Origin of the sequence: Curtobacterium sp. MCBA15_012 (genome assembly GCF_001864935.2) — a bacterium.
Taxonomy (GTDB): domain Bacteria; phylum Actinomycetota; class Actinomycetes; order Actinomycetales; family Microbacteriaceae; genus Curtobacterium.
Genome location: NZ_CP126267.1, coordinates 1,664,147 through 1,720,232 on the forward strand (window position 1 = coordinate 1,664,147; position 56,086 = coordinate 1,720,232).

Below are 56,086 nucleotides of genomic sequence, written 5' to 3' on the forward strand. Positions count from 1 at the left end.
CTCCAGGGTGGTGCCCGGTCGCGGCGGCTCGTCCGCCGTGACGACGTCCCAGCCCTGTCCGGTGTTGACCTCGACGGGGACCACGTCGGGCTGCAGCTTGCCGGCGCCCCAGGCGGCGGCGTAGCGCTGCTGGGACTGGACGGCGAAGGCGTCGGTGCGGTCCTTCGTGATGGCGGGGAAACGGTCGTGCAGGCGCTCGGCCGTGCTGCCCATGACGAGCGCGTCGCTCGCGACCATGCGCTCGGCCACGAAGCGCGGGTTGACGTCCGCGTTGAACCCCATGGGGTGGCGACCCATGTGTTCGACGCCACCGGCGATCGCCACGTCCGCGGCGCCGAAGGCGATCGCGCCGGCGAGCGTCGTGACGCTCGTCATGGCGCCCGCGCACATGCGGTCGATGGCGTAGCCGGGAACCGACTTCGGCAGCCCGGCGAGCATGCCCACGGTCCGGCCGAGGGTCAGGCCCTGGTCGCCCTGCTGGGTGGTGGCGGCCACGGCGACGTCGTCGACCGCCGCTCCGTCGAGCTGGGCGTTCCGGTCGAGGAGCCCCCGCATCGCGTGGACCGCGAGGTCGTCCGCGCGGGTCTTCCAGAACACCCCCTTCTCGCCTGCTCGTCCGAACGGGGTGCGAACGCCGTCCACGAAGACGACGTCTGATGCCTTGGGCAATCTGGGCCTCCAGATCCTCACTGATCGAGTCGGGACACCTGTCGCCCCGACCTGCCGGGCTGCACCCGGCGACGGCCTCGACGCTATGCCCCGAGGCTGGGCGGACGCATGCCCGTTGGGGTGTTCCTACGAGTCGGTGTTGCTCTCCGCAGCAGGCTCCTGTGCGTCTGCGACAAAGGCGTGTGCGATGAGCGAAGCGGTCTCCTCGACCTGCCACGGCCGCGCGTCGTGGGACGCGAGGGCGGCGCCCACGGTCTCGGTCGCGATCGGCTTCGGCGGGTCCCACGAGACCACGCGGAGGGTCTCCGGCGTGAGCAGGTTCTCGACGGGCAGGTCGAGCTCCTCCGCCCGGGCGACGACCGCCGCACGGGCCGCCTTGTACCGGCGGTCGGCCTCCGGGTTGCGCTCCGCCCAGGCGCGGGGCGGCGGCAGCGTGGCCTCGCCGGAGCCGCGGAGCTTCGGCAGGTCGTCCGTCGTGCGGCCCTCCTCCACGGCGGCCCACCAGCGGTCGAGTTCGGAGCGGCTCGCGCGGCCGGTGAAGGCCTTGACCGCGCTGAGCTCGGCCTTCGTCGCGGGGGCGGCAGCGGCGGCGGCGACGATCGCGGAGTCCGGGATCGTCCGGCCGGGCGCGACGTCGGTCTCGCGCGCGAACGCGTCACGGGCCGTCCACAGCGCCCGGGCGATCGCGAGGGCCCGTGCACCGCGCAGGGCGTGCATGCCGGACAGGCGACGCCAGGGCTCGGCGCGGGGCGGCTTCGGGGCTCGTGCGAGGACCGCCGCGAACTCCTCGGCGGCGATGCGCGACTTGCCCGCGGCCTCGAGCTCGGTCGCGAGCGCGTCGCGGAGGTCGGGGAGCAGCTCGACGTCGAGCGCGGCGTAGACCAGCCAGGCCTGCGGCAGCGGTCGGGTCGACCAGTCGGCGGCCGAGTGCGCCTTGGCGAGCGTGATGCCGAGCAGCTGCTCGACGACCGCTCCGAGGCCCACGCGGGGGAACCCGGCGATGCGGGCCCCGAGCTCGGTGTCGAAGATGCGGGTCGGGACCAGGCCGACCTCCTGCAGGCAGGGCAGGTCCTGCGAGGCGGCGTGGAACAGCCACTCCTCGTCGACGATCGCGTCCTGCAGCTCGGAGAAGTCGCCGATCGCGATCGGGTCGAACAGGAAGGCGCCCGCGCCGCGGCGGAAGACCTGGATGAGGTACGCCCGCTGCGAGTACCGGTAGCCGCTGGCGCGCTCGGCGTCGACCGCGACGGGCCCGTGGCCGGCGGCGATCGCACGGACGGCCTCGAGGTACTCGTCGTGCTCCTCGATGACGTGCACCGTGGCGTGCGCGGCCTCGAACGCCGGGTCCGCCGGACGCGTGGCGCCGCCGCCGCGCGTGGTGCGGCCCGTCGGAGCGGCGTCGCCGGACGCTGCGGTGCGACCGGAGGCAGCGGCGTCGCCGGACGCTGCGGTGCGACCCGAGGCAGCGGCGCCGCCGGATTCGGCGGGGGAGCCGGACGGAGCGGGGGTGCCGGCGGGTGCGGCGGGGTCGGTCACTTCGTGGTCCTCCTCGGAGCCAGCAGCGTCACGCCGTCCGAGGCCGGCGGGAGACCGGCGAGCATCGCCACGATCTCCTCCCAGGCCTCGACGTGCGCGGTGAGGTCCTCGTCGCGGGGCGTCCACGAGGCCCGGAGCTCGAGCTGTGCGCCGTCCCCCTGGGCCGCGAGGTCGCCGTAGCCGCGCGAGATGATCTTGGTCGCCGTCCCCGATGCCCGGTCGTACGTCGCGCCGTGCGCCGCGAGCGCGTCGACGAGCCAGCTCCACGTCACGTCGGCGACGAACTCGTCGACGCCGATCTCCGGCTCGAGGGGCGCCTGGGCGAAGGTCACGACGCGGAACGCGCCGCCCCAGCCCTCGGGTTCCTCGGGGTCGTACAGGGCGATGAACCGGCCGGTCCCGAGGTCCGAGTCGATGCCGTGCACGGCTCCGCTGACGTCCGCCGCGAGGGCGATCGAGTACGGCGCGATCCGCGAGGGCGAGGGGATCTCGGTGACGGTGGTCTCGGTGCGGGTCCCGCCCGACTCGACGAACGCACGCAGTCGCGCGAAGGCCTCGGGCTCTCGGGAATCGGACACGCATGCAGACTAGGCTCCCGGCCATGTCCCGATCCGCGCGACCCGCCGAGGACGTCGTCCAGGAGACCGCACGATCGGCCGGTTTCGTCGCCCTGGGGGCGGGCATCGCGGCGGCAGCCGTCGCCACCGCGGTGGTCGGTGGCTTCGTCGCCGCCGTCGCCCGTGCCGTCGTGACGCCCGACCGCAAGCGCACCGAACGCGTCCCGATCCACGCCGTCGACACCGACGCGATGACCGTCACGCTCGAACGCACCGCCGACACGGAGCTGCAGGGCCGCTACAGCCTGTGGTTCGGCGGCGGTACCGGGCACATGCGGATCGGCGAGGTCCTCGGCACGACGGAGACGACGGTCACCCGGCGGATCATCGCGGTCGACGCGGGCGACCCGACCGCCGCGCGACGCGGACGCTGGGGCGGCTGGTTCTACCTGACCCCCGGCGAGCTGGACGTCCCCGTCGAGGACGTCGACGTCCCCACGCCGAACGGTCCCGCACCGGCCTGGGTCGTCCGCGCCGACGACCCCGACGCACCGTGGGCGGTCCTGGTGCACGGCCGCGGCGTGACCCGCGCCGAGACGATCCGGGCGGTGCCGGTCTTCCGCGCCGCCGGCTACTCGGTCGTCCTCGCGTCGTGGCGGAACGACGGCGTCGCCCCGCGGAGCGCCGACGGTCGGTACGGCCTCGGCAGCACCGAGTGGGAGGACGTCGACGCGGTCCTCCGGTGGCTGTCCGCGCGGGGTGCGAGCAGCGTCGTGCTGATGGGGTGGTCGATGGGCGGCGCGGTCGTGCTGCAGACCCTCGTCCGCTCTCGGTTCGCCGGACTCGTCGACGGCGTCGTCCTCGAGTCCCCGGTCGTCGACTGGCACGCGGTGCTGAAGTCGCAGAGCCGGGTGCTCAAGCTGCCGCGGCCGGTCCGCAAGGTCGCCCAGCGCGTCCTCCGCACACCCGTCCTGCACCGGGTCGCCGGTCTGCAGCACCCGGTCGACCTGCGCGAGCTCGACATGGTCGCCCGCTCGGACGAGCTGACGGTGCCGATCCTCATCCTGCACAGCGACGACGACGGGTTCGTGCCGTCGTCCGCGTCGCACGACCTCGCGCGGGCGCGGCCGGACATCGTCCGGCTCGAGGTGCAGACCACCGCGCGGCACACCAAGCTCTGGAACCACGACGCCGACTGGTTCGACGCCCGCATCCTCGCGTGGCTGACCGAGGTGGTGCAGCCGACCGACGCGACCAGCGCCCGGTAGACGCGACCGGCTGACGGACGGGAGGCACGGTGCCAGCCGGCACCGTGCCTCCCGTCCGTCAGGGGGTCGTGATCAGGCGGTCGCCGTCAGGCGGCGACCGCCGCGCGCACCTGCCGCTGCACCCGGCCGAGCATCCCGACCATGCCGCGGATGCGCAGCGGGCTGACCGCCTCGCTCAGCCCGAGGGTCAGCGGGTAGTCGGTCGGGACGGCGAGCACCTGCTCGGCGGTCAGGCCGGACAGCCCCTGCGCGAGGATCGAGGCGAAGCCCCGGGTGGTGGGTGCCTCGCGCGGCGCGGTGGCGTGCATGCGGACGACGTCGGGCTCGTCGCCGTCGGCACCGACCGTCACGGTGATGAACACGGGGGACTGGCACTCCTCGACGCGTTCGAGTTCGTCCTCGTGCCCCTGCAGCCGCGCGGGCAGCGCGGGCAGTTCGTCGGAGAACTCGAGGAGCAGCTGGAGGCGGTCCTGCTGCGTCAGCTCGAGGAAGTCGTCGCGGATCTCGGCGAGGGACTGGGGGAGTTCGGTGCTCATCGGGAGGGAACGGTACCCGGTTCGCTGCCGACGGCGATCGGCACGCGGACGGCGCTGCCCCACTCGGTCCAGGATCCGTCGTAGTTGCGGACGTTCTCGTACCCGAGCAGGTGCTGCAGGACGAACCAGGTGTGGCTCGACCGCTCGCCGATGCGGCAGTACGCGACGACTTCGTCGGCGTCGCCGATGCCGGCACCGTCGCGGTACACGGCGTCGAGCTCCTCGCGGGTCTTGAACGTGCCGTCCGGCGCGGCCGCGGTGGCCCACGGGATGTTCACGGCGGTGGGCACGTGGCCGGCGCGGAGGGCGCCCTCCTCCGGGTAGTCGGGGGCGGTCGTGCGGGAGCCGTCGTACTCGGCGGGGCTCCGGACGTCGATGAGGGGCTTGCCGAGGTGGGCGAGCACGTCCTCCTTGAAGGCACGCACCTCGTCGTCGCGGCGCTCGACCACGGGGTACTCGACGGGCGCGACCTCGGTGCGGTCCCGCGTCAGGGCGCGGTCCTCGGCGATCCACTTGGCGCGGCCGCCGTCGAGCAGGCGGACGTCCTCGTGGCCGAACAGCGTGAAGACCCAGAGGGCGTAGGCGGCCCACCAGTTGTTCTTGTCGCCGTAGATGACGACCGTGGTGTCGCGTCCGATGCCCTTGCCGCCGACGAGCTCGGCGAACCGGGCGCCGTCGACGTAGTCGCGCTGCACCGGGTCGTTGAGGTCGGTGTGCCAGTCGATCTTCACCGCACCGGGGACGTGGCCGGTCTCGTAGAGCAGGACGTCCTCGTCGGACTCGACGACAACCAGGTCGGGCGAACCGACCCCGGCGTCGAGCTGCTCCTGGAGCCACTCGGTCGACACCAGGCGCTCCGGGTGGGCGTAGGCGGCGAACTTCTCGGACGGGTCGACCGGTGCGGTCATCGGGGGTACCTCCAGGGCGTGACGTCGGGCGGGCCGAGACTAGGATCGGACCTCGGTGCCTGCTGGCAACGGTACGCGGACGTACCGACCGCCACCTGCAACGTGACACCGCACGACAAGCTTCCCGAAGGGCCCCTCGATTGGCTTCCCCCGCAGTGACCTCCGTGCCCGGACACCTCGTCGACCGCGACCCGCAGGTGACGCCGCAGCAGATGGCCGCCGCGCTCGTGCCGCCGCCGCAGTTCGCCGACGCGTCCTTCGCGAGCTACCGCCCGGACCCGGAGTACCCGTCGCAGGCCGCCGTGCGCGACGCGGTCGAGGCCTTCGTCGCCACTCGCCCGGAGCCCGCGAGGCGCGGGTTGTTCGGCCGTCGGAAGGCCCCCGAGGCACCTGCACGCTCGGGCGTCTACCTGGACGGCGGGTTCGGTGTCGGCAAGACGCACCTGCTCGCCGCCGCCTACCACGCGGAGCCGTCCCGCAAGACCTTCGGCACGTTCATCGAGTACACCGCGCTCGTCGGGGCGCTCGGGTTCCAGGGCACGGTCGACCTGCTGCGCGGGACGTCGCTCGTCTGCATCGACGAGTTCGAGCTGGACGACCCGGGCGACACGATGGTGATGACCCGGCTCATCAAGGAGCTGGCCGAGACCGGCACGCGCTTCGCTGCGACGTCGAACACCCCGCCCGGCGCGCTCGGCGAGGGCCGGTTCGCGGCGCAGGACTTCCTCCGCGAGATCCAGGCGATGTCGGACCGCTTCGAGACGATGCGGATCGACGGCCTCGACTACCGCCGCCGCGCCGTCGACGAGTCGGCCCGCGTGGTGGACGACGTCGCGGGGGAGCTGCCCGCCGGTGCGACCACGCTCGACGACTTCCGCGCGGTGGTCGCGCACCTCGCGACCGTGCACCCCTCGAAGTACGTCGCGCTCGTCGAGGGGCTCGATGCCGTCGGGCTCACCGACGCCCATGCGTTCACCGACCAGACCGACGCCCTGCGGTGGGTCGCGCTCGTCGACCGGCTGTACGACGCGCAGGTGCGGATCGTCGCCTCGGGGACGCCGCTCGACCAGGTCTACCCGCAGGCGATGCTCGACGGGGGCTACCGCAAGAAGTACCTGCGCGCCGCGTCGCGCGTCGTCGCGCTGTCGCGCGCTGCGGAGTGACGGCGCTGTCGCGCGCTGCTGACTGCTGACCGATCTTGCGCTGTCGGGCGCGAGCGCGCTGCTCGCCGCCCTCGCGCTGGCGCGCGTGAGCGCGCTGTTCGCCGCCCTCGCGCTGTCGCGCGTGAGCGCGCTGCTCGCCGCCCTCGCGCTGGCGCGCGCCCTGGACTCGGCCCCGCACCGGACGGGAGGCCCGTGGACGTGCCCGCCACGGGCCTCCCGTCCGACACGGCACAGCCGTTCCCCCGCCTCCTGACGGCGACGTCGGAGGCCGACGAAACACAACGTTCACACGCCGCGTCGCGGCGTTACACCCGCGAAACAGTTCGTGCCTCCTCGTGAAACACCGCGTCGCCAGACTCTGAGCACCCGAGGCGGACCGAGAGCCGCACAGCATTCGCGCGAGAGGTGAACAGATGCTCGATCAGGGCCAAACCGGCTTCATCATGATCATGGCTGCACTGGTGTTGTTCATGACACCCGGCCTTGCCTTCTTCTACGGCGGTCTCGTCAAGGCGAAGTCCGTCATCAGCATGATGATGATGTCGTTCGGCGCGATCGCGCTCGTCGGCGTCCTCTGGGTGCTCTACGGCTACGCGATCGCCTTCGCGAACACCGGTGACCACACCGCGGTGTCCGGCATCGTCGGCTTCTTCAGCATCGACTGGAACCAGATCGGTCTCGGCCAGGCGTTCGAGCAGTCGCAGGCCACGAAGCTCGCCGCCACGTACCCGGACCTGGCGTTCGTCGGGTTCCAGGCCACGTTCGCGATCATCACCGTCGCCCTCATCTCCGGTGCCATCGCGGACCGCGCGAAGTTCGGCGCCTGGATGGTCTTCGCCGGCATCTGGGTCACGGTCGTCTACTTCCCCGTCGCCTCCTGGGTCTTCAACCTCACCTCGGGCTGGGCAGCGACGTGGGGCGTCATCGACTTCGCCGGTGGCACCGCAGTGCACATCAACGCCGGTGCCGCGGGTCTCGCGCTCGCCCTGGTGCTCGGCAAGCGCGTCGGCTTCGCCAAGGGCGCGCACAAGCCGCACAACCCGCCCTTCGTCCTCCTGGGCGCCGCGATCCTGTGGTTCGGCTGGTTCGGCTTCAACGCCGGTTCGGCCGGTGCCGCGAACAGCACCGCAGCCCTCGCCTGGGTGAACACGCTCGCCGCCCCCGCTGCCGCGGTCCTCGGCTGGCTGCTCATCGAGAAGATCAAGGACGGCAAGGCCACCTCGGTCGGCGCCGCCTCGGGTGCCGTCGCCGGTCTCGTCGCGATCACCCCGGCCTGCGCCAACCTCACCCCGGGCTGGGGCATCCTGCTCGGCTTCCTCGCCGGCGTGGTCTGCTGCTTCGCGATCGACCTCAAGTACAAGCTCGGCTTCGACGACTCGCTCGACGTGGTTGGCGTCCACCTGGTCGGCGGCGTGTTCGGCACGCTCTACCTCGGCATCTTCGCCAACACGACCGGGCTCATCTACTCAAGCTCGTTCGTCCAGCTCGGCAAGCAGGCGGCAGCGGCCGGTGCGGTCGGCGCGTACTCGTTCGTCCTCGCGCTGGTCATCGGGTTCGCCATCGAGAAGACCATCGGCTTCCGTGTGAAGACCGAGGACGAGGTCGCCGGCATCGACACCGCGGTGCACGGCGAAGAGGGCTACGTCCTCTACGAGGAGTCGGACAAGACCCCGGTCTCGGTCCGGTAGGTCCGGCCGGCCGGCAGCGCCCGCAGGGTCGGGCTGGTCGGGACGAAGGGCTCCGCGCACGGCGCGGGGCCCTTCGTCGTGTGCGGGTGAGGTCGCGCGGAGCGGGTCGGAGCGACCCGCACCGCGCCTCCCGTCCGTGGCCGCGACAGCGGCGTCGGGTGGGCCGGCGGCGCAGGACTGCGCCGGTCGGCCGCCGCTGGTCAGCTCACCAGGCGTAGTCCTCGGGCGAGGTGCGGTGGCCGGGGAACAGCTCGTCGAGGCGCGCCAGCGTCGCGTCGTCCAGGCGTACGTCCGTCGCGCGGACCGCCGACTCCCACTGCTCCATCGTGCGGGGGCCGGTGATCGGCGCCGTGACGCCGGGCTGGTGGAGGAGCCACGCGAGGGCGAGTTCGCCCGGGGTGTGGCCGAGGTCCTTCGCGAGCGCCTCGTAGGCCGTCAGCTGGTCCCGGTGTCCCTCGACGTACTCGGCGCTCCGGCCCGACAGTCGACGCGAGCCCTGCTCGGTCTTCTCGATGATGCCGCCGAGCAGCCCGCCCTGGAGCGGTGACCACGGGATCACCCCGAGGCCGTAGTGGCGGGCGGCGGGCAGGACCTCGCGTTCGACGTCGCGGACGACGAGGTTGTAGATCGACTGCTCGCTGACCAGGCCGAGGAAGTTCCGGTGCGCGGCTGCCTCCTGCGCCTGGGCGATGTGCCAGCCGGCGAAGTTGGACGAGCCGACGTAGAGCACCTTGCCCTGCTGTACGGCGAGCTCCATCGCCTGCCAGATCTCGTCCCAGGGCGTGTCCCGGTCGACGTGGTGCATCTGGTACAGGTCGACGTGGTCGGTCTGCAGGCGCCGGAGGCTGGCGTCGAGCGACTGCCGGATGTTGTACGCCGAGAGCTTGCCGCCGTTCGGCCAGTCGATCATCTCGCCGTAGACCTTCGTCGCGAGGACGGTCGTCTCGCGACGACCGCCGCCCTTCGCGAACCAGCGGCCGATGATCTCCTCGGTGGTGCCCTTGCCCACCGAGCCACCGTAGCCGTTGGCGGTGTCGAAGAAGTTCACGCCGAGCTCGTGGGCTCGGTCCATGATCGCGTGCGAGTCGTCCTCGCTGGTCTCCGGGCCGAAGTTCATGGTGCCGAGCACTGCTCGGGACACCGACAACCCTGTCCGACCGAGGTGTGTGTAGTCCATGGGGCCGGTCTACGCGGCGTGGGCTGGGGGAGCCAGGCCCTGGGAGTACCCGGCGGGGTGCGCCGGGGCGTTCCGTCGGTGTCGCCAGGTGCGGGGTGTACGAGGGGAGCACCGATCGACGAGAGGAACGACGATGCCCGCGAAGGACGAGATCCCGAGCACCCTGCGACGTTCGCCCGAGCACGCGCAGGAGATCTTCGAGAAGACGCTCGACTCGGCGAACGAGACCTACGGCCCCGGCGAACGCGCCCACCGCACGGCTTTCGCCGCGGTGAAGCACGAGTACGAGAAGGTCGGTGACCACTGGGAGGAGAAGGACCACCGCGGTCCGTCCGACTCCGGCGCCGAGGGGACGCGCGGGTCCGGGACGACCGAGGGCGGGGTGGACGCGAACGCCACCAAGGCGCACCTCCTGGACGTGGCGCGACGACTCGACGTGCACGGACGTTCGTCGATGACGAAGGACGAGCTCGTCGAGGCGATCAAGCGGGCCAACGACCGGGCGACGGCGGCGGCGCGGGAGTGACGCGGGTGTTGGTGGGCGGGCCGCGGACGCCGTTCGTGCCGTCCACAAGGCGGCCGCCGCTCCTGCCGTGCACGCGGTGCGTTCCGCGACTGCCGCGCACTCGGCGCCCGCCGCGTCTGTCGCGCACCCGGCGCTTGCCACTCCTGCCGCGCCTGATCTGGCACCAGCACCCGACGCGCATGCCGCGCTGGGCATGTGGCGCCGGTCGACAGGAGTAGCGTGCCGCGGATGAACACCCCAGCTCTCCGTGGCAGCCGGATCCTCGGGTTCGGGCACCACCAGCCCTCGCGCGTCCTCACCAACGACGAACTGTCGACCATGGTCGACACGAACGACGAGTGGATCACCACCCGGACCGGGATCAAGACCCGGCACATCGCCGGGCCGGACGATTCGGTCGTGTCGATGGCCATCGAGGCCGGCCGCAACGCCATCGCCGACGCCGGGCTCCAGCCGTCGGACATCGGCCTCGTCATCGTCGCCTCGACCACGCACCGCGAGCGGTCGCCGTACACCGCCGGACGTGTCGCCGCCGCGCTCGGCATGGCGAACGGTCCCGCGCCGATCGACATCAACACCGCGTGCAGCGGGTTCGAGTACGCGATGGCACTGGCCGACCAGTCGATCCGCGTCGGTGCGTCCGACACCGCGCTGGTGATCGGCTCGGAGACGCTCTCGAGCATCGCCGACTGGTCCGACCGCTCGACCTGTGTCCTCGTCGGCGACGGCGCCGGAGCAGCGGTCCTCGGTGCATCCGACACCGCCGAGATCGGGCCCGTGTCGTGGGGGAGCGTGCCGCACCTCAACGAGGCCGTGCTCGTCACGCGCGACCCGGAGTACTTCACGCAGCAGGGGCGGTCGATCTACCGGTGGGCGATCACCGAGGCCGAGGGGCATGCGCGCGCCGTCGTGGAGGCTGCCGGGCTGACCCTCGACGACATCGAGGTCTTCGCGTTCCACCAGGCGAACCTGCGGATCATCGAACCGCTCGCGGCGGCGCTCGGGGGCGAGTCGAAGTACGTCGTGCGGGACGTCGTCGAGTCGGGCAACACCTCGGCGGCGAGTGTCCCGCTCGGGCTCTCGAAGGCGTGGTCGCGTGGTGAACTGCCCGAGGGCGTGCCGGCGCTGCTGTTCGGTTTCGGTGGCGGGTTCGCACACGCGGGCCAGGTCGTGACGACGCCGGTCCGGCGGCGCTGAGGCGCGTCGGCGGCGCGCGGCACCACCGGGTCGGGGTGGTCGAGGCTGCGCGTCGCTGACGCCCCCGACCGCCGGGGTCAGCGCAGGGCGGGATCGTCCCGGTCCGGGGTGTCGCCCCAGAGGTCCTCGTCCTGGTCCCGACCGCGGCGCCGCGAGCGTCCGCGCTGCTTCGGTTCCGAGGCCTTCCCGCCGTCGAGCGCCTTCTTCGCCTTGCGGTCCGACACCGGTTTCGCGTCGAGCACGATGGTGAAGTGGCGCGGCGGCAGGCCGAACCCCTCGCGCGACGCCTGGATCACCTTCCGCCCGAGGGCGTGGTTGCCGAGGCCACCCACCGCTGCGCCGATCCCGAAGGGGAGTGCACGGCCGAGGACCGATGCCCCCTGACGTGCGGCGAAACGCTTGATGAACTGGTCGCGCACCTTGCCGCCGATGCCGTTCACGACCTGCTTCGGCAGCGTCGAGGTGACCATCTCGCCCCAGAAGGCCGTCCGCGCCTGACCACCGGCAGCCTGGCCCGCGAGCTGCTTGATGAGCTGCGTCCCGGGCGAGCCGAGGATCAACGCCATGACGAGCGTGCGCGACCGCTCCGGGTCGTCGAGCGCGATGCCGTGGACCTCGGTCACCGACTGGGCGAACAGTGCCGTCGCCTCGAGGAAGCCCACCGTCTCGGCGCCGCTGAGCCCGAGGGCTGCGACCATCCCGACACCCGGGATCACCGCACTCGCGCCCACGGCTGCACCGCCGGTCGTCACGGCTGTCAGGTACTGCCGTTCGAGGATCTGGACGACCTGCTGCGGGTCGGCGTCCGGGTGGCGCCGACGGATCGCGTTCACGTGCGCGACGACGACCGGCCGCTGGACGGCGATGACGCGGTCGAGCATCTTGACCCAGCCCGTCTGCTGCTCCTGCACGCGGCGTCCGTCCTGGTCGTCCGGGCCACCGGCGCGGACCGCTGCGGGCGGCATCGGCACGATCGCCTCGTTCTTCTGCTGTCGAGCCATGCGGCCGACCGTACCCGGACCGGGTGGGAGCGACGCCCGGGAGCGTCCCCCTGCGTGCGCTCTCGCCGGGGGCCGGAGCGGGAGCGGCTGCGCGTGCGGGGGCGGTCACGGGCGTCGGCGTCGGCCCGGATGTCTGCTCGGTACTCATCGGCACGGCAACCCTGCCCGGACCAACGCCGCCCGCAGTCGTTCGGGGTCCATCAGGTCCGCCCAGGTGACCCGGACGACCCGACGGACCGCTGCGAAGGAACGGACGAAGTCCTCACGCTGCTTCTCCTGCCAGTGCGCCTCGGCGGTCGAACGCCCGGCGAGCATCGCATCGTCCTCGTACTTCGCGCGTCCGTCGACCTCCACGACGACCCCGTGGTCGGGGAACCAGAAGTCGACGACCGCGTCGCGGTGCCCGGGCCGGACGAAGCGGTGTTGCTGGACGGGCTGCGCCAGCCCGAGCTGCCGGAACCGCACCCGGCACACGGACTCCGCCGGCGACCCGGACGCCGCCGACCCCATCTCGACCGCCGCCGCGACCTTCGCGTGCCCCTTCCAGTCGGCCGAGCGCAGTTCGTCGACCAGCATCTCGGGCAGGATGCGCCGATCGTGCAGCGCTGCGTCGATCATCGGCAGCGCGCTGAGCAGCGGTTCGGTGGAAGCGACCTCGACGAGCACGTCGACGAGTGGTTCGACGACGACCCCGGCGAAGTCGGCCGGTCGGAACGGGGGCGTCCCGGACCACCGGTCGGTGCCGGTGCTTGTCCGCTGCCTCGCCGGCCGGACGCGGAGCCGCGCGGTGGTCTCCGTCCGAGACCGTCGCGGGTCGCGGACCTCGACACGGTCCGGCGTCGGGCCGACGAACGGCAGCCCGTGAGCAGCCGCCGCGGACCGGTCCGACAGCACGAGGGGTGGCACGATCCGCGGTGCCGTCGCCCGGACGAGCAACAGGTGCTGCTCCTCGGGACGCAGCCCGGCCACGTCCGCCGGGTCGACCAGCGCTCCCGGCCGCACCGCGACCAGGGTGCCGCGTCGGACCTGGCGCTGCAGGCTGCGGCGTTCCGCGGGCGGGAACCCGCTCGTCCGGATGAGCGGTACTGAGAGGACTCGTTCGTGCATGCCGGCAGCTTGTCGCGGTCGGGCCGAGGGACTGGCGGAAGAGGGCCGACCTGTGGATGGTGAGCCGCGCCTCCCGGCTGTGGAGGAACGCCGCGCGTGCCGGAGGCGACGTCGTCGACGTCGGACGTCAGCGGTGATGACGCTTCTTCGTGGGTGGGACGCATACGTGCGCGTGTTGCGACATCGTCGACGTCGGACGACAGCGGCAGTGACGCTTGTTCGCGCCCGGAACCGGTGCGTGCGCATGATGCGACATTGCCGACGTCGAACGACAGCGGCGGTGTCGATCACCAGCGGCGACCCGCAGCCCGGGCGTCCCCGCCCGGCCCGGCACCTCAGCGCCGGGCGAGCTCCGCGCGCAGCGGCAGGTCCTGGTCCTCGAGGATGAACTGCGCCCCCACGGCCGTCCGGGCGTTGACCACCACGGGCGCGAGCAGGTTGACGGTCGTCGGCTCCGCGCCGGGGTTCGCCACGACGAGCAGCATCGCCTCAGCAGGGTCGGTCAGCCCGATCGTGGCGGCCTGCTCGTCGGACAGCTCGGGCGCGTAGTCGGGCAGGTGCACCGCGGCGTCGAGCACGAACAGCCGGGCGTCCTCGCCGGTGAGCGCGAAGAGCCCCTCGACGCCGTCGACCGGCACGAGCGAGAACACCGGCGCGGGGGACAGGCCGAACGGGGGCACGGGGAAGGTCAGGTCGATGCTCATCGGAGGTAGTCCATCAGGGTCGGCTGCAGGACCTTCGCGGTGACGGCGAGGGCTGCCTGGTAGGTGGTCTGCTGCACCTGGAGGTCGAGGACGGCGCCGGCGAGGTCGAGGTCCTCGATGCCGGAACGGCGGTTCTCGAGCGACACGGACGTCGACTTCAGCGTGTCCTGGGCGGTGAGCGCCGCGGCGTGGCGGACGCCGACGTCGGCCTGGGTCGCGCGCACGGCGTCGATCGCACCGTCGACGTCGTTCAGCCGCGGGTTGACGTTCACGCCGGCCTGCAGGTCGGACACGATGCGGTCGATCACGGCGAACGCCGAGGTGTCACCGGAGCCGAAGGCCGCGGCGCCGGGGGTGTCCACCCGGATCGTGGAGCCGTCGCCGACGCGGCGCTGCACGGCCGTGGTGGCGGTCGCGAAGCCGGTGCCGGGCGTGTACGCGGCAGCGTCGGTGGAGGAGCCGGCGAACACCGACCGGGTGCCGTACGTGGTGTTCGCGGCGGCCTCGAGGTCGGTCTTCAGGCCGCGGAGCTCGGTGATGAACGCGTCGCGCTCGGTGGTGCCCATCGTGCCGGAGTTCGCGGCCTGCACGGTGAGGTCGCGCACCTTGCCGAGCACCGAGTAGGCCCCGGTCAGGGTGCTGTCGGTCGTCGCGAGCCAGCCGACGGCGTCGTCCGCGTTGCGGGCGTACTGCGCCGCGGCGGCCTGCTCCTTGCGGACCTGCATCGCCGAGCCGGTGCCGACCGGGTCGTCCGACGGGCGGGCGATCGCCTTGAGCGTGGTGGCGCGCTGGGTCGCCTCGGCGACGCGGGCCGCGTTCGCCTGCAGCCGCTCGCCGGCGGCCGCCATCGACATTTGGGTGGTCACACGGGTGATCACGGTCAGCCCCTCCCGACGAGTCCGACGCGGTTGATGAGGGTGTCGAGCATCTCGTCGACCGCGGTCAGGACGCGCGCCGCGCCCTGGTACGCGTGCTGGTAGCTCAGCAGGTTCACGTTCTCCTCGTCGAGGTCGACGCCGGCACCCGACTGCTGCTGGGTCCGTGCGCTGGTGAGTGCGAGGCCGGTCAGCGTCGATTCCGACGTCGCCGTCCTGGAGGCGCTGCCCACCCCCGCCACGAAGCCCGCCCAGGTGCTGTCCGCACCTCCGGCGACCGTGCCGAGTCGCGAGAGCGCGTCGGCGAACGAGTCGTCGAGCTGGTTCGCCGCGTTCCGCGTCGCCAGGCCGGACCCGTCCACGGGGACGACCGACAGGCCCTGGGCCGCGGGCGTCCCCGCCGCGAGGGCGAAGAACGGTGCACCGGTGGTGCCGGTGGGCGTCGTGCCACGGGCGTGTGCCGCGTTGACGGTCGTCGCCAGGGCGGTCGCGACCGCGTCGTAGGACGCCGCGGCCTCGGCCAGGGCACCGCCGGTGCCGGACGACGCGGGGGCCAGCAGTGACAGTGCGCCGCCGATCGACCCGCCGCCGAGGGCGACGTCGCGCGGCTCGGCACCGGCCCACTGCAGGGTCACGGGGTGGCCGTCGGCCATGCGGTCGGCACCGGCGAGCTGCACGGTGCGGGCGTCGGTGCCCTGCACGAGGGCGTTGCCGTCGAGGAGCACGTCGACCGTGCCGTCGGCGTGCGCCCGCACGGTCCCGCCGGCGAGCCCGGCGATCTGCTGGGTGAGCTGGTCGCGCTGGTCCATCAGCTCGTTCGCGCTCCCGCCGGAGGCGAGGGTCGAGCGGATCCGGCCGTTGAGGTCGGCGACCTGCGCGGCAGCGTCGTTGAGCTGGCCGACCTGCGTCGCGGCGGTGGCCCGGACGGTGGTCCACTGTGCGTCGACGGCGCGGGACCCGGAGGCGAGGGCGCCGGCGACGGTCGACGCGGACGCGATCACCGAGGACGCGGCGCCGGGGTCGTCCGGGTGGGCGGCGAGGCCGCTCCACGAGGACCAGAAGGCGTCGAGCTTGGCGGACAGACCGTCCTTGCCCGGTTCGTGCAGCCCGTCCTCGAGGTCGGACAGTGCGGTGGCGCGGGTCCTCGCCCACGTCGAGGAGCCCGTCGCGACGCGGAGCCCCGCGTCCAGCGTCAGGGAGCCGAGCCGTGCGATGCCGTCGACCGAGACGCCCTGACCGGCGAGGGCCGCGGTGCCGTGCACGAAGCCGGTCTGGACGGTGGGGATCGACGACTGCGTGACCCGCTGCCGGGTGTAGCCGGCGGTGCCGGCGTTGGCGATGTTCTGCCCGGTGACGTCGATGCCGGTGCGCGCAGCGGTCAGGCCGGAGTACGCGGTCGCGAGGGATCCGAAGGTGCTCACCACGGTGCTACAGGGTCCCCTCGAACAGGCGGGCGCCGTCGGAGCCGGTGGCCCCCGACGAGCCGGAGGCGTCGTACGTGGCCGCGGAGGTGACCGACCCGGCGAGGGTCTCCTCGGTCGCCTGGGCGGCGGTGCGGAGGAAGCGGTCGTTCTCGTCGCGGAGGGCGCCGATCTGCGTCGTGAGCTCCATCATCGCGGTGAGGTGGGCGGCGAGGATCTCACCCCACGGACCGGCGGGTGCGGCGGCGACGACGTCGCGCAGCGGTGCCTCGGAGGGCACGCCCCACTCCTCGGCGACGGCAGCGCTCGACGCGGCACGCTCGAGGCCGGTGCTGCGGAGGCGCTCGAGGACCTGCTCGACCTCGCGGCTGGCGTGCGAGACCCAGCGGGAGCGCCCGGCGGCGAGCAGGAGCTGCTCCTCCTCGAGCTTGAAGGTGAGCAGTTCGAGCAGTTCACGCTCGCGCCAGAGGACGGCGGACAGGTCGTTCACGCTCATCAGCTCCTCCCGGGGGACGGGTCGGTCGGGGTTCGTTCGGGTCGGTCGGTCCGCCTTCCGGTGGACACCGACGACTATCGACGCAGCGGGACGCGGCGTAAGCACCGACGGACGCGAGAATCCGTCAGGGAAGCACGCCGCGCCTCCCGTCCGTACCCGTGCTGGGGGACAAGAACGACCGTTCCCCGCCCTGGGTCCCCAGAAATGCCGACCGGGGAACCCCCGATGCACCCCCGCACTGGGGTCGATCCTGACAGCGCTCACGGGTTTCACAGCCGATACATTCGAACGGCACGCGGGGGACAGACCCCGCACCGCATCGCAGGGATGCGGGCACCGCCCGGACGGATCCAGGCGGCTCTTCGGCGTACACCACGGCCCTCCGCAGGCCGTCGTCCGTCGTGCCCAGGGACGGGTCAGTCACGCAGGTCGACCAGGGGATGGAACATGGACCGGAACGCACGCAACGCGATGATCGTGGAGCACCTGCCGCTCGTCGGCTACATCGTCGCCGACGTCCGTTCCCGCGCCACCCACCTGGACCGTGACGACCTCGCCGCCGTCGGGTCGCTGGCCCTCGTCGCCGCGGCCGAGGCGTTCGACCCCGAGCTCGGTGTGCCCTTCGGTGCGTACGCCCGCACCCGGATCGCGGGCGCCCTCGCCGACGACATGCGTTCCGCCGACTGGGCGTCGCGCGGCACCCGGAAGCGGATCCGCGAGACCCTCGCCACGCAGGAGGCGCTGTCCGCCCGACTCGGCCGGAGCGTCGGCGTGCAGGAGATCGCCGACGCGATGGGTGTCGACCGGCAGACCGCGGCCGGCGCCATGAGCGACGCCGCCCGCACGGTCGGTCCGATCGACGAGACGGTGCACGACACCCTCGCCGCCGACCAGCCGCTGCCGGGCGAGGACCTGCTCGCGGCCGAGAAGCGCCGCTACCTCCGGGCCGCGGTCGCCGCGCTGCCCGAGCGGATGCGGTACGTGGTCGAGAACGTGTACTTCGGCGACCGCACGGTGACCGAGGTCGCCGCCGAGCTCGGCATCACGCACTCGGCCGTGTCGCAGCAGCGCTCCGAGGCGATGCGGCTGCTCCGCGACGGGCTCGCCGAGCACTACGGCGACGGGACCGCGGTCGAGCCGGCCTCGCGGACGACGGCGGCGCGACGGAGCGCGTACCTGGCGCGGGTCGCGGCGAACGCGAGTGCCGGGGTCGCGCGTGCGGTGCACGAGGTCGCGGTGCCGACGGCCGTGGCGGCGGGCTAGGCCTGCGGCTCGCACCGCTCGAGTCTCGCTCCGGCTCGCGCCGCTCAAGACTTCTCGACGAGGAAATCTCGTCGGGCGCTAACGACCTCGGCGCACCTGCCGAGAGTCACCCGTGTCAGCCCATGGACGGGCAGACACCACCACCCAAGGATTCACGGAGGAAACCACCATGGGTTTGTCCATCAACACCAACCTCTCGGCACTCAACACGTACCGGAACCTGAACTCGACGCAGAACGACCTGTCGAAGTCCCTCGAGAAGCTCTCGACGGGTCTCCGCATCAACCGCGCTGCCGACGACGCTTCCGGTCTGACGATCTCCGAGGGACTCAAGTCGCAGGTCGGTGGCCTCACGGTCGCCGCCCGCAACGCACAGGACGGCATCTCCGTCGTGCAGACCGCTGAAGGTGGGCTCACCGAGACCCACTCGATCCTCCAGCGCATGCGTGACCTGGCCGTCCAGGCGGGCAACGACTCGAACAACGGCACGTCGCGAGACGCCATCAAGACCGAGGTCGGGCAGCTCCAGCAGGAACTGACCCGTATCTCCTCGTCGACCAACTTCAACGGGATCAACCTGCTCGACGGCAGCAACAACTCGCTGAAGTTCCAGGTCGGCGCGAACGGTGACAAGGGAAGCCAGATCTCGGTCGACCTCTCCGGTGCGAACGTGGCGGCGATCGCGACGAAGCTGACCACCGGATCGGTGCAGAACGCTGGCACGTCCTTCGACGCAGCCCTGGCGACCCTCGGCACGACGGCATCGTTCACGCTCAACCAGACGAACGCCGATGGCTCGACCACCGCGAAGACGGTCACCACGGGGACCCTCTCGTCTGCCAGCGGCACCACCGCCGGCTGGGACAGCGTCCAGGAGTACGCGGACGCACTGTCGAAGGACGCGAACTTCTCGGCCAACTTCAGCGTCTCGGTCGTCAAGGACGACAACGGTGCGGGCAAGGGCATCGTCGTCTCGTCGCTCAGCGGTGGGACGGTCAGCGGCACCACCACGAGTGCTGGTCTGACCAACGGCACCGCCAGCGCGACGTCGCAGGTGGGTGTGCAGTTCGACACCGCCCAGCACGCGCAGGACGCGATCAAGCTGATCGACACGCAGATCGCTGCCGTGTCGGCTGCTCGTTCGAACCTCGGTGCGATCCAGAACCGCTTCGACCACGCCATCAACGTGACGAACGTGGCCAAGGAGAACCTCACCGCGGCGCAGTCCCGCATCACCGACGTCGACATGGCACAGGAGATGGTCAAGTACACGCGCGACAACATCCTGAGCCAGGCCGGCACCTCGATGCTCGCGCAGGCGAACCAGAGCACGCAGGGCGTGCTCTCGCTCCTGCGCTAGCACCCCTGACGCCGTCACCCGGGGGAGTTCGAGCCCCCGGGTGGCGGCGTCACCCTCCCACCACCCGACCCCGACGGCAGGGAGCCCTCGATGTCGTCCGTGTCCTCGGCGAGCAGCCTCGCCATCGACGGTCTGGTCAGCGGTCTCAAGACCTCGGACCTCATCAACTCGCTCATGTCGATCGAGCAGGTCCCGCAGACGCTGCTCAAGAGCAAGCTCACCGACACCAACGCGTTCGTCTCGTCGCTGCAGACGATCAACGGTCTCGTGCAGACCCTGGCCACCAAGGCCTCCGACGCCGCGAAGCCGAGTTCGCTCGACGTGTTCACGGCGAAGAGCTCGGCGACGAGCGTCTCGGTCGCGACCGGCGCCGCGGCGACGGCGGGCTCCGTCAGCTTCACGGTCGGGCAGACCGCCGCGGCGCAGGTCGGTGTCACCCGGGCGATGTCGACGTGGGACGCCCAGGCCGCGCCGATCACGATCGTCGGGTCCGACGGCAAGCAGACCACCGTCACGCCGACCTCGGGATCGCTCGACGACGCCGTCAGCGCGATCAACAAGGCCGGCGCCGGGGTCTCCGCGACGAAGGTCGCAGCGGGCACCGACACCGACGGCACCAAGCTCTACCGCCTGCAGTTCACCGCGACGAAGACCGGCGCCGCCGGAGCCTTCCAGGTGTTCGCGGGCAGCGGCGACCAGGTCACGGCCGGCACCGCGCCGAACGTGCTGTCGGCGACCGGCGCGGCCGTCGTCACGGCGGCCCGCGATGCCTCCGTCACGCTCTGGGCCGGCACGGCCGCAGCGCAGACGGTCACGAGTGCGACGAACACCTTCACCGACCTGCTCCCGGGCGTCGACGTCACGGTCTCGCAGGCCACGACCGACCCGGTCACGGTGACGATCGGGCAGGACACATCGAAGGCCCAGGCGGTCGCGTCCGGTCTGGTCGACGCGCTCAACGCGATCACGGCCTACTACGGGTCGAACACCGCGGTCACGAGCACGACGAGCCCGACGACGGGCACCACGAGCACCACGGCGGGTGTCCTCACCGGCGACGCGACCACCCGCGACGCCGTGCAGCGCCTGACGAGCACGATGTCGGCCCCGGTGAACGGGAAGTCGCCGTCGTCGATCGGCATCGTCATCACCAAGAACGGTGACTTCACCTTCGACGCCGCGGCGTTCCAGAAGGCCCTCGCCGCGGACCCGGAGGGCACGCAGGCGATCCTGTCCGGCGTCGCGACCAACGTCGGCGCCGCCGCGACGTCCGCCTCGGACAAGTACACCGGTTCCATCACGACGTCGATCACCGGACAGCAGTCCGTCGCGAAGGACCTCACCACCCAGATCGACAGCTGGACCGACCGCCTGACGCAGCGCCGCGCGACCCTGCAGGCGCAGTACGCGGCCCTCGAGACCAGCCTCAGCAAGCTCCAGTCGCAGTCGAGCTACATCGCCAGCCACCTCGCCTCGACGCCGACGAGTTGACGGGAAGACCCATGAACGCCTTCGACCTCCAGTCCGCCGCTTTCCGCCAGGCCGCCCAGCCGCGGACGGTCACCGACCAGCGCCGCGCCCAGTACACGAACGAGGCGGTCCTGTCGGCGACGCCGGCGCAGCTCGTCACGATGCTGTACGACCGGCTGCTGCTCGACCTGCACCGTGCCGAGGCCGCACAGACCACCGCCGACTGGGACGCCGCACGTGAGCAGCTCCTGCACGCGCAGGCGATCGTCGGCGAACTGTCCTCGACGCTCCGGATCGACGTGTGGGACGGGGGCGAGGGACTGCTCGCGATCTACAACTACGCCTCGACCTCGCTCATCACCGCGAACGTGCACCGGGACGTCCAGGCGACGCGGGACTGCATCCGGATCCTCGAGCCCCTCCGCCAGTCGTGGCACGAGGCCGCCGCGGCCCTGCCCACCGCGACCCCGGTGACGGCGATCGGCGGTGCCCTCGGTGTCGCCTGACCCCACGACCGCAGACACCGGCCGTGACGCCTGGGCGGCGGTGCTCGACACGCTCGAACGCGACCTGACCGCGGAGGCGACCACCACCTGGACCGAGCCGACCGGGCTGGGACCGCTGCCGCGCGACCTGGTGGGCCGCGCCTCCCGGCTGCTCGCCGCGCAGCGGGACCGGATGGCGACCCTCGAGGCGGAGCGGCGGCAGACCCTGGAACACCTCGGTGCGCTGCGGGCGGTCGACGCGACGCGCGAGCCGCGCGGGTCGGTGTACCTCGACGCGTCCGCCTGACGGTCGGGCACCCCCGCACCCGACCCCCGTTCGGGGCAGCCGCTTACGCCCCCACCCCCGGGGCCGACAGACCCCCGCGAGCACGGATCGCTCACCCCTCGGCCACGGATCGGCCACAGCCACCCGTCGGCGTCCCCGGACGTCGCGCCCCACGAGGACGGCCCCGTGTTCGATTCCGTGACGAGCGTCGCGCTGCAGAGTGCCCTCGACGGCCTCTCCCTGCGCCAGCGCACCATCGCGAACAACATCGCGAACATCAACACGCCGAACTACCACGCCGAGAAGGTCCGGTTCGAGGACACCCTCGCGCAGTCGATCGTGCACGGTGACGGCCACGCCGAGGCGACCACCTCGCGCAGCCTCGAGCCGACGAACACGAACGGCAACAACGTCAACCTCGACCAGGAGACCCTCTCCAACGTCGACACGGTGCTGCGCTACCAGTTCGCCACGCAGGCGATGAACAGCGAGCTCACGAGCGTGCGCGCGGCGATGCGGACGAACTCGTGACGACCTTCGACGCGATCGGCATCGCGAGCACCGGCCTCACCGTGCACCGGAAGTGGCTCGACGCGGTCTCGGACAACATCGCGAACGCGAACACCGTGCGGTCGATGGACGACTCCGCCTTCCAGGCCCGCTACGTCGAGGTGCAGGAGGGTGCCGGCACGTCGGGCGCCTACGTCAAGGGCGCCGCGTTCGGCAGCGCCGCCGGCCGCGTGACGTACGACCCGGACAACCCGCTCGCGAACGCCGAGGGCTACGTCCGGATGCCGGACATCGACCTCGGGACGCAGATGGCGGACCTCATCATGGCCCAGCGCGGCTACCAGGCGAACGCCGCCGTCGTCGACCGGGCGAAGACCGCCTACGAGGCGGCCCTGCAGATCGGGAAGAACTGATGCCCATCGACGCCGTGAACGGTGTGACCACGAACGCGATGACCCGCGCGTTCCCCTCGATGACCGACGTCACCGGCGCGACCGGCGCATCCGGCGCGACTGGCACCGCAACGACCACCGGCGCGACCGGTGACGGCTTCGGCGCGAGCATGACGAACGCCGTCGACGGCCTGCAGCAGCTGCAGGACACGTCGAAGACCCTCGCCCTCAAGGCCGTGACCGGCAACCTCGACGACATCCACGACGCCACGATCGCCGCCACCCGCGCGCAGGTCACGCTCGAGCTCGTCGCCGCCGTCCGCAACAAGGGCGTCGACGCCTTCAACGAGATCATGAGGATGCAGGCCTGATGCCCACCGCCGTCCGGAACACGCTCGGCCGCCTGGTCGCCTACGTCAAGGGCTTCTCGGCCGCGCAGCGCACCATCGCGATCATCGGCATCGCGGCCGTCGTGCTCGGGGGCATCGCCCTCGCGAGCTTCCTCGGCAAGGCGTCCTACGCGCCGCTGTTCACCGGGCTCGCCGCCGCCGACGCGAGCTCGATCACCGACCAGCTGAACACCGACGGCGTGCCGTACCAGCTCACCGACGGTGGCGCGACGATCCTCGTGCCGCAGTCGCAGGTGTACTCGGAGCGGCTCAAGGCGGCGTCGAACGGCCTGCCGTCGTCGAACGAGGGCGGCTACTCGCTGCTCGACAAGATGGGCGTGACGAGCTCCGAGTTCCAGCAGGACGTCACCTACAAGCGGGCGATCGAGGGCGAGCTCGCGAAGACGATCTCGTCGATGGACGGCGTGAAGGCCGCCACCGTGCAGCTCGCGATCCCGAAGAAGACCGTCTTCACCGCCGAGGAGAAGGACCCGACCGCCTCGGTGTTCGTGGCGACCCAGAACGGCAAGCAGCTCAGCACCGACCAGGTGCAGTCGATCGTGCACCTGACGAGCGCCGCGGTCGAGGGCATGCAGCCCACCGACGTCTCGGTCGTCGACTCGAAGGGGCAGACCCTGTCCGCCGTTGGCACCGGCGCGACCGGCAGCGGCGCGGACCAGGCCGCCGACTACGACGCGACGACGAGCAAGAAGATCCAGGACCTGCTCGACACGACCCTCGGCGCCGGGAACGCCAGCGTGGTGGTCGCCGCGACGATGAACCAGCAGTCCGGCACCCGGACGCAGGAGAGCTACACGAACCCGACGACGGGTCCGATCGCGCTGAACGAGTCGAGCACGACCGAGCAGTACGGCGCGGGCTCCGGTGCCGGCGGCGCCGGTGCGACGGGCGTCCTCGGGCCGGACAACATCGCCGTCCCGAACGGCACGGGCGCGAACGGCGACGGCGGCTACAAGAACGAGTCGGCGACGAAGAACAACGCCGTCGACCACACCACCGAGACCACGCAGATCCCGGCCGGCGGGGTCCAGCGGCAGACCATCTCGGTCGCGCTGAACTCCCGCGCCGACGCCGTGAAGAACGCCAACCTGCAGAGCATCAACGACCTCGTCGCCGCGGCGGCCGGGGTGGACAACGTCCGGGGCGACCAGGTCCGCGTCGCCATGATGGACTTCGACCGCAGTGCCGCCGACGACGCCGCGAAGGCGTTGAAGGAGCAGGAGCAGGCCGACCAGCAGGCCAGCACGTGGTCGGCGATCCGCACCGCCGGCATCGTCCTCGCCGTGATCGCGGCGGCCATCGTGCTCGCGATCGTGCTCGCACGTCGCGGCCGTCGCCAGGAGCGCGAGGCGGTGGACGTCGGCGAGCTCGACGCCTTCGCCGGGGAGACCTTCGAGCTGCCGCTGGCCCTCGACGACGCCGAGCGCACCCCGCTCGGTGCCGCGGACGCGCCGACCGTCGCCCTGCCCGCGATCCCGCACGACGACGCCCCGACCGAGGTGCTCACCACGGACGAGATCAGCGCCGAGCGCCGGCGGCAGGACATCGCCGCGCTGGCCGAGCGCGACCCCAAGCGCACCGCGGACCTCCTGCGCGGTCTCCTCGACGACCGGGCGTCGGTGTGAGCGCGCTCGTCCCGGCCCCCGCCGCCGGGGGAACGGCCGACCGCGCGCTGAGCGGCGCGCAGAAGGTCGCGCTCATCCTCATGCAGATGGAGACCGAGCGCGCCGCCGAGGTGATGAAGCAGTTCACCGAGCTCGAGGCCGAGGAGATCTCCGCCGAGATCGTCCGGATGCGCCGCGTCGACGACGCCGTGGTGGACCGCACGATGACCGAGTTCCACCGGATGACCCAGCGCGGTCGGGTGCAGAAGCGCGGCGGCAAGGACGCGGCGCTCGGGCTCCTCGAGGCGTCGTTCGGCTCCGAGCGCGCGGCGGGCGTGATGGACCGCCTGGCCTCGAACCTGGCCGGACAGTCCTTCGAGTTCCTCGACGACGCCGAGCCCGGCCAGGTCGTCTCGCTGCTCGAGGGCGAACTGCCGCAGACCATCGCCCTCGTGCTCGCCCACCTCAAGCCCGCGCAGGCGAGCGCCGTGCTCGCCGGGGTCGACGAGCGCGCCCGCACCGACGTGGCGCAGGCCTTCGCCACGATGGGCAGCGCCACGCCCGAGGCGGTCGGCATCGTCGCCGGGGTCCTCCGGCAGCGCGCCGGGGCCGTCGTGTCCCCGCGCGAGAGCATCGAGGTCGTCGGGGGCATCGCGCCCCTCGTCGACATCATCAACCGTGCCGACGTCGCGACCGAGAAGGCCGTGCTCGAGGGCCTCGAGGCGCGCGACCCCGAGCTCGCCGAGGACATCCGCTCCCGCATGCTCACCTTCGCCGACATCGTCAAGCTCGAGTCCCGCGACATCCAGCAGGTGCTGCGCGGCATCGACTCGAAGCTCCTCGCGACCGCGATGAAGGGCGCGCCCGGCCCCGTCGTCGAGACGATCCGCGCGAACGTGTCGGAGCGCAACCGCTCGCTGCTCGACGACGAGCTGCAGGCCATGGGCCCGGTCCGCGTCTCGCAGGTCGAGGAGGCCCGCGCCGAGGTCGTCCGCTCCGTGCGCGAACTCGAGGCGCAGGGCGTCATCACGGTGCACCGCGCCGAGGAGGACGAGCTCGTTGACTGACCCCGTCGTCCAGCGCATCGCGTTCCCCGCCCTCGGCGGCACCGCGACCCGCGACCGGTCCGCCGCCGCAGACGTCCGCGGCCACGCGGCCGGCTACACGGCCGGACTGCGCGCGGCGCAGGCCGACACCGACGCACTGCGCGCCCGGCTCGAGGCCGAGCACGCCGCCCGGCTCGCGGCCCTGCAGGCCGACACCGCGCGCCGGGTCCAGGTGCTCGACGCCGCGACGAACGCGCTCCTGTCGCACGTCGCACCCGTCCTCGCCGACGCCGAGGAGTCGGTCGTCGCGGCCGCGCTGGAGCTGGCCGAGGCCGTCGTCGGGGACGTGGTCCGCGCCTCCCGTCAGGAGGAGCAGGGCGCGTCCGACGCGACCCGGCAGTCCGGCCGGGAGGCGCGACCCACCACCGGCGCGGAGGCGACGGTCCGACGTGCGCTCGCCTCGGTCGACCGCACGATCGCACTGGCCGTCCGTGTCAGCCCGGCCGACGCCGCCCGCGTCGCGGGCCTGGACCTGCCGGTCCCGGTCGTCGGCGACCCGGCGCTGCGCGACGGCGACGCCGTCGTCGACCTGCCGCACGGTCTGCTCGACGCACGGATCGACGCCGCGCTCGACCGGGCCCGCTCGGCGCTCGGCGCGCCGACCCGACCGGCCGCCGCACCGACGGAGACGTCCCGGTGACCGCGACCCTGCTGCGCCCGCGCGGCCTCGACGACGCCCTCGCCGCGGCGGCACCGCAGCGCGTCGGCACCGTGACGAGCGCGGTCGGACTCGGCCTGACGATCGCAGGGCTCGACGCCCGGATCGGCGACGTCGTGACCGTCGGCACCGAGGGGGGCCCGCAGACCGCCGTCGAGGTCGTCGCGACCGACGCGGACGGTGTGCGCTGCATGCCCCTCGGGCGTCTCGTCGGCGTGACCGCGGGGACCCCGGCACGACCGACCGGGCGTCCCGTGCTCGTGCCGACCGGCACCGGGCTGTTCGGCCGGGTGCTCGACGGGCTCGGGCGACCGATCGACGGCCGCGGACCGCTCGCCGCCGACGCCTGGGTGCCGCTCGACCACGCCACGCCGAACGCGATGGCCCGCACCCGGATCGACACCCCGATGCAGCTCGGCGTCCGCGTGCTCGACACCCTGACCACGGTCGGCCGCGGGCAGCGCATGGGCCTGTTCGCCGGCTCCGGCGTCGGCAAGTCCTCGCTGCTGTCGATGGTCGCGCGGGGGAGCGACGCTGCCGTCAACGTCATCGCGCTCGTCGGCGAACGCGGGCGCGAGGTGCGGGAGTTCCTGGAGGACGACCTCGGACCCGAGGGCCTCGCCCGCTCGATCGTCGTCGTGTCCACCTCGGACGAGCCCGCGCTCATGCGCCTCCGGGCCGCGTTCGTCGCGACCCGGATCGCCGAGTCGTTCCGCGACGCCGGCCAGGACGTCGTGCTCATGATGGACTCCCTGACCCGCGTGGCGATGGCCCAGCGCGAGATCGGGCTGTCGGTGGGGGAGCCGCCGGCCACCCGGGGCTACCCGCCGTCGACGTTCTCGGTGCTCGCCGGGCTGCTCGAACGTGCCGGCACCGACCGTGTCGGCAGCATCACGGGTCTGTACACGGTGCTCGTCGACGGCGACGACCACAACGAGCCGATCGCCGACAGCGCCCGGAGCATCCTGGACGGCCACGTCGTGCTCGACCGGAAGCTCGCGGTCACCGGACACTTCCCGTCCGTCGACGCGCTCGGCTCGGTGTCGCGCGTCGCGTCGAAGGTCACCTCCCCCGGGCAGCGTGCCGCGGCGACGACCCTGCGCACCGTGATGGCCGCACGGCGGAACGCGCAGGACCTGCTCGACGTCGGCGCGTACCAGCGCGGCACGAACCCGCTCGTCGACGCCGCGGTGGACCACCAGGGCGCGATCGACGCGTTCCTGCAGCAGGGCATGGACGAGCGCGCGACGGCCGAGGCGTCGTGGCACGCGCTCGACCGCCTCGTCGCGACGCTCGTCCCGGCGGGAGGGGTGCGCTGATGGCCCGCCGCTTCCCCCTGGCCGGACTCCTGCGGCTGCGGCACGCCGAGCAGGACCGCGCCGCGGCCGAGCTCGCCGCCGCGAACGACCGGGTGCGCGACGCCGCCGACGCCCGGTTCGCCGCGCGCCGCACCCTGGCCGACGCCGAGGGCTCGACGGTCGTCCGCGACGCCGCCACCCTGAGCGCGGTCGCCGCTGCCCGGGCCTCGACGCGCGGGATGCTCGAGGAGCTCGACGCCGTCGCGAAGACCCGACGCGCGGACGCCGACGCCGCCCAGACCGCCTACAACGCCGCCCGCCGGGCCGCGCTCGGCCTCGAGAAGCTCGAGGACCAGCACGACCGCGAGGAGACGGCCGCCGACCTGCGCACCGAGCAGGCCGCCCTCGACGAGATCGCGGCGCGGAGCCGCACGGAAGGTGGTGCCCGATGAGCGTCGACGCCGTGCTCTCCCGCATCGACGAGATCCGGTCGCGGATCGACGCCCTGCGCGCCGACGCGACCACCGCGACCGGTGGCGCCGCGAGCACCACCGGTTCCGCCGCGTCGTCCACCGCGTTCGCCGACGCCCTCGCGACCGCCACGGGCTCGGCATCCGGGACGGCGGCCGCTGCGGATGCCGGGGCGGCGTCGCCCGCGACGTCGGTCGACGCCGGGCGCGGCTCGATCGCCACCGGCAGCGGAGCAACGGGTGCCGACGTGGTCGCCGACGCGAAGAAGTACCTCGGCGTGCCGTACGTGTTCGGCGGCACCACCCGGTCGGGCATGGACTGCTCGGGACTCGTGCAGACGGTGTTCAAGGACCTCGGCGTCACGATGCCGCGCGTCGTCCCGGACCAGGCCGACATGGGCGTGCCGGTGGGCTCGCTGAAGGACGCGAAGCCCGGCGACCTGATCGTGCCGAAGGGCGAGCAGCACATCGTCATCTACCTCGGCGACGGCAAGGTGCTGCACGCGCCACGACCCGGGAAGGACGTCCGCATCGTGGACAACTGGTACAAGGACTCGGACATCGCGACCATCCGCCGCATCGTGCCGTCGGACGCCCCGGCGGCGAGCGCGGCGACTCCGGCTGCGCGCGCGGTCGGCGGTGCCGGCTCGGCGGACCTGCAGACGGCGGCCCTGCTGTCGATGATGCGCTCGGGGAGTGCGGCATGAGCCCCGCGACGACCGGCCTGCCCACCGGCGGACCCGCGGTGGGTGCCGGTCTGCTCGGGCAGCGTGCCGCACGCGGTCCGTCCGGCGTCGCCGACTCGGCCGTCCCGTTCGGGGCAGCGCTGGCCCGGGCCGGTCGCTCGGCCGAGGGACACCCGGACGGCGGGACCGGCTCGTCGTCGAAGCCGTCGTCGAAGCCGACGTCGACGACGGAGCGTACGAGCCCGGACACCGGCGCCGGGACGGACGCCGGCTCGACGAGCCCCGCCACCACCACGCCGTCCGCCTCGGCCGTGACGGCACAGCCCGTGTCGGCACCGTCGGCGGCGCTGTCGGCGGCAGCGACGACGCCGACGACGGCGGGGCCCGCGGCAGGAACCGCCACCGCACCCGCTGGTCTCGGCACACCGGCCGCCGCGGTCGGTGCGTCGCCTCGCGCCGCGGCTGCCACAGCGACGGACGCATCCGCAGCGTCGGCGTCGGCGTCCGCGTCGGCGCAGCCCGCACTCCCGGTGCCCGGCATCGCGTCGACCCCGGCAACCGGTACTGCCACTGCCGGCCCGGAGTCCGCATCCGTGACGACCGCTCCGGCGCGCTCCGGTCACCCGACCACACCGGCTGCACCGGGCCCGCACGCCGGAGCCTCCGGCACCGCCGCAGACCCCGGCGCCGTCGCGACCGGTTCGACCACCACGGGGACCCCCGCGGCCGCGGCCGCGGGAGCCTCCGCCGACGGCACCCCCGGGACACCCGCTGCCGCGACCCCCGGGACACCCGCTGCCGCGACCCCCGGCGCACCCGCCGCACCCGCCGCTCCGGCGGGCACCCCCGTCGCGGCCGCCGCGCCGACGACTGTCCCGAGCCCGACGGCCGGCACCACGACGGCCGGCACCACGACGGCCGCGACCACGACGGCCGCGACCACCGCGGTCGGGCCGGCCGCGCCGATCGTCGCGACCCTCCCCGCGGGCGGCACCGCCGACCAACGGGCCGGCCACGGGACGGACGCGCGCTCGTCCGGCCAGGGTGATCCGGGCCTCCCGGCCGTCGCCGCCCCGCGCGGCGGCGAGACGCCGTTCGTCGTCCCCGCCACGACGGCCGCGGCGCCGGCCGCTCCGGCAGCACCCGCGCCGGCAGCGGCACCCGCGCCGCTCGCCCAGCAGCTCGTCCGCCCGCTCTTCACGCTCGCGCACGCCGGTCACGGCGAGCACGTCGTCACCGTGCAGGTGCAGCCCGACGCGCTCGGCCCGGTGACGGTCCGCGCGCTCGTCACCGCGCACGGCATGCACGTCGAGCTGTTCGCCGCCTCGGACGCGGGCCGCGAGGCGGTCCGCCAGGTCCTACCGGACCTGCGCCGCGACGCCGGCGCGGGGGTCGCGACGACCCTCGACCTGTCCTCGCAGAACCACCCCGGCTCCCGCGACGACCGGCCCGCGCCGGGCGCGGCCCGGCCCGACACCGGCCTGGAGGCGCGCCCCGCCGCCGCCACGCCGGTCACCACCCGTCCGTCCACCGTCCGCAGCGTCGGACTCGACGTCCTCGCCTAGGAGGCACCATGCCCATCGACGGCATCACCGGCACTGTCGACAAGGCCGCGCAGGCCGCGGCCCTGACCGCGAACAGCGCGACGAAGAAGTCCCAGACTATGGACTCCGAGGTGTTCATGAAGCTGCTCGTCACGCAGCTCCGGAACCAGGACCCGTCCTCGCCGATGGACACGAACCAGATGATCAGCCAGCAGACGCAGCTCGCGATGATGGAGCAGATCACCAACCAGACCACCACCGCGAACGAGGGCTTCTCGTTGCAGATGCGGATGGCCGCGGCGAACCTCGTCGGCAAGCAGGTCACCTACACCGACGCCGCGTCGGGTACGGCCGTGACCGGGACGGCGACCGCGGTGTCCTACGCGGCGAGCGTGCCGACCGTCACCGTGGGTGGGAAGGAGGTCGACCTCGACGTGATCTCCGGTATCCGGGGCGCCTGACGGGTCCGCGCCGCTCGGCGCTGGTTCGTCCCTTCTCTGCTTCGTCCCCTGCTCTTCCTCGCTCGTTCCTCGTTCTTCCCTCGCTCTTTCCTCTGAAAGGTCGCACCATGCTCCGCTCGCTCTACTCCGGGATCTCCGGCCTCCGCTCGCACCAGCAGATGCTCGACGTCACCGGCAACAACATCGCCAACGTCAACACCGTCGGCTTCAAGTCGTCGTCCACCGTCTTCCAGGACACCCTGTCGCAGATGACCCAGGGCGCCGGCGGACCGCAGACCGGCATCGGCGGCACGAACCCCGCCCAGATCGGCCTCGGCGTGCAGGTCGCCGGTGTGTCCACGAACTTCGCGCAGGGCTCGGCGCAGGCGACCGGGAAGGCCACCGACCTGATGATCTCGGGCGACGGCTTCTTCGTCACCCGCCTCGGCGGCGACACCGTCTACTCGCGTGCGGGTGCGTTCGACTTCGACGCCGAGGGACGGCTCGTGAGCGCCGACGGCAAGATCGTGCAGGGCTACCCGGCGACCAACGGCGTCGTCAACCAGGGCGGGCAGCTCGGTGACATCCGTCTCCCGCTCGAAGCCGCCGCCCCCGCCGTCAGCACCACGACCGCGGCGATGACCGGCAACCTGCCGTCGGAGACCGCACTCAACGGGCAGCGTGTCCGCGAGTCGACCGTGTACGACGCGGCGGGCCAGAAGCACGTCCTGAAGCTCACCTTCGCACGCTCGGACGCCGGCTGGAACGTCAGCGGCCAGGTCGACGGCGGTACCGCTGTCCAGGGCGCGATCGCCTTCGACGGCAACGGCAAGCTCACCAGCGGCGGCTCGATGCAGGTCGGCGGCATCGCCGTCGACCTGACCCAGCTCACCGGCTTCGCGGCGCTCGACACGTCCTCGATCTCGTCGCAGAACGGTGCCGCCGCCGGCGCGCTGCAGGGCTACTCGATCGCGAAGGACGGCACGCTCGTCGGCACGTTCTCGAACGGCGCCTCGCTCGCGATCGGCCGCATCGCCCTCGCCACGTTCGCGAACCCCGCCGGGCTCGAGAAGACCGGAGCCTCGGGCTACCGGGCGACCGCGAACTCCGGCCAGGCCACCGTCGGCGCACCGGGGGAGCCCGGCGTCGGACAGCTCGCCTCGGGCACGCTCGAGATGTCGAACGTCGACCTGTCGCAGGAGTTCACGAACCTGATCGTGGCGCAGCGCGGGTTCCAGGCGAACGCGCGCATCATCACCACCTCGGACGAGGTGCTGCAGGAGCTGACGAACCTGAAGCGCTAGCGCGTGGCCGGACGCCCCGGCCGCGCGCGGTGCGTGCGTCCGGGGCAGCTGCTCGCCCCGGTGCCCGATCGGCTGGCGGCGCCGTCGCCGTCGTCCGCAGATCTCGCCGGGACCGACGGGGCCGTCAGTCCGCCGCTGCACCTCGGACGTGGACCCTGGGCGCGTCGTCCTCGTTCCACCGGAACAACACCAGGTGCCAGAGCCCGGGGTGCTTGCGCGACGGGTCGATCAGGCCGTCCGCGCCGAGCTCGGTCAGGCGATCGCGCACGAGCCAAGACGTCGGGACGCGACCTTCGGCGACGACCTGCTGCCACGGCGCGGTCGCGTCGGCGAGGTCGACGCCGGCTGCCGCACGGGTGGGCGGATCGCGGAGGTCGATGATCCGGGAGGCCACGACGTCGACCTCGAGGACCACCGGGTCGGCCGACCGCGTTCCGGGATGGGCCATCAGCGCTGCCTCCACGCCCTCGACGGACGAGCTGAGGTACAGCGTCGGCTGGTCCGCCCGCGAGTACCGTCCCGCCGCGCGGGAGCCGGCGATCGCGGACCGGCGGAAGCGCGGGTCGACGGCCCGGTAGAACGTGCCGCGCACCTCCGGCGCGAAGAGCTGTTCGCCGTTCGTCACAGCCGGAGCATGCCACTCCTCGAGCGTTCCGGTGCACGTCTGGTCCGAGATCCTTGCTCGACGCGCTGTCGCCGGAGCCGATCTGCCGTCGAGGCGTCTCGCGGATCGCGGCCGCGCATGGTGCACTGTCGTCGTGCGTATCCGGTCGGTGGCAGTCGTCACGCTCGACGAGCGGGTGCTCGTGGTGAAACGGCGCAGGGACGGCCGGAGCTACTGCGTGCTGCCGGGAGGCGGCGTCGAAGCGGGTGAGGACCTGCGCGAGGCGTGCCGACGTGAGCTCCTCGAGGAGACCGGGCTCGACGGCGACGTGGGCGATCTGCTCGACGTCCCCGTCGACCAGCAGACACCTGCCGTGTACTTCGCGGTACGGGTGACGTCCACGGCGGTGTCGCTCGGCGGACCCGAACTGCGCCGAGCTTCGGCGCGCAACGAGTACGAGCCGAGCTGGGTCGCGGCAACGTCACTCGACGAGGAGGGGCTCGTTCCCGACGCAGCGAGACAGGCGGTGCGCATCGTGCTGGACACGGTCGAGCCGACCTCGGAGCCGTTCCGATGACGGACCGATGACCGGACGGTCAGGCCTCGTGCTGGACGCGGTCGGTCAGCGACCATCCGCCGCTGCGATGCCTCGGACTCGAGACCGTCCGCAGTGGGTGCTGCTGGCAGCGTGTCGTTCGTGGGCGGGCTCTTCCAAGGCGTCGTCCTCTTCGGATGAACGCCGGCCCATCTCCGGAGCGGATCCGCTGTCGGGATGCCGTGACAGACCCGTACGCTCGCGTCATGACCAACCCGGATGAGTCGGACCGACCCGCCACGAGGACCTGGACGACGGTCTGGCGCATCCCCATCGCTGTCGGGACCGGCCTGTCGGCCCTGGTCTGCTTCTGGGCGGTGTTCGACGGCGGGACAGCCGAGCGGTGGGTCGGCACCGTCGGGCTGTTGCTCCTGATCGCCTGGGTGTTCGTCTTCCGAGCGCTCCACCGCCGGGGCTACTGACCGCGCGGCGGGGCAACGGTCGTTCAGGCAGTCGATCGGCTCCCGACACGTGGGCGCCTCAGCTCAGGAGGCCTCAGCGTGAACACCGCTGCCGAGCCGTCAGCAGATCCGCGGACGGAACGAGACGATCGACGGCCGTCCGTCGCTTCGATCTCCTCATTGTTGCTCGAGCGGTCTCGCGCCCGTGGGCACGTGTCTCCATCGCACTGGCCGCTGTGGCACTGGTGGTCTGTGTCGTGTCGCTCGTCGAGGCCGGGCAGGTCGCGCCGGTGTTCTCCTGGGCCGCGCCGAGGGGGACGGAGCTCGTCCTGACGACGCTGCCCGATCGACGATCGGTTCCTGAGACCGGTCGAGGAGACATGATGTGACGGTGGCCACACATCCCCTCTGGCGCCCGATCGCCATCGGAAGCAACGCCGCCCGTCAGTCCCAGCGCGTGGCGTTCCGACAGACCGAACCCGGTCCGCCGCAGGCCTACGACCGACGGTGGGAAGCATCGTTCGCCCGTGTGCGCGACCTCGTCGCGAGCGCACTCGGGTCGGACCGCACCGTCCTGCACGTCGGCTCCACCGCCGTGCCGGGGATGGTGGCCAAGCCCGTCATCGACGTCGACCTGCTCGTGCCTGACGTGCTCGACGAGCAAGCCTGGTTGCCGAAGCTCGAAGCGGTCGGGTTCCGTCTGGTCTTCCGCGACGCCATCGCGGGAGATCGGCACCGCCAGCTCACCCTCGGCGAACCCAACACCAACCTGCACGTGTGGCAGCCGGACGCAGTGGAGCCCCGACGGCACCGGCTGTTCGTGGAGTGGTTGCGGGCCCACCCCGAGGACCGAGCGACCTACGCCGAGGCGAAGGCGAGCGCAGTGCGCGCGAGCGGAGCGGTGCGGTACAACGACGCGAAGGCCGCGGTCGTCTACGACATCTACGAGCGCGCGTTCACCGCCGATCCGAACCATGCCCACGATCCTCATCCGCGGCCGTGAGCGGCTCGGTTCGACCGGTGTCCGCGGCCCGGGCTCGGTCCTCGTGCGGAGCTGGCTCTGCACATGCCGGATCCCGCTGGACGAGGACACGCGCTTCCGAGTCGAGAAGTGGGACGACTGGTTCTTCCTGTCGAACGGCCGGCGGACCGGGAACACCTCGATGCTCGCCGCCACCGGATCGTCCTTCCGCTCGTTCCCGGCCACCGGGGTGCGACGGAGCGGCGCTCTGGCGCAGCGTGACCTCCTCAACGCGTACGCCGCGCTGGACGACGTGACGGAAGCGACCGCCCGTGACTGGGCCCGGGATGCAGCGTGGCGTCTCCAGCGCGAGCGGTCGAAGCTCCGAGAGGCGGAGCGGCGGCGCACCCGGGGGCCTTCACGGCGTCCGGTCCACAGCCCCAGTCCTCCGCTCGACACGAACGGGACCGCGCCGCAGACGGTGAGGCTCGTCGGCGATCCAGCAGAGGCGCTCGCGGAGCCGAGGACGGCGGTCTCCTCGTGCCCGGCGGGCGATCGCAGCAGTACTGGGTCCGCCGACGGCTCGGACTGGAGCTCCACAGGAAGAACCGAGGGCACGAGCGCGATCACGCTGGCAGGCGGAGCGACCGTCAGCACGACCGTCTCCCGGCCGATGCGGAGGCAGCAGTTGCCAACCCTGGCGTCAGGGGCGGCCCGCGAGGACCGAGAGCGGAGTGGCGGGGCCGCGGGAGGAGCCTCCCGTCCGTCCGGTGACCACCCGAGGGACGGGAGCGACCAGCAGGTCGCAGCGGTGGGACCACACGGCGCAGCGCGCCGGCACCGGCGGTCGCGGACCTGGCGTGACCGACCGAGCGGCGGGACGCCGCCGCCCGACCGCGGCCGTCGTCGCGCCCGTGTCAGAACGGGACGCCGCAGGTCAGGAGCACGTTGGCGTAGGACGTCGCCTCGCCGGTCCCGACGAACACACGCGCATCCGCGCACCGCGCCTTGAGCTCGGCGTGCGGCACGGTCGCGTGCCCCGGGAACCGGTCGCTGATCCAGTCTCCGGCAACGGTGCCGACGCTCTCGACCGCCGCGGTGCAGCTCTCGAAGACGGCGTCGCCGAGGAGCGCGTCGACGACGTTAGAAGCCGTACTTGCTCACGAGGATCATCAGCGCCGCAGCCGTCCCGACGATCGCCTGCGTGCGGAGCCCGGCACTCTTCGATCGCAGCTGCCGTTCCAGCCCGATGGACGAGGCGAGCACGAACGCGAGCAGGAGCTCACCGATCTGGGTCCAGCCCTGACCGGCGAACGGGCTCGAGAGGTCGGCGGTCACGACACGGTCCTTCCTCGGGATGCTCGATCGCGGAGCGGACGGCCACCGGACCGAGCGAGAGCACGGTTCCGGTGGAGGCTACTGCGAGCCCGCGGCCCGCGGCCGGTCCCTGTAGGACCTCGCACCGGACCGGACCGGACCGGACCGGACCGGACCGGACCCCACCGGACCGGACCGGACCGGACCCCACCGGACCGCCCCTACGCCCCGGCCCCGCCGTCCACCGGGATGCTCGCCCCGGTCACCATCGACGCGCGGTCGCTGAGCAGCCACGCGGCGACCTCCGCGACCTCCTCCGGCCGCGCCATCCTGCCGAGGGGTACCGACGCGTTGATCTGCTCGGTGATCCCCGGCGTCGCGGCCTCCCACTCCTCGATCATCTCGGTCTCGGTGCCGCCCGGGGTGATGCCGTTCACCCGGATGCCCTCGGGTGCCCAGGTCACCGCGGCCGTCTCGGTGATGCTGTTGAGCGCGCGCTTCATGGCGCCGTAGGCGGGGAGGGCCGGGTTCGCGCGGCGGCTCCCGATGCTCGAGGTGTTGACGATCGCCCCGCCGCCGGACCGCCGCATCAGAGCTGCCTCGGCGTTCATGGCGACCCAGTGCCCGCGGAAGTTGACGGCGAACTGCGTCTCGACGTCCTCGTCGCTCGTCGTGTCGAGCGGCCCCGGCTGCTGGATCGCCGCACCGTTGTTGAACGCGCCGTCGAGCCGACCGTGCAGGGAGTCGACCCGGGCCACGGCGGCGCGGATGCTGGCGGGGTCGGCGAGGTCGAGGGCGACGGCGTCCGCGGTGCCACCGGTACTGCGGACCTCGGCGACGAGGGCCTCCAGGGCGTCGGTGCTCCGGGCGGCGAGCACGACCGCGGCACCCTCGCGGGCGAAGAGTCGTGCGGCTGCGGCACCGATGCCACGGCTGGCTCCGGTGATGAGGACGACCTTGCCGGAGAGCAGGTCGGGCGTTCGGGTGGGGGAGGTGGTGTCGGTCATGGCCCCAGCGTCGGTCCGGCGCGAGGACCCGATCCAGGTACAGCCGGTACCAGGACGCCGTCGGTCCGGCGGGGGAGGATCGGGGCATGGACAAGCAGGAACTCGCCGCGTTCCTCCGGTCGCGTCGAGAGCGGTTGCGCCCCGAGGACGTCGGGTTGCCGTCCGGCACGCGCCGGCGGACGCCGGGCCTGCGCCGTGAGGAGGTGGCGGTCCTCGCCCACATCTCGACGGAGTACTACGTGCGGCTCGAACAGGGCCGCGCGCCGCGGCCGTCGGCGGAGGTCCTGGCCGGCATCGCGGGCACGCTGCGGCTCACGGACGCCGAGTCCGACCACCTGTTCCTGCTGGCCGGGACGGCTCGCCCGCGCACCGGGTCGCTCCGGCGCGCGGTCCGCCCGAGCATCCTGGCCGTCATCGAGCGGCTGCCGCAGACCGCGGCGATCGTGCTGGCCGCGGACTTCGAGGTCCTCGCGTGGAACCCGCTGGCGGCGGCGCTCATGGAGGACTTCGCGCTCCGGGACCGCGCGGGGCGCAACCTCGCCCGCCTGGCGTTCCCCGTCGGCGGTGCCGACCACCCCACGGAGCCGCCCTACGGCATCTCGGACGCCGCGGAGTTCCGGCACCACGTCGTGATGCGGCTGCGGACCACGCTCGCGGAACACCCCGCTGACGACGAGGTCGTCGCGCTCATCGACGACCTCCAGGCCGGGAACGCCGAGTTCGCGCGGCTGTGGGACCGGCACGACGTCCAGCCGGCGCCGATGCTCACGAAGACCTTCCACCACCCGGCGGTCGGCGCGGTGACGGTCGACTGCGACACCCTGGCGCTCACCGACGCCGACCAGTTCCTGGTGCTCTACACCGCGGCACCGGGATCACCGGACGCCGACGCGCTGGCCCTGCTCGGGATGGTCGGTCCCCGGGTCAGGAGCTAGCAGGCGTCGGCCCGGACCCCGGACACGGACCCGGGCCGACGCTCCCTCGGTGCGGTCCGGCGTCAGTCGGCGTCGACGACCACCGCGGTGATCACCGGCGTCCGGCGGTGACGGCGGAGGAACCACCGCTCCAGACCGGTCGCGATGGCCTGCTCCGCCGCGGCGCCGTCGATGTGTCCGCGCCCGGCCGCCTCGGTGATGGCCTTCTCGGCGACCTGCTCGGCGTGCTGCATCCAGCCCTCCGCCTCGACGAAGCCCTTCGGCAGGAACTCGACCGGGTCGACGAGCTTCTGCGTGCCCTCGTCGAAGATGCCGAGCACCGTGATGTGCCCTTCCTCGGCGAGGGAGAGCCGGTCCTTCAGGGCGGACTCGGTCGCGACGCCGATGGTGGTCCCGTCGACGAACACGTACGGCGCGGGGATGCGGCCGACGACGCGGGCACGGCCGCGGTCGAGGTCGACGACGACGCCGTCCTCGACGACGAGGACGCGGTCCTCGGGTACGCCCGTGCGGACGGCGAGCTCGGCGTTCGCGACGAGGTGCCGCCACTCGCCGTGCACCGGCAGCACGTTCTTCGGCTTCACGAGGTTGTAGCAGTAGACGAGCTCGCCGGCACTGGCGTGGCCCGACACGTGCACCTTCGCGTTGCCCTTGTGCACGACCGTGGCACCCCAGCGGATGAGCCCGTTGATCACGCCGTAGATCGCGTTCTCGTTGCCGGGGATCAGCGAGCTGGCGAGGAGGATCGTGTCGCCCTCGCCGACCGTGATGAGGTGCTCGCGACGGGCCATCCGCGACAGTGCGGCCATCGGCTCGCCCTGCGACCCGGTGCAGATGAGCACGCTCTTGTTGTCCGGCAGCTTGCCGAGACGCTTCAGGTCGACGACGAGACCGTCCGGGATGTGCAGGTAGCCGAGGTCGGCCGCGATCTGCATGTTGCGGACCATGGACCGACCGACGAACGCGACCTTGCGCCCGTGGCGCTGCGCGGCGTCGAGGACCTGCTGGATGCGGTGCACGTGGCTCGCGAAGCTCGAGACGACGATGCGCTTCGGTGCCTCGCGGAACACGCGGTCGATCGCCGGTGCGATGTCCTGCTCGGCGGTCGTGAAGCCGGGGACCTCGGCGTTGGTCGAGTCGACCAGGAACAGGTCGACGCCCTCGTCGCCGAGCCGCGCGAACCCGTTGAGGTCGGTCAGGCGCTGGTCGAGCGGGAACTGGTCCATCTTGAAGTCGCCGGTGTGCAGCACGGTGCCCGCGCTGGTGCGGATGGCGACGGCGAGACCGTCCGGGATGGAGTGGTTCACGGCGACGAACTCGAGGTCGAACGGGCCGGCGCTGTGCCGGTCGCCCGCGGCGACCTCGTGGGTGCGCGGCGTGATGCCGTGCTCCTGGAGCTTCGCGGTGATGAACGCGAGCGTGAGCTTCGAGCCGATGACGGGGATGTCGGGGCGTTCCTTGAGCAGGTACGGGACGCCACCGATGTGGTCCTCGTGCCCGTGCGTGAGGACGATGCCCTCGACCTCGTCGAGACGGTCCCGCACGGCGGTGAAGTCCGGGAGGATCACGTCGATGCCCGGCTGGCTCTCCTCGGGGAAGAGCACACCGCAGTCCACGACGAGCAGCTTCCCGCGGTGCTCGAAGAGGGTCATGTTGCGCCCGACGTCACCGAGGCCGCCGAGCGGCGTGACGCGCAGGGCGCCACGCTTCAGGGGCGGGGGAGTCTTCAGGTCGAGCGCGTGCTTGGGGGCTGGCATGGTGAGCGGGACTGCCTTTCGTCGGTGAGTCTGCACGGACTCGCGTTCCAGCGTAGACGGCCCGGCGACCGGCTCCCGCGACGCGCTCGACTCGACGAGCCGTGGTGTCGCGCCGATCGCCGGTGCGCGCCGCCGCCCCGTGGCCTGAGAGGAGCCTCATCGTCCGCGCGTCGGCGTCGAACTACGCTGCTGGCCAGACGATCGTCTGACCAGCGTGTGGGGGAGCTCGACGTGCCCGTGATCGACCTCGCCGGCGCGCTGGACGGCGGTCGGACCGGAGCCGCATCGTCCGACCACGAAGGAGCCCTCCCATGTCCGTCTCGCGCCGTGGTGCCCTCGCGTTCTTCGGGGCCGTCCCGATCCTGGGTGCCGTCCTCGCCGATCCGGCCCGGGCGGCAGCGGAACCGAGCGGTTCCCCGTCGCCCACCGGTGGCACCGCCGACGGTGCTCCCGGAGACGTCGCAGCCGTGCAGCGGTGGTTGAACGCGACGTTCGGGCAGCTCCAGGGGTGGCAGCACGTCGACGAGGACGGTGTCGCCGGAGCGGGGACCCGCACCGGCGTCCTGCAGGGAGCGCAGTCGCTGCTGGGCATCACGCCGCTCGTCCCGGCGTACGGCCCGGAGACGAGGCAGCGCCTCCGGGACCACGGTCCGGTCCGGCTCGACGGTGATCAGGACGCCGCCGCCTGGTGCAGCCTCGTCCAGGCCGGGCTGATCTGCGCCGGTGGAGCCGGGGCGCGCGTCACGGGGGACTGGGACGACGCCTCCCGTCGAGCCCTCGACGCCTACCGAGCGGACCTCGGGGCCCCGACGGCCGACCCGACCCGCGGTGCCGAGGTGTCCCCGGCGTTGTTCGCCGCACTGTTCACGGTCGGGGCCGCCACGCTCGTGCCCGGTGGGTCGACCGAGGTCCGTGCGGTGCAGCAGTACCTGAACCGCACCGCGGCCGAGGTGCCTGGCGGTGCCTACTGCGGGACGGGTGGTGTGGCCGACGTCCCGACGGGTGGCGCGGTCGTCCGCGCGCTCCAGTCCGCGATCGGCGTGCAGGACGTGGACGGCGTCTGGGGACCGGCGACCGCCGCCGCCCTCCGCGCCGCGACGCAGGCCACGGTCCGCCCGGGTGACACGGGCAGCTGGGCGCAGCTCGCCGCCGGCCTGCTGGTCCTGAACGGCGTCCACGTCCCGTTCGACGCCGCGTGGTCGGCCGTGGACGTCGAGTCGATGCGGCAGTTCCAGGCCTTCCAGGCGTTCGAGCCCGCTGCGCAGACCGGCGTCTGCGACCCCGCCAGCTGGGCCGCGCTCGCGGTCAGCTGCGGCGACGCCGACCGACCGGTCACCGGTGCCGACACCGCGACCCGCCTCACCGCCGACCAGGCCGCCGCGATCCGAGCGTCCGGCGTCTCCCTCGTGGGGCGCTACCTGACGGACGAACAGGTGCCCGGTGCGCTCGACAAGGCCCTCACGCCGAGCGAACTCGACGTGCTCGCGTCGGCGTGCCTCCGGCTCTGGCCCATCTTCGAGGAGGGCGGGTACGAGGCATCGTGGTTCAGCCGCGACCAGGGGGTCCGCGACGCGGAACGCGCGCACGACGCCGCTCGCGCCCTCGGCATCCCGAAGCAGACCACGATCTCGTTCGCCGTGGACTACGACGCCACCGCGGACGACGTCGCCGACCGGGTGCTGCCCTACTTCCGTGGCGTTGCAGCGGGGCTGCGCGCCCGTGGAGACGAGTACCACCCGGGGGTCTACGGCTCGCGCCGGACCTGCGCAGCGGTCGCGCACGCGGGCCTCGCGCACCACTCCTTCGTCGCCGGGATGTCCACGGGCTGGGAGGGCAACGTGCTCCGACCGCTCCCGGACGACTGGGCGTTCAACCAGATCCAGACGCGCACCGTCGGCCAGGGTGCCGGTCGCGTCGAGATCGACGCCGTGGTGGTCTCCGGCCGCGATCTGGGCGTGCAGCTGCACTGAGGTCGGCGGCGGCGCGGCCCCGGCCCGCCGCCGCGGTCGGCGGCAGCGCGCACACCGGCAGGACCGGCGGTCGGACCGCTACAACAGGCGGACGGGAGGCACGGCGCGGTCCCGCCACGCGCCTCCGGTCGCGACCCACCGCCGGACGGGAGGCGCGGTGCGGCCCTGCCACGGGCCTCCCGTCCGCCACCGGGCGCAGCCCGGCGATCGCCGCTACGGCTTCTCGTCCACCAGCGCGACGAAGCGGCTGCCGATTCCCTCGACCTCGCCTCGGACGAAGCCGGCGGGCGGCTCGGGCGCCTGGTAGGGGGCGTGGTAGTCGCACATCAGGTGGTCCCAGTCCGGCCACCACTTCTTCGGCCGCGCGGTCTCGGTGTAGCCGCAGACGACGCAGGCCAGCTCGACCCAGACCTTCTTCGTGCCGGTGCGGTTCGCACGGGACTGCACGAGCCAGGCGGGCGGGTCCTGCTCGATCGCGGCGAGGTCGTCCTCGCTGAGGCGCGACGGGATGCCGTGGTGCGCCGCCATCTCGAGGGGGATGTCGAGGCGCACGGCGGCCTCACGTCGGGAGAGCATCCGTCCAGGGTAGGCGCTGGCGCGTCCCGCCACCGCACCGCGGGGGCTCAGACGCTGAGTGAGGCCCAGGCGAGCAACACGACGAGGATCCCGACCCCGACGAGCGCCGCAGCCACCGTCCCGAGCGCCATCCCCGCGTCCGCGAGGCGTGGCCCGGTGCCCTGTGGGGCCTTGCGGTCCTCGACGGCGACCACGATGGCGGCGCCGCCGAGCAGCAGGCTCACCACGCACCAGACCGCGGCCACCACGAAGGGGACGCCGGAGACCTGCATCCGGGCGACGGTCACCACGAGCACGACGAACATCGCCACCGGCCCCGAGATCGCGAGCAGCCCGAGCGGCCATGCCACGGATCGTGGTCGCGCCTTCCCGGTCTGTCCCGTTCCGGCCTGCGCCCGTGTTGTCCCTGCTGCGGCTGCGGTCGCCCCCGTCGTGTCCGTCGCGTCGTCCATGTCCTGCCCCCCAGGTCGTCGTCGCTCCAGTCTGCCCGCTCGCAGCGCCCGACGGACTCGTCGTCGAGCCGTCGATGGACCTGCCTGAGCGTTGTCGACATCGAGCGCGGCCACCGCGGCACTGTGACGTTCTGCCGCGACGAACGCGGCCGTGAGCACCGCGTCCGCGGGCGCGACCCGGTCGGGGTTGGGCCGCCGTCCGGAGCTGCCTCGTTGCGCCATGCGCGAAGATGGTGCCCGTTCTGATCGCCGTCCGCGCGATCGTTTCCGTCTTCGCTGAGGCGCCCGGGGGGCGTGGAGCGGTTCGACGGCGGGTCGCGTGGGCAGGGCTCACCAGGGCGACCCGAATGCCGCGACCCTCGCGGTCGCCGCCGGTGCCGAATGGGCCCGCGACGGCCCGGCCCGGCCTTCCATGCTCAAGGGCCCGATGAGACCGGTCTCCGAGCTCGATGACTGACCCATGATGCGGCTGCGGAGCGCCCTGTCAGGAAGGCGCAAAGCTCACGCTCGGTGACACACGCGGAGCGGATAGTTCTCGCCAACGTCCGCGCTGTGCGGACCTTCACCTCCTCGATGTACCCCGAAAGACGTATCAGGCGCACACGAACCCTCCGTTCCGGTCCACAAGTCGCCTGTCAGTCGGAACATGCGCTGTACCCCGAGGGCAGATGGGGCCCCGAACGGGGGCCACGGGCGAAGAATTTCCTGTGACCCGCTTTCCCTACGCTCAGGCCCGTGCTCTCCAGGGGAGGGCGGAGCGTTCTCGGGTTCGTCCCGTTGCAGTAGTAGGGGAGTCCCATGTCGGGGCGTTCTTCGCGAGCCGGTGTGCTCGCTGGGGTCATCACGTCGAGTGCCTTGGTCGCTGGGCTGCTGGTGGCTGTCCCGGCGCACGCCGATCCGGTCACGGCGACGTCGCCGACGGATCTGCCGGCGCTGCCGTCGTCGCAGGGTGACGACCTCCACGCGGGCTCGTCACTGGCTGCGAACGGTCTGCAGGCGCCCGGATCGTTGCTGACGAAGGCGATGAAGACCGGAGACCCGGACGACCAGGCTCCCGCCAGCAAGGACCCTGCGGCAGGGGCCTCGGCCACGGGCATCGCGAAGGGCGCGGACCTGACGTCCCGGTCGACCTACCAGAACACGTGGACCAACCCGAACGGCACCAAGGTGACGCAGATGTCACGCGTGCCGCTGAACGTGAAGGACGGCTCCGGGGACTGGGTGCCGATCTCGACGAAGGTCGAGGAGACCGACGGCGGTGGCTTCACTGTCGATGACCACCCGTTGCAGCCGGAGTTCGCCGCGTCGACCGGGGAGGACGGTCCGGACTACACGGTCACGTCGTCCTCCACGGGGGACCGGGTGTCGTTCGAGCTCGAGGGCGAACGGGACGCCGACGCGCACGTGCCGACGAAGAGCCAGCTCGCCGCATCGGACCAGCCGGACGCCAAGGCATCGCACGGTGTTGCCTACGACGACGTGCTGCCCGGGACCGACATGTCGTACCAGGTCGATGCCGGCGGGGTGAAGGAGGCGCTGATCCTCGAGCGTGCTCCGAAGACCACGAAGCCGTCCTACAGCTGGAAGGTGCACGCTCCGGGCCTGTCGGTGGAGGACGGCCCGGTCGGATCGATCAAGTTCGTCGACGACGACGGCAAGACCGTGTTCTCGACGCCGACGCCGCTGATGACGGACTCGTCCGGTGTCTCGGGCAAGTCCGACAACGCCGTCGCGACGATCCCGGTGAGCATCGACCACCTGTCCGGGGACGACTGGCGGATCACCCTGACTCCCGACGCCGAGTGGCTCCGCGACGAGGCCCGGGTGTACCCGGTGTCGTTGGACCCGTCGATCTGGAACGGTCCGTCGGCGCTGCAGTCGTACATGTCGACGAACAGCGGTCAGAGCGTGGCAGCGACGGCGTCGTACGCGAACATCGGCAACTCGCGGATCAACAACGCACCGAGCGTTTGGCGGACCGTGTTGAAGTTCCCGTACGAGCAGCTCTACGGCAAGCAGATCCTCTCCGCACAGTTGGCGGAGACACAGGCCAACTCCGGGACCGCGACCGCGACCACGTCGGTCGCTGGGTGGGCCTCGGCCTACGCGTGGAACTGCGGTGTCCGTAACGCATCCCGCACGAACTTCACGGCCGGGTACACCGGAACGGCGTCGTTCGACGTGACCGGACAGGTCCAGCAGTGGACCGATGCGAGCTCGGCCGCGCAGCTTCTCAAAGTTCCTCACTGACAATTCGGTCATGAGTGCCGTGTTCTTTGCATGCGGACTGGTTCCGGGGGTCGTCTCCATGGTTTGTGGAGGAATTCAGACGGCAGCCTATCTGGTTCAAGGGAGGGTCGGTATGGCTGCGGTTTCAGCGGTGGGCATGATCGGCGGTTCATATGCGTCAAAGGGCCTGGTTGCAGCGGAAAGGGTAATGAGTCGCAGTCACGTTGATCGCGTGTTCAAAGCGGGGCGCACTGTGACTCGAAAGTGGGCGTCCACTCAGCGCCGGCGGGCCAATTTCCGAGCTAACGCAGTGTCGAATGTGGCACAGAAGGCGGTCGGGTCCCACGCGGATGGGAGCGCTTGGAGCAAGCGTGCCGTTTGGAAGTATTGGAGATGATCATTAGACGAATAAGGGGAAGCAGGCTAGGGGCTGTCGTGGCATCAATCACCATCACGCTTCCACTGCCGCTGGTGTTCACGGTCGCGTCAGCCGCCTACAGCCCTGGATTTGGGCAAATCTTGTTCTATGTACCCTTCATGCTCTTCACAGGGCGTGCTTCAATGATGGGGATTGAACTGCGCGGGGACGAGATGATCGTACACTCCTGGTATAGGAACTATCGGATCGCCAGGCATGCAATCCATGGCGTCGATCTATTGCCTTATAGCGGATTGATCAATCGAAGTGCCGAAAGCGGCATTGACCCGCTTTGGCAATTTTGTCGAATGCTGGTCGTTCGACATGCTGGGCGTGAGCTTCGACTCCCGGCTACTATCTCGTCGAGGAAGACTGCTGAGCGCAATGCGGCCATCATTCGGAAGTGGGCGGGTCTACCGGAACGTGTCAAGCGTGAAGAGCCGAATCACCGGCGGTGACGTTCGCCTGGCTATTCAGGACCGGCCGTTCGGGGCGCTCGCTCATTCGCCCCGGCCGCAAGCACCATCACAACGGCCACGCCCGCCTCCTACGACACGGCCGGGAGGCTCGTGGCCGCGTCGATCCCGCGGCACCGGTTGACCTACGGCTTCGGTGCCAGCACGTGCACTGACGAACCCGGTCACGGGAGCGACGCCGGTGAACCAGTCCTTGACCGGTTCGCAGCTGGTCTACGACGCGCACGGGAACACGACCACGCTGGCTGACGAGACCCTCGTGTACGACGGGCAGGACCGGCACGTCCAGACGACGCTGACGGACGGGTCGAAGGTGTCGTACGTGCGGGACGCGTCGAACCGGATCGTGCAGCGCACGGAACAGACCGCGGGTGGGACGAAGACCGTGACCCGGTACGGGTTCACCGGCGACGGTGACACCCCGGACTTCGTCTACGACGGGGCGAGCAAGCTCACCGAGTGGGACCTGCCCCTGCCGGGCGGGGTGACCGCGGAGCTCCGTGGGACGAGCGCGGTGTGGTCGTACCCGAACATCCACGGGGACATCGTCGCCACCACCGACGGGTCGGGCCAGCTCGCCTCGCAGGTGTTGCCGGTGTACGACCCGTTCGGGCAGGTCATGGACCAGGCCACCGGCCTGTTCGGTACGACGACGGCGAACCAGTCGGGTCCGGACACGCAGCAGGGCAACGCCGACTACGGGTGGCTCGGGCAGCACCAGAAGCTCAGCGAACACCTCGGCTCGATCGCCACGATCGAGATGGGCGCCCGGCAGTACGTCGCTGCACTCGGACGGTTCCTGCAGGTCGACCCTGTTGAAGGGGGCACCGACAACGCGTACGTGTACGTCAACGACCCCATAAACAGCTTTGACTTCACCGGTCAAGCAAGCTACAAATGCATGCCGGCGGCATGTTATGGCTCGAATGGGAAACGGGTAAAGTCGCTACCATCAAAGCATGTACCCTATAATTGCAGAAACACGTACCGCGGTTGTAGCAGGCCGGCCCGACTCACGCCGCAGCAAATTAGGAAAAATTGGGCGCGGTCTGGCTCGCAACTCGGTCAAGCCAGCTTCGTGATCGGAGTTATTGCAGTTATCGCGTTCGCGGTAGGACTTCCGGAAGTCGGCGCGGTCTTGGCGCCGATTAGTAGCGCACTCGGGCTGGCTTCGACACTGATAGCCTGCATCCAGCGCCCCAATGCGTATTGTGCGGCTCAGAGTATGACTGCAGTTTTCGGCGCAATAATCCCCGGAGCGGGCGGGGCCATATTCTCTTCCCTCACCGGAGGAGTTAGCTACATCCCAAGGAGATAAGGCCAAATGACAGAAAAGCGTAAAGGCAATCCGTCCAGAGGACTGCTCCCACTCCTCCCGGCTTTCTTCGGTATCATTGTCGGCACTCCCGCCGTCATCTCGGCATTGCTAAGCGGGGAGGGGTCGCAAATTGCGTCCGTGGCCACAGGTGCAGTTGTGATACTGCTCGTCTCCGGGCTATTTTTTCTGATCGTGTGGTGCTCATTCGCTCCGGCAGCGCACCAGCTCTCGTTGCTTCAGGGCAGTCTGCCTGGATCGGTTCATGTCCTTGCGCGATGGACCAAGGAGGGTCGGATTGCTCTGGGAGCGGGCCCGGACCAGGCTCTGCAACGTGATCTGATCGTCAGTTTCAGCTCGGACGCGATCGTTGTTCGGAGTAACCGTGGTGAGGTGATCAAGGAGATTAAGCGCGACGGAGATTGTGAGTTTTATGCCGAGACCGGTGACGTTTTTGAATCGACTCGGTCCGCTCCCGTCAGGAGAGGTGGCGTGCTGGTGCTTTCATTCGATGACCGCAAGGTGAGGTTGCCGCTCCTGGATCCAAAAGGATACGGAGTCCGCTTTGCGGGAACGGGGTTGACAAGGAAAATGCAGCAAGAACTAAAGGAACTATGATTACGGTTCCCTCGTTCTCGGCGCGACAGGCCGATTGGTTTGTCCTCCTCCGGTCCTAATGCGGGTGACGATGCTTACCGGGGAAGCAAGGCGCTCGAAAACAGAAAGCTGCGCTTGCGAAAGCCAAGCGTGATGTTGCGCGCGCGAACCGCAAGGAGCCGGGTTGTTCGTAGTACCGGCCCGGGGTCTGCCGGGCATTGTCGACCGCTCGGTGGCGTACCCGGCGGGTGCCGGGAACGCCGGCAACGGCACCTCGGTCACGGTGACGAAGGACGGTGCCGGTGCACTAACCGGGTTGGCGTGGTCGTTCCCGAACAACCAGCCGCAGGTCACCGACCAGGTGGTCCGGTCCCAGTCCGGTGACGTCCTCAAGGACACCACCGCGCTCGGTGCGGCGTCGAACGTGTCGTCGTACTCGTACGACACGGCTGGGAGGCTCGTGGCCGCGTCGATCCCGCGGCACCGGTTGACCTACGGCTTCGGTGCCAGCACGTGCACTCAGTCGGGTGCGGTCGCTGCGGCCGGGAAGAACGGGAACCGGACGACTTCGTCCGACCAGCTCCTCGACGCCTCGGGCAACCCGGCGGGTGCGGCGACGCAGGTTGCGTCCTGCTACGACGCAGCGGACCGGCTCATCGGGACCACGGTGACGAACCCGGTCACGGGAGCGACGCCGGTGAACCAGTCCCTGACCGGTGCGCAGCTGGTCTACGATGCGCACGGGAACACGACCATGCTGGCAGACGAGACCCTCGTCTACGACGGGCAGGACCGGCACGTCCAGACCGCACTGACGGACGGGTCGAAGGTGTCGTACGTGCGGGACGCGTCGAACCGGATCGTGCAGCGCACGGAACAGACCCCAGGCGGGACGAAGACCGTGACCCGGTACGGGTTCACCGGCGACGGCGACACCCCGGACTTCGTCTACGACGCCGCGAGCAAGCTCACCGAGTGGGACCTTCCCCTGCCGGGCGGGGTGACCGCAGAGCTTCGTGGGACGAGTGCGGTGTGGTCGTACCCGAACCTCCACGGGGACATCGTCGCCACCGCCGACGGCGCAGGGCAGCTCGCATCCCAGGTGCTGCCGGTGTACGACCCGTTCGGTCAGGTCATGGACCTGGCCACCGGCCTGTTCGGCACGACGACGGCGAACCAGTCCGGGCCGGACACGCAACAGGGCAACGCCGACTACGGATGGCTCGGCCAACACCAGAAGCTCAGCGAACACCTCGGCTCGATCGCCACGATCGAGATGGGCGCCAGGCAGTACGTCGCAGCACTCGGACGATTCCTGCAGGTCGACCCCGTCGAAGGCGGCACCGACAACGCGTACGCGTATGCCAATGACCCCATCAATACCTTTGACCTCACCGGTCAGTGGGTGAAGCGTTTCAACCACATCGTGGGCCCACACGGGGGTGAGTGGTCCGCTTACATGGATCGTAAAACGTTGGATCACATCAGAACATCGGGGCACACGCAGGAATGGCAACAGCTGCAGGCAGAGGCACGTAACCGCGGTCATGACTGGAAGGGTTTGCTGCGGTATTCCGTGTCCGCAGCATTGCGTCACCCACAGCAGGGTACGCCGTACATTCAAAAGAACAAGAACATACTTTATGTACACACTGTGAACTTGTATGACAAATACCATCAGTACTACGGTTCATATGACGCTCATGTTGTCGTAGACCCGCACGGGCATATCATCACGGCTTATCCGACGACGCCGAAGGACGCGGTACCTTATGACCTATTCTGATGCTCCTGTCAATCTGCGTGAGCTTTTGCTGCGCATCGATTTCGTGACGGAGGGCTGGGGTGGCCTCGGGCTGGTTGTTACAACGCCCAGGCGTCCTCATACGACGCGACTGGCGCAAAGGAGTCTCCCACTATTCATAAACGGTGACGACTTGAAGGCGGATTGGCCCATTTTGCTTGCAAACGCGACGGAGTATTCGATATCCCATGATCTTCTTGATCTTGATCGCGTTATTGCTCTTCTAGAGGCGCTTCTCGAGGAAAAGATTTTATCTGCTGATAAGACGTCGACGGCGTTGCTGCTCATCAACGGGTGGATTCGCGCGCTAGATGCGAGAAGTCTGAACTTGATGTAGAAGTCGCTGGTGCCGACTCGGTACCAGTGTCTGCCGCTGAGAGGGGAGGGCTGTGTCCATGCACTTTTGGAGCGCCTTGGCTGCACGCGCGACGTATTGCAAATTACGGCTTCGTAGGCGTGAAGCCCATCATGACGTGTAAGCCGGCGGCCGTCGTAGCCCACGACCACCAAGCCAGTAGGGCGATCGATCCCGCGGTCATGCAGCCTGTCCGCTTGGAGGGACTTCCACGTCGTCGACTGCTTCTGCCCGGACAACACCAGATCAGATTGCAGGCGCTGGGCGGTGTGGAACGCGGCGCGCGGGTCGAGCACGACGATCTAGGACCCGTCCTCCCGGTTCGCGACTCAGCCGATCCGGTCGCCGGTGGGCACCCACCGGTTCGAGTGCGGGTCGCGCGTCCGGTAGATCGCGGTAGGCACCGGGCCTCCCGGGCAGCGCCCGTCTTGAACGCGCACCGAGTTCAGGTCTGCTCGCGCCCCGACCGGACATGCGCGTCCGGTGCGTTCTGTCGACGCCCCTTCAGCAGGGCCGCCGGGCCGCCACCAGGGACGGTCGCGGGACGCGACCGGACGTCGGACGGGAGGAGCGGCACCGCTGGCACCGCGCCTCCCGTCCGGCGGACCGCACCTCAGGGACGCGGTGCCGCCGGTCCCAGCAGTCGCGTCGTCCAGTCGGCGAGCGCGCCGACGGCGCGTCGCGACACGACGGCGTCGGGCACCATGCTCGTGAAGCCGTGGAACGCTCCCGGCCAGACGTGCAGCTCGGCGTCGACGCCCGCCGCCCAGAGGCGGCTCGCGTACGCGACGGTCTCGTCGCGGAAGACCTCGGCGGTCCCGCAGTCGACGTACGCCGGGGGCAGGCCGGACAGGTCGGTGGCGCGCGCCGGTGCGGCGTACACCGAGACGTCGTCGGTGCCGCGGCGGGTGCCGAGCAAGGCGTCCCACCCGAAGCGCGTCATCCCGCGGTCGGCGACGCCGACGCCGTCGATCTGCCGCGTCGACACGGTGTCGTCGCGGTCGTAGAGCATGGGGGAGACGAGGACCTGCGCGAGGATCGCCGGCCCACTGCGGTCGCGGGCGAGGAGTGCGGTGCCGGCGACGAGCCCGGCGCCGGCGCTCTGTCCGGCGACGACGATGCGGTCGGGGTCGACGCCGAGCCCGGCCGCGTGCTCGGCGACCCAGACGAGGCCGGCGTAGCAGTCCTCGACCGGGGTGGGGTCCGGGTGCTCGGGCGCGAGGCGGTAGTCGATGCTCAGCAGGACGACGTCGTGGTCGAGCAGCCACCCCTCGTAGGCGTCGAGGTTGCCGAGGTGGTGGCCCATCACCATCCCGCCGCCGTGGACGGTGTAGACGGCCGGGACGGTGCCGGTCTGCCCGGTGCGCCGGACGACGGCGAGGTCGATCGGTGCCCCGAGGTGCCCGGGCACGCTGACGGTGCGGCGCTCCCACCCGCGGGCGTGGAGCCAGGCGTCGAGCGACTCCTCGGTCTGCTCGAGCCGGCGCATGTGGGGGAGTGCCTCGGGGGTCAGGGTGAACGGGCCGCGCGCGTCGAGGGCCGTCAGGAAGGGGACGAGCTCGGGGTCGAACGGCGGACGGGCGACGGTGGTGGTGGCTGTGGTGGTGGGCGTCTCAGGCACGGGTCGACTCCTGGTCGGTGGTGGGGGTGGTGTGGTCGGGGGAGGTGCGCGGGTCGGTCCCGGCCCCTGGCTCGGTGTCGTCGCCCGGTCGGGTGTCGGTCCGGGTGCTGCGACCGCGGCGGCCCGCGACGATGCCGACGGTGACGAGCACGGCGGCGAGGACGGTCACCGCGATGGCGGCGACCTGCACCGCGGACGAGAACGCGGCACCCTCGGCGGCGGACCGGTGCACCGCTGCGACGCTGCCGGTCACGAGGGCGGCGAGGACGGTGCCGCTCGCGGCGATCCCGACCGCGGTGGCGAGTTCGCTCGCGGTGTCGACGAGGGCCGCGCCGACCGAGGTGCGGTCGGCGGGCAGGCCGGTCAGCACGCTCGTGCCGGCGACCGCGCCGACGACCCGCATCCCGGCGGCGACGAGCACGAGGGCGACCACCACGAACGGGTACCCGTGGCGACCGAGCCCGGCGAAGACGGCGAGTCCGGCGACGACGGCCACCGCGCTCGTCCACGCCGCTCGGTCGAGGCCGACGCGGGCGACGAACGGCCCGACCAGGCGGCCGCTCGCGAGGAGCACGACCACCTGCGGCAGGGTCCCGACGGCGGCGAGGGCGGGCGGCCACCCCCACCCGGACTGCAGCTGGAGCGTGACGAGGTACGACAGGCCGGCGGTGGCGAGCCCGGCGGCGGCCTTGTGGGCGAGGCCGCTGGCCACGAGGGGGCGCGCGACGAGCCGGAGGTCGAGCAGCGGGTGCGGCGCGGTGTGCTGCCGGACGACGAAGCCCGCGGCTGCGAGCACCGTGAGCACCACGGCGGCCCACGAGCCGGCACCGGCACCGACGACGAACAGCGTCGGCGTGACGAGGACCCCGGCCACCGCGACCGCACCGGTGACGGCGCCGAGCAGGTCGACCGGGTCGCGGTGCAGGTCGCCGGCACGGTCGACGGCGATCCCGGCGCGGATGCCGACGCACGCGACGACCGCGACGGGGGCGTTCGCGACGAGGAGCACCTGCCACGGCGCCACCGCGAGCACGAACCCGCCGATGGTCGGTCCCACGGCGAGGCCGACGAGTCCCGCGGTCGAGATGACCGTGAGCGCCCGGACACGCAGGTCCTGCCGGTCGAACAGCCGGAACGCCAGGGCCATCGACCCCGGCGTGGTCATCGCGGCGGCGATGCCGGTGAGCGCGCGGACGACGATGAGCTGCTCGACCGAGGTGACGAGGACGGTCGCGATGCTCACCAGGGCGAGCAGCACCAGACCGACGAGCATGACGCGGCGGCGGCCGAACCGGTCGGCGACGGCGCCGAACAGGAGCATGAGGCCGCCGAACGCGACCGAGTAGGCGCCGGAGACCCACTGCAGGGCGGCCGTCGACGCGGTGAGGTCGCGGCCGATGGTCGGGAGCGCGACGGTGAGGACCGAGTTGTCGAGCATCTCGAACAGGAACACGGCTGAGAGTCCGGCGAGGGCGACCCAGGCGTCGCGGAGACGGGGTGGAGCCGCGGTCTCGGGGACCGGGGACGAGGTGGGGACGGACACGGGCGCACTCCTTCGACGAAGAAGTGGCGACTCCCGTGAGTCACGTACGCGGTGCCGCCGGCCGGGGCCGGAGGCGTTTTTCCCTCTGCGCCAGACGCTAGCGCACGTCCGGGCAGCGGCGCCACCGTTCGCGGCGGGTGGCGCTAGCCGGAAGGCGAACGTAGTTAGACAAACTAACCTCCGGGTCGCATGCTGGTCCGGCGCCCGCCCGAGGTGCACTCCCCAGCAGTGAGGCGGTTCGTCATGGCACGGACAGCAGGTCCCTCCACCGCCGACCGCGAGACGGCTGCCGGTCGCACCGAGACGACGGTGTCCCCGTGACGCCGCACCCGACGCTGTCCGAACTCCGGACCCGCCCGAGCGAGTGGCACCGCCGCGGCATGAGCCACCCCGACGAGCTCCAGGCGATGGTGCACCGACGACTCCTCGAGGACGTCCCGACCGAGCCGACCTACAGCGACTTCTTCACCGCTCCGTGAGGCGCCCGGACCGAGGTGAGTCTCGCTCGTGACTCACAGCCACTCCTCCCGGCCGCGTGCGACCATCACCCCATGACCGCCGCAGTCCCGGACGTCCGCCAGGTGGCGGCAGCGACGGGCGACGACCTCGACGCCGCCCGGGCGCTGTTCGAGGGCGCGTACGACGCGGCGGGCTTCCTGCCGGAGCGGACGGCGCGTCCGTTCGGGTACCGGTTCCGGTCGGTCGGCAACGCCACCCTGACGCTCGACGCCAAGCGGTTCGACGGTCGGATGGCCGGCGAGGTCGACGCGACGAGCCACTACTTCGTCACCTGGGTCAGCGACGGCGGCGGCGTCGTGGACATCGGCCGCGACGAGGTCGTGCTCGCCCCGGGTCGTCCGGTCGTGTTCCCCAGCGCGCGGCCGTTCCGCTTCGACCTCGCCGACGTCCGGCAGAACGTCGTGCAGTTCGACCGCACCACGCTCGAGCACGTCGCGGCGGAACTGCACGGCACCGAACCCGCGCCGATCGTCTTCGACCACGCGGCCGCCCCGGTCCGGAGCGCGCTGCGCTTCTGGGACGCCGAGCTCCGGGGCACGGCCCCGACGGTCCTCGGCTCCGCCCCGCTGTCGCCGCTCGCCATGGCCGAGGCCGCGCGGCGGACCGCGTTCGCGATGCTCCGGACGTTCCCGCACGTGACCCTCGCGACGCGTGCACCGGTGCCGCCCCAGGCGACGGGCCGCGTCGAGCAGGCCATCGAGTACATGCACGCCAACGTCGAGCGCCCGCTCTCGACCACGGACGTCGCCGAGTACGTGGGCCTGAGCGTCCGCGGGCTGCAGCAGGGGTTCCAGCGCCAGGTCGGCGAGACCCCGAACGGCATGCTCCGCGGCATGCGGCTCGACCGGGTGCGGTCGGTGCTGCGCTCCCGTGCGCTGGGCGAGGTCACCGTCGCCGGCGTCGCACGCGAGTGGGGCTTCGCGCACGCCGGCCGCTTCTCGGCCGCCTACGCGAAGCGGTTCGGCGAGTCGCCGAGCGAGACCCTCCGCCGCCCCCGGTAGGTGGCCGCCGGTCCGGCGCCGAGACGGACGGGAGGCGCGGTGCGGGCCCGACCCGCGCCTCCCGTCCGTCCCCCGGTCGCGTCCACGCGACCCGCACCCGTCAGTGCTGGCTCGCGGATCCCGCGGTCGCGCCGAGCGCGGTGAGCAGCCGGAGCTTCTCCGCGCTCGCGCTGCCCGCCTCGGGGTAGTACGTGACGAGGACGAGCCCGTCGACCGGCAGCTTCTCGCGGAGCAGGTCGAGGCGACCGACCACGGGGTGCTCGACGACGACGCTGCCGCCGGTCATCTCCCGGACGTCGTGGCGTGCCCAGAGCTCGCGGAACCGCGCGCTCGCGATCGACAGCTCACCGACCAGGGCGGCGGCGCGTGGGTCCGAGCCGTCCTCGCCGAAGGTGTGCCGGGCCGCGGCGACGAAGGACGCGAGGGAGTCCTCCCAGTCCACCTGGAAGGCGCGCTCCTCCGGGTCGAGCACGAGTGACCGCAGCCGGTTCTGTCCGGGCGTCAGTCGTGGCGAGAACGCCGTCGCCGGGCCGTTCGCGGCGAGGACGTCGAACGTGCGGCCCTCGAGGAAGGCCGGGACGTCGAGCGCGGCGAGCAGGTGGTGCAGGCGCGGTGGCACGCGCTCGGCCGCCGGGGCTCGGCGGGTGCGGGGCCGCGGGGCGGTGAGCCCGAGGAGGTAGGCGTGTTCGACGTCGTCGAGCTGCAGGACCCGGGCGATCGCGGTGAGCACCTGCGGCGAGGGGTTGGCGTCGCGACCGCGTTCGAGGCGCAGGTAGTAGTCGGCGCTGATCCCGGCGAGGAGGGCGACCTCCTCGCGGCGGAGGCCGGGGACCCGTCGCCGCGTGCCCTCGGGCAGGCCGACCTGCTCGGGCGTCACCAGGGCGCGTCGGGCGCGCAGGTACTCGCCGAGCACGTTGACCGGTCCCGTCGTCTCCACCCCGCCGACGCTACGCGACCCCGGCGCCCGCAGCGGGGGTCCTGCCACTCCCCGGATGCGCGGGGTCCTCCCGCCCGGCTCCGCGTCGTCGCACGATCGACACCGTCGGACCGCCCGGTCCGACGGACAGCGTCGGGCCCCGCTCCCGACCAGCACGGACAGGAGACACCATGCGCACCACCGACCGCACCGCCCTCGTCGTCGGGGGCACCTCCGGCATCGGCCTCGGCCTCGCGCGACGGCTCGCCGCAGCCGGCAGCACCGTCGTCGTCGGCGGACGCGACCCCGAGCGCGACGCGGGCCGGTTCGACGGCCTCGACACCGTCCGGATCGACGTCACGGACCCGGCGTCCGTCCTCCGCGCACGCGACGAGGTGCTCGACCGCCACCCCGACCTCGACCTGCTCGTGACGATGTCCGGGGTGATGTCGCAGGAGGACCTGCTCGACCCCGGTCATGCAGTAGCAGCCGAGACGACCGTGGCGGTCAACCTGCTCGGCACCATGCGCGTGGTCGACGCGTTCCTGCCGCACCTGACCGCGCGGGGCGCTGCCGACGTCGTCACGGTGTCCTCCGGGATC

The 56,086-nt window shown here is 71.8% G+C and carries 57 protein-coding genes and 1 pseudogene (2 of these 58 cut by a window edge); 36 read left to right on the top strand and 22 right to left on the bottom strand.

The genetic code is table 11. The features are described from left to right. From QOL15_RS07635 to QOL15_RS07645, 3 genes are all read right to left on the bottom strand, one after another. Positions 1-669: the 5' portion of a thiolase family protein gene (locus QOL15_RS07635; protein WP_065965055.1), read on the bottom strand. 543 nt of this gene lie to the left of the window's left edge; the window shows 669 of its 1,212 coding nt (coding positions 1-669); its start codon is at positions 667-669; its stop codon lies beyond the left edge, outside the window. A gap of 126 nt (positions 670-795) precedes the next feature. Beyond that, positions 796-1,986, bottom strand: a complete 1,191-nt coding sequence (locus QOL15_RS07640; RefSeq protein WP_071246948.1) for an HRDC domain-containing protein — start codon at positions 1,984-1,986, stop codon at positions 796-798. A 215-nt stretch (positions 1,987-2,201) separates the two neighbouring features. Beyond that, complete coding sequence (locus QOL15_RS07645; RefSeq protein ID WP_065963916.1) at positions 2,202-2,783, bottom strand: DUF3000 domain-containing protein; 582 nt, start codon at positions 2,781-2,783, stop codon at positions 2,202-2,204. Between the two features lie 23 nt (positions 2,784-2,806). Between QOL15_RS07645 and QOL15_RS07650 the strand changes: the two genes are divergently transcribed. After that, entirely contained in the window at positions 2,807-4,030 is a 1,224-nt protein-coding gene (locus tag QOL15_RS07650) for a S9 family peptidase (RefSeq protein WP_071246869.1), read from the top strand. 86 nt (positions 4,031-4,116) lie between these two features. Here QOL15_RS07650 and QOL15_RS07655 read toward each other — a convergent pair whose 3' ends face one another. Both QOL15_RS07655 and QOL15_RS07660 read right to left on the bottom strand, forming a co-directional pair. Then, on the bottom strand, positions 4,117-4,566 hold the full coding sequence (locus QOL15_RS07655) for a SufE family protein (protein WP_071246871.1): 450 nt from the start codon (positions 4,564-4,566) through the stop codon (positions 4,117-4,119). Then, complete coding sequence (locus QOL15_RS07660; RefSeq protein ID WP_065963912.1) at positions 4,563-5,474, bottom strand: sulfurtransferase; 912 nt, start codon at positions 5,472-5,474, stop codon at positions 4,563-4,565. The genes QOL15_RS07655 and QOL15_RS07660 overlap by 4 nt, the downstream gene beginning before the upstream one ends. 212 nt (positions 5,475-5,686) lie before the next feature. Here QOL15_RS07660 and zapE point away from each other — a divergent pair, with 212 nt between their 5' ends. Both zapE and QOL15_RS07670 read left to right on the top strand, forming a co-directional pair. Then, entirely contained in the window at positions 5,687-6,637 is a 951-nt protein-coding gene (gene zapE, locus QOL15_RS07665) for a cell division protein ZapE (RefSeq protein WP_083393964.1), read from the top strand. Positions 6,638-7,050: 413 nt separating this feature from the next. Next, complete coding sequence (locus QOL15_RS07670) at positions 7,051-8,325, top strand: ammonium transporter (RefSeq protein WP_065963908.1); 1,275 nt, start codon at positions 7,051-7,053, stop codon at positions 8,323-8,325. A 205-nt stretch (positions 8,326-8,530) separates the two neighbouring features. On the opposite strand, the gene QOL15_RS07675 is transcribed toward QOL15_RS07670, so the two are convergent. Further along, positions 8,531-9,502, bottom strand: a complete 972-nt coding sequence (locus tag QOL15_RS07675; protein WP_071246875.1) for an aldo/keto reductase — start codon at positions 9,500-9,502, stop codon at positions 8,531-8,533. A 133-nt stretch (positions 9,503-9,635) separates the two neighbouring features. Between QOL15_RS07675 and QOL15_RS07680 the strand changes: the two genes are divergently transcribed. Together QOL15_RS07680 and QOL15_RS07685 are read left to right on the top strand one after the other, a co-directional pair. Next, positions 9,636-10,028, top strand: coding sequence for a ChaB family protein (locus tag QOL15_RS07680; RefSeq protein ID WP_071246877.1), 393 nt, complete (start codon positions 9,636-9,638; stop codon positions 10,026-10,028). Positions 10,029-10,256: 228 nt separating this feature from the next. After that, a complete protein-coding gene (locus QOL15_RS07685) occupies positions 10,257-11,225 on the top strand; it encodes a beta-ketoacyl-ACP synthase III (protein WP_071246879.1) in 969 nt (322 codons plus the stop codon). A gap of 77 nt (positions 11,226-11,302) precedes the next feature. Here QOL15_RS07685 and QOL15_RS07690 read toward each other — a convergent pair whose 3' ends face one another. The 6 genes from QOL15_RS07690 to QOL15_RS07715 form a co-directional block, all read right to left on the bottom strand. Beyond that, positions 11,303-12,226, bottom strand: coding sequence for a hypothetical protein (locus QOL15_RS07690; protein WP_175473829.1), 924 nt, complete (start codon positions 12,224-12,226; stop codon positions 11,303-11,305). 144 nt (positions 12,227-12,370) lie between these two features. Then, positions 12,371-13,333, bottom strand: a complete 963-nt coding sequence (locus QOL15_RS07695) for a hypothetical protein (RefSeq protein WP_071246881.1) — start codon at positions 13,331-13,333, stop codon at positions 12,371-12,373. Between the two features lie 335 nt (positions 13,334-13,668). After that, complete coding sequence (gene fliW, locus QOL15_RS07700) at positions 13,669-14,037, bottom strand: flagellar assembly protein FliW (protein ID WP_071246882.1); 369 nt, start codon at positions 14,035-14,037, stop codon at positions 13,669-13,671. Next, positions 14,034-14,915, bottom strand: a complete 882-nt coding sequence (locus tag QOL15_RS07705) for a flagellin (protein ID WP_071246883.1) — start codon at positions 14,913-14,915, stop codon at positions 14,034-14,036. The genes fliW and QOL15_RS07705 overlap by 4 nt, the downstream gene beginning before the upstream one ends. Before the next feature lie 2 nt (positions 14,916-14,917). After that, a complete protein-coding gene (gene flgK / locus QOL15_RS07710; RefSeq protein WP_071246953.1) occupies positions 14,918-16,333 on the bottom strand; it encodes a flagellar hook-associated protein FlgK in 1,416 nt (471 codons plus the stop codon). A gap of 7 nt (positions 16,334-16,340) precedes the next feature. Next, positions 16,341-16,829: a flagellar protein FlgN gene (locus tag QOL15_RS07715; protein WP_065963888.1), complete on the bottom strand. Its 489-nt coding sequence runs from the start codon at positions 16,827-16,829 to the stop codon at positions 16,341-16,343. Positions 16,830-17,276: 447 nt separating this feature from the next. Between QOL15_RS07715 and QOL15_RS07720 the strand changes: the two genes are divergently transcribed. From QOL15_RS07720 to QOL15_RS07800, 17 genes are all read left to right on the top strand, one after another. Then, the gene (locus tag QOL15_RS07720) at positions 17,277-18,092 is read left to right on the top strand and encodes a sigma-70 family RNA polymerase sigma factor (RefSeq protein ID WP_065963886.1); all 816 of its coding nucleotides are present in this window, start codon (positions 17,277-17,279) and stop codon (positions 18,090-18,092) included. 169 nt (positions 18,093-18,261) lie between these two features. Then, positions 18,262-19,452: a flagellin gene (locus QOL15_RS07725; RefSeq protein ID WP_071246884.1), complete on the top strand. Its 1,191-nt coding sequence runs from the start codon at positions 18,262-18,264 to the stop codon at positions 19,450-19,452. 90 nt (positions 19,453-19,542) lie between these two features. Then, positions 19,543-20,943 (top strand): flagellar filament capping protein FliD, encoded by a 1,401-nt coding sequence (fliD, locus tag QOL15_RS07730; protein WP_071246885.1) that lies wholly within the window; start codon positions 19,543-19,545, stop codon positions 20,941-20,943. Positions 20,944-20,954: 11 nt separating this feature from the next. Further along, complete coding sequence (fliS, locus tag QOL15_RS07735; RefSeq protein WP_083393955.1) at positions 20,955-21,428, top strand: flagellar export chaperone FliS; 474 nt, start codon at positions 20,955-20,957, stop codon at positions 21,426-21,428. After that, positions 21,418-21,714: a hypothetical protein gene (locus QOL15_RS07740; RefSeq protein ID WP_139197438.1), complete on the top strand. Its 297-nt coding sequence runs from the start codon at positions 21,418-21,420 to the stop codon at positions 21,712-21,714. The genes fliS and QOL15_RS07740 overlap by 11 nt, the downstream gene beginning before the upstream one ends. 165 nt (positions 21,715-21,879) lie before the next feature. Beyond that, positions 21,880-22,224, top strand: a complete 345-nt coding sequence (locus tag QOL15_RS07745; RefSeq protein WP_065964845.1) for a flagellar basal body protein — start codon at positions 21,880-21,882, stop codon at positions 22,222-22,224. Continuing rightward, positions 22,221-22,616, top strand: a complete 396-nt coding sequence (locus QOL15_RS07750) for a flagellar basal body rod protein FlgC (RefSeq protein ID WP_065964843.1) — start codon at positions 22,221-22,223, stop codon at positions 22,614-22,616. Before QOL15_RS07745 ends, QOL15_RS07750 begins: the two co-directional genes overlap by 4 nt. Further along, positions 22,616-22,966, top strand: coding sequence for a flagellar hook-basal body complex protein FliE (fliE, locus tag QOL15_RS07755; RefSeq protein WP_083393956.1), 351 nt, complete (start codon positions 22,616-22,618; stop codon positions 22,964-22,966). The genes QOL15_RS07750 and fliE overlap by 1 nt, the downstream gene beginning before the upstream one ends. Next, positions 22,966-24,630: a flagellar basal-body MS-ring/collar protein FliF gene (gene fliF, locus QOL15_RS07760; RefSeq protein ID WP_065964841.1), complete on the top strand. Its 1,665-nt coding sequence runs from the start codon at positions 22,966-22,968 to the stop codon at positions 24,628-24,630. The genes fliE and fliF overlap by 1 nt, the downstream gene beginning before the upstream one ends. Further along, on the top strand, positions 24,627-25,676 hold the full coding sequence (fliG, locus tag QOL15_RS07765; RefSeq protein WP_083230421.1) for a flagellar motor switch protein FliG: 1,050 nt from the start codon (positions 24,627-24,629) through the stop codon (positions 25,674-25,676). Before fliF ends, fliG begins: the two co-directional genes overlap by 4 nt. Then, the gene (locus QOL15_RS07770) at positions 25,669-26,355 is read left to right on the top strand and encodes a hypothetical protein (RefSeq protein WP_071246889.1); all 687 of its coding nucleotides are present in this window, start codon (positions 25,669-25,671) and stop codon (positions 26,353-26,355) included. Before fliG ends, QOL15_RS07770 begins: the two co-directional genes overlap by 8 nt. Then, positions 26,352-27,692 carry a FliI/YscN family ATPase gene (locus tag QOL15_RS07775; RefSeq protein WP_071246891.1) on the top strand — a complete coding sequence of 447 codons (1,341 nt, stop codon included), beginning with the start codon at positions 26,352-26,354 and terminating at the stop codon, positions 27,690-27,692. The genes QOL15_RS07770 and QOL15_RS07775 overlap by 4 nt, the downstream gene beginning before the upstream one ends. Further along, complete coding sequence (locus QOL15_RS07780; RefSeq protein ID WP_071246893.1) at positions 27,692-28,123, top strand: flagellar FliJ family protein; 432 nt, start codon at positions 27,692-27,694, stop codon at positions 28,121-28,123. Before QOL15_RS07775 ends, QOL15_RS07780 begins: the two co-directional genes overlap by 1 nt. Next, a complete protein-coding gene (locus tag QOL15_RS07785) occupies positions 28,120-28,848 on the top strand; it encodes a C40 family peptidase (RefSeq protein WP_071246895.1) in 729 nt (242 codons plus the stop codon). Before QOL15_RS07780 ends, QOL15_RS07785 begins: the two co-directional genes overlap by 4 nt. After that, complete coding sequence (locus tag QOL15_RS07790) at positions 28,845-30,392, top strand: flagellar hook-length control protein FliK (protein WP_071246897.1); 1,548 nt, start codon at positions 28,845-28,847, stop codon at positions 30,390-30,392. Before QOL15_RS07785 ends, QOL15_RS07790 begins: the two co-directional genes overlap by 4 nt. A gap of 8 nt (positions 30,393-30,400) precedes the next feature. Then, the gene (locus tag QOL15_RS07795; RefSeq protein WP_071246899.1) at positions 30,401-30,832 is read left to right on the top strand and encodes a flagellar hook assembly protein FlgD; all 432 of its coding nucleotides are present in this window, start codon (positions 30,401-30,403) and stop codon (positions 30,830-30,832) included. Between the two features lie 107 nt (positions 30,833-30,939). Continuing rightward, positions 30,940-32,115: a flagellar hook protein FlgE gene (locus QOL15_RS07800; protein ID WP_065964502.1), complete on the top strand. Its 1,176-nt coding sequence runs from the start codon at positions 30,940-30,942 to the stop codon at positions 32,113-32,115. A 124-nt stretch (positions 32,116-32,239) separates the two neighbouring features. Here QOL15_RS07800 and QOL15_RS07805 read toward each other — a convergent pair whose 3' ends face one another. Further along, entirely contained in the window at positions 32,240-32,740 is a 501-nt protein-coding gene (locus QOL15_RS07805) for an RES family NAD+ phosphorylase (protein ID WP_071246900.1), read from the bottom strand. Positions 32,741-32,888: 148 nt separating this feature from the next. Here QOL15_RS07805 and QOL15_RS07810 point away from each other — a divergent pair, with 148 nt between their 5' ends. The 3 genes from QOL15_RS07810 to QOL15_RS07820 all read left to right on the top strand — a co-directional run bounded on the left by QOL15_RS07810 (position 32,889) and on the right by QOL15_RS07820 (position 34,718). Beyond that, a complete protein-coding gene (locus QOL15_RS07810) occupies positions 32,889-33,296 on the top strand; it encodes an NUDIX domain-containing protein (protein WP_253181707.1) in 408 nt (135 codons plus the stop codon). A gap of 224 nt (positions 33,297-33,520) precedes the next feature. Beyond that, complete coding sequence (locus tag QOL15_RS07815) at positions 33,521-33,736, top strand: hypothetical protein (RefSeq protein ID WP_065964506.1); 216 nt, start codon at positions 33,521-33,523, stop codon at positions 33,734-33,736. Between the two features lie 370 nt (positions 33,737-34,106). Continuing rightward, on the top strand, positions 34,107-34,718 hold the full coding sequence (locus tag QOL15_RS07820; RefSeq protein WP_175473830.1) for a GrpB family protein: 612 nt from the start codon (positions 34,107-34,109) through the stop codon (positions 34,716-34,718). 875 nt (positions 34,719-35,593) lie between these two features. Here the strand turns inward: QOL15_RS07820 and QOL15_RS16665 are convergent. The 3 genes and pseudogenes from QOL15_RS16665 to QOL15_RS07830 all read right to left on the bottom strand — a co-directional run. Further along, positions 35,594-35,806: pseudogene (locus QOL15_RS16665) on the bottom strand (RbsD/FucU domain-containing protein); the annotation flags it as partial. 13 nt (positions 35,807-35,819) lie between these two features. After that, on the bottom strand, positions 35,820-36,014 hold the full coding sequence (locus QOL15_RS07825) for an MgtC/SapB family protein (RefSeq protein WP_071246904.1): 195 nt from the start codon (positions 36,012-36,014) through the stop codon (positions 35,820-35,822). Positions 36,015-36,214: 200 nt separating this feature from the next. Continuing rightward, positions 36,215-37,000 carry an SDR family NAD(P)-dependent oxidoreductase gene (locus tag QOL15_RS07830; protein WP_071246906.1) on the bottom strand — a complete coding sequence of 262 codons (786 nt, stop codon included), beginning with the start codon at positions 36,998-37,000 and terminating at the stop codon, positions 36,215-36,217. An 86-nt stretch (positions 37,001-37,086) separates the two neighbouring features. Here QOL15_RS07830 and QOL15_RS07835 point away from each other — a divergent pair, with 86 nt between their 5' ends. Continuing rightward, positions 37,087-37,935 carry a helix-turn-helix transcriptional regulator gene (locus QOL15_RS07835; protein WP_071246908.1) on the top strand — a complete coding sequence of 283 codons (849 nt, stop codon included), beginning with the start codon at positions 37,087-37,089 and terminating at the stop codon, positions 37,933-37,935. Positions 37,936-37,997: 62 nt separating this feature from the next. Here QOL15_RS07835 and QOL15_RS07840 read toward each other — a convergent pair whose 3' ends face one another. Then, entirely contained in the window at positions 37,998-39,692 is a 1,695-nt protein-coding gene (locus QOL15_RS07840) for a ribonuclease J (protein WP_071246910.1), read from the bottom strand. Positions 39,693-40,003: 311 nt separating this feature from the next. Here QOL15_RS07840 and QOL15_RS07845 point away from each other — a divergent pair, with 311 nt between their 5' ends. Next, positions 40,004-41,662, top strand: coding sequence for a glycoside hydrolase domain-containing protein (locus QOL15_RS07845; RefSeq protein WP_065964918.1), 1,659 nt, complete (start codon positions 40,004-40,006; stop codon positions 41,660-41,662). A gap of 213 nt (positions 41,663-41,875) precedes the next feature. Here the strand turns inward: QOL15_RS07845 and QOL15_RS07850 are convergent, their stop codons facing one another. Further along, the gene (locus tag QOL15_RS07850) at positions 41,876-42,238 is read right to left on the bottom strand and encodes a hypothetical protein (RefSeq protein ID WP_071246912.1); all 363 of its coding nucleotides are present in this window, start codon (positions 42,236-42,238) and stop codon (positions 41,876-41,878) included. Between the two features lie 47 nt (positions 42,239-42,285). Then, the gene (locus QOL15_RS07855) at positions 42,286-42,588 is read right to left on the bottom strand and encodes a hypothetical protein (RefSeq protein WP_071246914.1); all 303 of its coding nucleotides are present in this window, start codon (positions 42,586-42,588) and stop codon (positions 42,286-42,288) included. Between the two features lie 1,125 nt (positions 42,589-43,713). Here QOL15_RS07855 and QOL15_RS07860 point away from each other — a divergent pair. From QOL15_RS07860 to QOL15_RS07885, 6 genes are all read left to right on the top strand, one after another. Further along, positions 43,714-44,940 (top strand): hypothetical protein, encoded by a 1,227-nt coding sequence (locus QOL15_RS07860; protein WP_139197439.1) that lies wholly within the window; start codon positions 43,714-43,716, stop codon positions 44,938-44,940. 414 nt (positions 44,941-45,354) lie between these two features. After that, complete coding sequence (locus QOL15_RS07865) at positions 45,355-45,795, top strand: hypothetical protein (protein WP_139197440.1); 441 nt, start codon at positions 45,355-45,357, stop codon at positions 45,793-45,795. A gap of 154 nt (positions 45,796-45,949) precedes the next feature. After that, positions 45,950-47,131, top strand: coding sequence for an RHS repeat protein (locus tag QOL15_RS07870; RefSeq protein WP_139197441.1), 1,182 nt, complete (start codon positions 45,950-45,952; stop codon positions 47,129-47,131). 6 nt (positions 47,132-47,137) lie between these two features. Then, complete coding sequence (locus tag QOL15_RS07875) at positions 47,138-47,746, top strand: hypothetical protein (protein WP_139197442.1); 609 nt, start codon at positions 47,138-47,140, stop codon at positions 47,744-47,746. A gap of 163 nt (positions 47,747-47,909) precedes the next feature. Then, complete coding sequence (locus QOL15_RS07880) at positions 47,910-49,511, top strand: RHS repeat-associated core domain-containing protein (RefSeq protein ID WP_139197443.1); 1,602 nt, start codon at positions 47,910-47,912, stop codon at positions 49,509-49,511. Further along, a complete protein-coding gene (locus tag QOL15_RS07885; protein ID WP_139197444.1) occupies positions 49,498-49,866 on the top strand; it encodes a hypothetical protein in 369 nt (122 codons plus the stop codon). The genes QOL15_RS07880 and QOL15_RS07885 overlap by 14 nt, the downstream gene beginning before the upstream one ends. Positions 49,867-50,497: 631 nt before the next feature. Here the strand turns inward: QOL15_RS07885 and QOL15_RS07890 are convergent. Beyond that, on the bottom strand, positions 50,498-51,505 hold the full coding sequence (locus QOL15_RS07890; RefSeq protein WP_071246921.1) for an alpha/beta hydrolase: 1,008 nt from the start codon (positions 51,503-51,505) through the stop codon (positions 50,498-50,500). Next, positions 51,498-53,048 (bottom strand): MFS transporter, encoded by a 1,551-nt coding sequence (locus QOL15_RS07895; protein WP_071246922.1) that lies wholly within the window; start codon positions 53,046-53,048, stop codon positions 51,498-51,500. Before QOL15_RS07895 ends, QOL15_RS07890 begins: the two co-directional genes overlap by 8 nt. Positions 53,049-53,365: 317 nt before the next feature. Between QOL15_RS07895 and QOL15_RS07900 the strand changes: the two genes are divergently transcribed. Together QOL15_RS07900 and QOL15_RS07905 are read left to right on the top strand one after the other, a co-directional pair. Continuing rightward, positions 53,366-53,527 carry a hypothetical protein gene (locus QOL15_RS07900; RefSeq protein WP_175473831.1) on the top strand — a complete coding sequence of 54 codons (162 nt, stop codon included), beginning with the start codon at positions 53,366-53,368 and terminating at the stop codon, positions 53,525-53,527. Between the two features lie 72 nt (positions 53,528-53,599). Continuing rightward, entirely contained in the window at positions 53,600-54,568 is a 969-nt protein-coding gene (locus QOL15_RS07905) for an AraC family transcriptional regulator (RefSeq protein WP_071246923.1), read from the top strand. A 100-nt stretch (positions 54,569-54,668) separates the two neighbouring features. On the opposite strand, the gene QOL15_RS07910 is transcribed toward QOL15_RS07905, so the two are convergent. After that, positions 54,669-55,505: a helix-turn-helix domain-containing protein gene (locus tag QOL15_RS07910; RefSeq protein ID WP_071246925.1), complete on the bottom strand. Its 837-nt coding sequence runs from the start codon at positions 55,503-55,505 to the stop codon at positions 54,669-54,671. A 170-nt stretch (positions 55,506-55,675) separates the two neighbouring features. On the opposite strand from QOL15_RS07910, the gene QOL15_RS07915 reads away from it, so the two are divergent. Then, positions 55,676-56,086: the 5' portion of an SDR family oxidoreductase gene (locus QOL15_RS07915; RefSeq protein WP_305405809.1), read on the top strand. 342 nt of this gene lie beyond the right edge of the window; the window shows 411 of its 753 coding nt (coding positions 1-411); its start codon is at positions 55,676-55,678; its stop codon lies beyond the right edge, outside the window.

Coding starts and splice junctions, on each gene's coding strand:
- QOL15_RS07830 (WP_071246906.1), bottom strand. CDS start 37,000: ATGACCGACACCACCTCCCCCACCCGAACGCCCGACCTGCTCTCCGGC.
- QOL15_RS07835 (WP_071246908.1), top strand. CDS start 37,087: ATGGACAAGCAGGAACTCGCCGCGTTCCTCCGGTCGCGTCGAGAGCGG.
- QOL15_RS07695 (WP_071246881.1), bottom strand. CDS start 13,333: ATGCACGAACGAGTCCTCTCAGTACCGCTCATCCGGACGAGCGGGTTC.
- fliE (WP_083393956.1), top strand. CDS start 22,616: ATGCCCATCGACGCCGTGAACGGTGTGACCACGAACGCGATGACCCGC.
- QOL15_RS07660 (WP_065963912.1), bottom strand. CDS start 5,474: ATGACCGCACCGGTCGACCCGTCCGAGAAGTTCGCCGCCTACGCCCAC.
- QOL15_RS07905 (WP_071246923.1), top strand. CDS start 53,600: ATGACCGCCGCAGTCCCGGACGTCCGCCAGGTGGCGGCAGCGACGGGC.
- QOL15_RS07720 (WP_065963886.1), top strand. CDS start 17,277: ATGGACCGGAACGCACGCAACGCGATGATCGTGGAGCACCTGCCGCTC.
- QOL15_RS07725 (WP_071246884.1), top strand. CDS start 18,262: ATGGGTTTGTCCATCAACACCAACCTCTCGGCACTCAACACGTACCGG.
- zapE (WP_083393964.1), top strand. CDS start 5,687: ATGGCCGCCGCGCTCGTGCCGCCGCCGCAGTTCGCCGACGCGTCCTTC.
- QOL15_RS07655 (WP_071246871.1), bottom strand. CDS start 4,566: ATGAGCACCGAACTCCCCCAGTCCCTCGCCGAGATCCGCGACGACTTC.
- QOL15_RS07885 (WP_139197444.1), top strand. CDS start 49,498: ATGACCTATTCTGATGCTCCTGTCAATCTGCGTGAGCTTTTGCTGCGC.
- fliW (WP_071246882.1), bottom strand. CDS start 14,037: ATGAGCATCGACCTGACCTTCCCCGTGCCCCCGTTCGGCCTGTCCCCC.
- QOL15_RS07790 (WP_071246897.1), top strand. CDS start 28,845: ATGAGCCCCGCGACGACCGGCCTGCCCACCGGCGGACCCGCGGTGGGT.
- QOL15_RS07675 (WP_071246875.1), bottom strand. CDS start 9,502: ATGGACTACACACACCTCGGTCGGACAGGGTTGTCGGTGTCCCGAGCA.
- QOL15_RS07650 (WP_071246869.1), top strand. CDS start 2,807: ATGTCCCGATCCGCGCGACCCGCCGAGGACGTCGTCCAGGAGACCGCA.
- QOL15_RS07785 (WP_071246895.1), top strand. CDS start 28,120: ATGAGCGTCGACGCCGTGCTCTCCCGCATCGACGAGATCCGGTCGCGG.
- QOL15_RS07800 (WP_065964502.1), top strand. CDS start 30,940: ATGCTCCGCTCGCTCTACTCCGGGATCTCCGGCCTCCGCTCGCACCAG.
- QOL15_RS07850 (WP_071246912.1), bottom strand. CDS start 42,238: ATGCTCTCCCGACGTGAGGCCGCCGTGCGCCTCGACATCCCCCTCGAG.
- QOL15_RS07780 (WP_071246893.1), top strand. CDS start 27,692: ATGGCCCGCCGCTTCCCCCTGGCCGGACTCCTGCGGCTGCGGCACGCC.
- QOL15_RS07670 (WP_065963908.1), top strand. CDS start 7,051: ATGCTCGATCAGGGCCAAACCGGCTTCATCATGATCATGGCTGCACTG.
- QOL15_RS07715 (WP_065963888.1), bottom strand. CDS start 16,829: ATGAGCGTGAACGACCTGTCCGCCGTCCTCTGGCGCGAGCGTGAACTG.
- QOL15_RS07875 (WP_139197442.1), top strand. CDS start 47,138: ATGACAGAAAAGCGTAAAGGCAATCCGTCCAGAGGACTGCTCCCACTC.
- QOL15_RS07685 (WP_071246879.1), top strand. CDS start 10,257: ATGAACACCCCAGCTCTCCGTGGCAGCCGGATCCTCGGGTTCGGGCAC.
- QOL15_RS07680 (WP_071246877.1), top strand. CDS start 9,636: ATGCCCGCGAAGGACGAGATCCCGAGCACCCTGCGACGTTCGCCCGAG.
- QOL15_RS07690 (WP_175473829.1), bottom strand. CDS start 12,226: ATGGCTCGACAGCAGAAGAACGAGGCGATCGTGCCGATGCCGCCCGCA.
- QOL15_RS07815 (WP_065964506.1), top strand. CDS start 33,521: ATGACCAACCCGGATGAGTCGGACCGACCCGCCACGAGGACCTGGACG.
- fliS (WP_083393955.1), top strand. CDS start 20,955: ATGAACGCCTTCGACCTCCAGTCCGCCGCTTTCCGCCAGGCCGCCCAG.
- QOL15_RS07840 (WP_071246910.1), bottom strand. CDS start 39,692: ATGCCAGCCCCCAAGCACGCGCTCGACCTGAAGACTCCCCCGCCCCTG.
- QOL15_RS07845 (WP_065964918.1), top strand. CDS start 40,004: ATGTCCGTCTCGCGCCGTGGTGCCCTCGCGTTCTTCGGGGCCGTCCCG.
- fliD (WP_071246885.1), top strand. CDS start 19,543: ATGTCGTCCGTGTCCTCGGCGAGCAGCCTCGCCATCGACGGTCTGGTC.
- QOL15_RS07860 (WP_139197439.1), top strand. CDS start 43,714: ATGAAGACCGGAGACCCGGACGACCAGGCTCCCGCCAGCAAGGACCCT.
- QOL15_RS07795 (WP_071246899.1), top strand. CDS start 30,401: ATGCCCATCGACGGCATCACCGGCACTGTCGACAAGGCCGCGCAGGCC.
- fliF (WP_065964841.1), top strand. CDS start 22,966: ATGCCCACCGCCGTCCGGAACACGCTCGGCCGCCTGGTCGCCTACGTC.